The organism is Caulobacter sp. 602-1 (assembly GCF_003931565.1).
Taxonomy (GTDB): Bacteria; Pseudomonadota; Alphaproteobacteria; order Caulobacterales; family Caulobacteraceae; genus Caulobacter.
The window spans coordinates 226,882-283,000 of record NZ_RRYI01000005.1 but is presented as its reverse complement, the minus strand read 5'-3'; the positions used below and the strand labels follow the sequence as shown (position 1 = coordinate 283,000).

The 56,119-nt window shown below is 67.4% G+C and carries 56 protein-coding genes and 5 tRNA genes (2 of these 61 running past the window's edge); 13 read left to right on the top strand and 48 right to left on the bottom strand.

The features are described from left to right. From EIK80_RS16755 to EIK80_RS16700, 12 genes are all read right to left on the bottom strand, one after another. Positions 1-2,686, bottom strand: the 5' portion of a protein-coding gene (locus tag EIK80_RS16755) for an ATP-binding protein (RefSeq protein ID WP_125158146.1). It extends 647 nt beyond the left edge of the window; only the first 2,686 of its 3,333 coding nucleotides appear in the window; the start codon lies at positions 2,684-2,686; its stop codon lies off the left edge, out of view. Next, entirely contained in the window at positions 2,683-3,609 is a 927-nt protein-coding gene (locus tag EIK80_RS16750) for a DUF4007 family protein (protein ID WP_125158145.1), read from the bottom strand. Before EIK80_RS16750 ends, EIK80_RS16755 begins: the two co-directional genes overlap by 4 nt. Then, the gene (locus tag EIK80_RS16745) at positions 3,590-4,795 is read right to left on the bottom strand and encodes a cysteine desulfurase family protein (RefSeq protein WP_158624710.1); all 1,206 of its coding nucleotides are present in this window, start codon (positions 4,793-4,795) and stop codon (positions 3,590-3,592) included. Before EIK80_RS16745 ends, EIK80_RS16750 begins: the two co-directional genes overlap by 20 nt. 278 nt (positions 4,796-5,073) lie before the next feature. Next, positions 5,074-5,499, bottom strand: a complete 426-nt coding sequence (locus EIK80_RS16740; RefSeq protein ID WP_125158143.1) for a ribbon-helix-helix protein, CopG family — start codon at positions 5,497-5,499, stop codon at positions 5,074-5,076. Positions 5,500-5,509: 10 nt separating this feature from the next. Next, positions 5,510-7,462, bottom strand: a complete 1,953-nt coding sequence (locus tag EIK80_RS16735) for a conjugal transfer protein TraG (protein WP_125158142.1) — start codon at positions 7,460-7,462, stop codon at positions 5,510-5,512. A 16-nt stretch (positions 7,463-7,478) separates the two neighbouring features. Beyond that, positions 7,479-9,203 (bottom strand): DUF3363 domain-containing protein, encoded by a 1,725-nt coding sequence (locus tag EIK80_RS16730; protein WP_125158141.1) that lies wholly within the window; start codon positions 9,201-9,203, stop codon positions 7,479-7,481. A 234-nt stretch (positions 9,204-9,437) separates the two neighbouring features. Continuing rightward, the gene (locus EIK80_RS16725; protein ID WP_233586735.1) at positions 9,438-10,259 is read right to left on the bottom strand and encodes a lytic transglycosylase domain-containing protein; all 822 of its coding nucleotides are present in this window, start codon (positions 10,257-10,259) and stop codon (positions 9,438-9,440) included. Then, positions 10,256-10,738, bottom strand: coding sequence for a S26 family signal peptidase (locus tag EIK80_RS16720; RefSeq protein WP_233586733.1), 483 nt, complete (start codon positions 10,736-10,738; stop codon positions 10,256-10,258). The genes EIK80_RS16725 and EIK80_RS16720 overlap by 4 nt, the downstream gene beginning before the upstream one ends. A 32-nt stretch (positions 10,739-10,770) precedes the next feature. Then, positions 10,771-11,241 carry a DUF2840 domain-containing protein gene (locus tag EIK80_RS16715; RefSeq protein WP_125158139.1) on the bottom strand — a complete coding sequence of 157 codons (471 nt, stop codon included), beginning with the start codon at positions 11,239-11,241 and terminating at the stop codon, positions 10,771-10,773. Continuing rightward, entirely contained in the window at positions 11,238-11,525 is a 288-nt protein-coding gene (locus EIK80_RS16710; RefSeq protein WP_125158138.1) for a helix-turn-helix domain-containing protein, read from the bottom strand. The genes EIK80_RS16715 and EIK80_RS16710 overlap by 4 nt, the downstream gene beginning before the upstream one ends. Before the next feature lie 129 nt (positions 11,526-11,654). Continuing rightward, positions 11,655-12,419, bottom strand: coding sequence for a DUF2285 domain-containing protein (locus tag EIK80_RS26710; protein ID WP_255414597.1), 765 nt, complete (start codon positions 12,417-12,419; stop codon positions 11,655-11,657). Between the two features lie 179 nt (positions 12,420-12,598). Next, on the bottom strand, positions 12,599-12,937 hold the full coding sequence (locus EIK80_RS16700; RefSeq protein WP_125158137.1) for a helix-turn-helix domain-containing protein: 339 nt from the start codon (positions 12,935-12,937) through the stop codon (positions 12,599-12,601). Between the two features lie 154 nt (positions 12,938-13,091). Here EIK80_RS16700 and EIK80_RS16695 point away from each other — a divergent pair, with 154 nt between their 5' ends. From EIK80_RS16695 to EIK80_RS16680, 4 genes are all read left to right on the top strand, one after another. Beyond that, positions 13,092-13,598, top strand: a complete 507-nt coding sequence (locus EIK80_RS16695; RefSeq protein WP_158624709.1) for an RNA polymerase sigma factor — start codon at positions 13,092-13,094, stop codon at positions 13,596-13,598. Between the two features lie 14 nt (positions 13,599-13,612). After that, entirely contained in the window at positions 13,613-14,611 is a 999-nt protein-coding gene (locus EIK80_RS16690; protein ID WP_125158135.1) for a FecR family protein, read from the top strand. Positions 14,612-14,747: 136 nt separating this feature from the next. Further along, a complete protein-coding gene (locus tag EIK80_RS16685; RefSeq protein WP_233586720.1) occupies positions 14,748-17,792 on the top strand; it encodes a TonB-dependent receptor in 3,045 nt (1,014 codons plus the stop codon). 30 nt (positions 17,793-17,822) lie between these two features. Next, positions 17,823-20,246 (top strand): S9 family peptidase, encoded by a 2,424-nt coding sequence (locus EIK80_RS16680; RefSeq protein WP_125158134.1) that lies wholly within the window; start codon positions 17,823-17,825, stop codon positions 20,244-20,246. Here the strand turns inward: EIK80_RS16680 and EIK80_RS16675 are convergent. The 6 genes from EIK80_RS16675 to EIK80_RS16660 all read right to left on the bottom strand — a co-directional run bounded on the left by EIK80_RS16675 (position 20,243) and on the right by EIK80_RS16660 (position 24,733). After that, positions 20,243-21,070, bottom strand: a complete 828-nt coding sequence (locus EIK80_RS16675; protein WP_125158133.1) for a GIY-YIG nuclease family protein — start codon at positions 21,068-21,070, stop codon at positions 20,243-20,245. The genes EIK80_RS16680 and EIK80_RS16675 overlap by 4 nt on opposite strands. A 127-nt stretch (positions 21,071-21,197) precedes the next feature. Beyond that, positions 21,198-22,988 (bottom strand): asparagine synthase C-terminal domain-containing protein, encoded by a 1,791-nt coding sequence (locus tag EIK80_RS16670; RefSeq protein ID WP_125158132.1) that lies wholly within the window; start codon positions 22,986-22,988, stop codon positions 21,198-21,200. Beyond that, the gene (locus EIK80_RS16665) at positions 22,988-23,638 is read right to left on the bottom strand and encodes a lasso peptide biosynthesis B2 protein (RefSeq protein ID WP_125158131.1); all 651 of its coding nucleotides are present in this window, start codon (positions 23,636-23,638) and stop codon (positions 22,988-22,990) included. The genes EIK80_RS16670 and EIK80_RS16665 overlap by 1 nt, the downstream gene beginning before the upstream one ends. Positions 23,639-23,697: 59 nt before the next feature. Next, on the bottom strand, positions 23,698-23,823 hold the full coding sequence (locus tag EIK80_RS26910; protein WP_255414596.1) for a hypothetical protein: 126 nt from the start codon (positions 23,821-23,823) through the stop codon (positions 23,698-23,700). Positions 23,824-23,957: 134 nt separating this feature from the next. Next, on the bottom strand, positions 23,958-24,083 hold the full coding sequence (locus EIK80_RS26905; RefSeq protein ID WP_255414595.1) for a hypothetical protein: 126 nt from the start codon (positions 24,081-24,083) through the stop codon (positions 23,958-23,960). Between the two features lie 74 nt (positions 24,084-24,157). Continuing rightward, the gene (locus tag EIK80_RS16660; protein ID WP_233586718.1) at positions 24,158-24,733 is read right to left on the bottom strand and encodes a GntR family transcriptional regulator; all 576 of its coding nucleotides are present in this window, start codon (positions 24,731-24,733) and stop codon (positions 24,158-24,160) included. A gap of 320 nt (positions 24,734-25,053) precedes the next feature. Between EIK80_RS16660 and EIK80_RS16655 the strand changes: the two genes are divergently transcribed. Further along, on the top strand, positions 25,054-25,557 hold the full coding sequence (locus tag EIK80_RS16655; RefSeq protein ID WP_125158130.1) for a helix-turn-helix transcriptional regulator: 504 nt from the start codon (positions 25,054-25,056) through the stop codon (positions 25,555-25,557). On the opposite strand, the gene EIK80_RS16650 is transcribed toward EIK80_RS16655, so the two are convergent. After that, the gene (locus tag EIK80_RS16650; protein ID WP_125158129.1) at positions 25,554-25,892 is read right to left on the bottom strand and encodes a DUF736 domain-containing protein; all 339 of its coding nucleotides are present in this window, start codon (positions 25,890-25,892) and stop codon (positions 25,554-25,556) included. The genes EIK80_RS16655 and EIK80_RS16650 overlap by 4 nt on opposite strands. 355 nt (positions 25,893-26,247) lie before the next feature. Between EIK80_RS16650 and EIK80_RS16645 the strand changes: the two genes are divergently transcribed. Then, positions 26,248-26,604 (top strand): hypothetical protein, encoded by a 357-nt coding sequence (locus EIK80_RS16645; protein WP_125158128.1) that lies wholly within the window; start codon positions 26,248-26,250, stop codon positions 26,602-26,604. 7 nt (positions 26,605-26,611) lie between these two features. Here the strand turns inward: EIK80_RS16645 and EIK80_RS16640 are convergent, their stop codons facing one another. The 4 genes from EIK80_RS16640 to EIK80_RS16630 form a co-directional block, all read right to left on the bottom strand. Next, positions 26,612-27,307 carry a hypothetical protein gene (locus EIK80_RS16640; protein WP_125158127.1) on the bottom strand — a complete coding sequence of 232 codons (696 nt, stop codon included), beginning with the start codon at positions 27,305-27,307 and terminating at the stop codon, positions 26,612-26,614. 147 nt (positions 27,308-27,454) lie between these two features. Next, positions 27,455-27,787, bottom strand: a complete 333-nt coding sequence (locus tag EIK80_RS16635; RefSeq protein WP_125158126.1) for a DUF736 domain-containing protein — start codon at positions 27,785-27,787, stop codon at positions 27,455-27,457. Between the two features lie 219 nt (positions 27,788-28,006). Continuing rightward, positions 28,007-28,135 carry a hypothetical protein gene (locus tag EIK80_RS26900; RefSeq protein ID WP_255414594.1) on the bottom strand — a complete coding sequence of 43 codons (129 nt, stop codon included), beginning with the start codon at positions 28,133-28,135 and terminating at the stop codon, positions 28,007-28,009. Between the two features lie 352 nt (positions 28,136-28,487). Next, positions 28,488-30,563: a ParB/RepB/Spo0J family partition protein gene (locus tag EIK80_RS16630; protein WP_158624708.1), complete on the bottom strand. Its 2,076-nt coding sequence runs from the start codon at positions 30,561-30,563 to the stop codon at positions 28,488-28,490. Between the two features lie 784 nt (positions 30,564-31,347). Here EIK80_RS16630 and EIK80_RS16620 point away from each other — a divergent pair. Continuing rightward, entirely contained in the window at positions 31,348-33,015 is a 1,668-nt protein-coding gene (locus EIK80_RS16620) for a recombinase family protein (RefSeq protein WP_233586789.1), read from the top strand. Here EIK80_RS16620 and EIK80_RS16615 read toward each other — a convergent pair. The 13 genes from EIK80_RS16615 to EIK80_RS16555 form a co-directional block, all read right to left on the bottom strand. Further along, positions 32,974-33,050: transfer RNA gene (locus tag EIK80_RS16615), tRNA-Arg, on the bottom strand. The two genes, EIK80_RS16620 and EIK80_RS16615, sit on opposite strands and share 42 nt — an antisense overlap. A gap of 28 nt (positions 33,051-33,078) precedes the next feature. Beyond that, the gene (locus EIK80_RS16610) at positions 33,079-33,384 is read right to left on the bottom strand and encodes an ETC complex I subunit (RefSeq protein ID WP_125158123.1); all 306 of its coding nucleotides are present in this window, start codon (positions 33,382-33,384) and stop codon (positions 33,079-33,081) included. Positions 33,385-33,424: 40 nt separating this feature from the next. Further along, positions 33,425-33,501: transfer RNA gene (locus EIK80_RS16605), tRNA-Pro, on the bottom strand. A 65-nt stretch (positions 33,502-33,566) separates the two neighbouring features. Beyond that, positions 33,567-33,995 (bottom strand): DUF192 domain-containing protein, encoded by a 429-nt coding sequence (locus EIK80_RS16600; protein ID WP_370450237.1) that lies wholly within the window; start codon positions 33,993-33,995, stop codon positions 33,567-33,569. Between the two features lie 120 nt (positions 33,996-34,115). After that, positions 34,116-34,706: a stationary phase survival cold shock domain protein CspD gene (cspD, locus tag EIK80_RS16595; RefSeq protein ID WP_125158122.1), complete on the bottom strand. Its 591-nt coding sequence runs from the start codon at positions 34,704-34,706 to the stop codon at positions 34,116-34,118. 172 nt (positions 34,707-34,878) lie between these two features. Beyond that, positions 34,879-34,953: transfer RNA gene (locus EIK80_RS16590), tRNA-Glu, on the bottom strand. A 45-nt stretch (positions 34,954-34,998) separates the two neighbouring features. Then, a tRNA-Glu gene (locus EIK80_RS16585) sits at positions 34,999-35,073 on the bottom strand. A gap of 134 nt (positions 35,074-35,207) precedes the next feature. After that, a complete protein-coding gene (gene recJ, locus EIK80_RS16580; protein ID WP_125158277.1) occupies positions 35,208-37,037 on the bottom strand; it encodes a single-stranded-DNA-specific exonuclease RecJ in 1,830 nt (609 codons plus the stop codon). 67 nt (positions 37,038-37,104) lie between these two features. Beyond that, positions 37,105-38,082: a class 1 fructose-bisphosphatase gene (locus tag EIK80_RS16575; protein WP_125158121.1), complete on the bottom strand. Its 978-nt coding sequence runs from the start codon at positions 38,080-38,082 to the stop codon at positions 37,105-37,107. A gap of 62 nt (positions 38,083-38,144) precedes the next feature. Next, positions 38,145-39,098: a class II fructose-bisphosphatase gene (gene glpX, locus EIK80_RS16570; protein ID WP_125158120.1), complete on the bottom strand. Its 954-nt coding sequence runs from the start codon at positions 39,096-39,098 to the stop codon at positions 38,145-38,147. A gap of 76 nt (positions 39,099-39,174) precedes the next feature. Next, on the bottom strand, positions 39,175-40,464 hold the full coding sequence (locus EIK80_RS16565) for a homoserine dehydrogenase (protein WP_125158119.1): 1,290 nt from the start codon (positions 40,462-40,464) through the stop codon (positions 39,175-39,177). Between the two features lie 27 nt (positions 40,465-40,491). After that, entirely contained in the window at positions 40,492-41,712 is a 1,221-nt protein-coding gene (locus EIK80_RS16560) for an LL-diaminopimelate aminotransferase (protein ID WP_125158118.1), read from the bottom strand. Positions 41,713-41,821: 109 nt separating this feature from the next. Then, on the bottom strand, positions 41,822-42,262 hold the full coding sequence (locus EIK80_RS16555; RefSeq protein WP_125158117.1) for a hypothetical protein: 441 nt from the start codon (positions 42,260-42,262) through the stop codon (positions 41,822-41,824). Between the two features lie 327 nt (positions 42,263-42,589). Here EIK80_RS16555 and EIK80_RS16550 point away from each other — a divergent pair, with 327 nt between their 5' ends. Together EIK80_RS16550 and EIK80_RS16545 are read left to right on the top strand one after the other, a co-directional pair. Continuing rightward, positions 42,590-44,353, top strand: a complete 1,764-nt coding sequence (locus EIK80_RS16550) for a class I poly(R)-hydroxyalkanoic acid synthase (protein WP_125158276.1) — start codon at positions 42,590-42,592, stop codon at positions 44,351-44,353. Positions 44,354-44,454: 101 nt separating this feature from the next. After that, complete coding sequence (locus tag EIK80_RS16545) at positions 44,455-45,087, top strand: DUF1287 domain-containing protein (RefSeq protein ID WP_125158116.1); 633 nt, start codon at positions 44,455-44,457, stop codon at positions 45,085-45,087. 6 nt (positions 45,088-45,093) lie between these two features. Here the strand turns inward: EIK80_RS16545 and argC are convergent, their stop codons facing one another. From argC to EIK80_RS26425, 5 genes are all read right to left on the bottom strand, one after another. Continuing rightward, on the bottom strand, positions 45,094-46,047 hold the full coding sequence (argC, locus tag EIK80_RS16540) for an N-acetyl-gamma-glutamyl-phosphate reductase (protein ID WP_125158115.1): 954 nt from the start codon (positions 46,045-46,047) through the stop codon (positions 45,094-45,096). A gap of 111 nt (positions 46,048-46,158) precedes the next feature. Beyond that, the gene (gene rpsI / locus EIK80_RS16535) at positions 46,159-46,632 is read right to left on the bottom strand and encodes a 30S ribosomal protein S9 (protein ID WP_125158114.1); all 474 of its coding nucleotides are present in this window, start codon (positions 46,630-46,632) and stop codon (positions 46,159-46,161) included. A gap of 3 nt (positions 46,633-46,635) precedes the next feature. Beyond that, entirely contained in the window at positions 46,636-47,109 is a 474-nt protein-coding gene (gene rplM / locus EIK80_RS16530) for a 50S ribosomal protein L13 (RefSeq protein WP_125158113.1), read from the bottom strand. Positions 47,110-47,291: 182 nt separating this feature from the next. After that, entirely contained in the window at positions 47,292-48,836 is a 1,545-nt protein-coding gene (locus EIK80_RS16525; protein WP_199743513.1) for an alkaline phosphatase, read from the bottom strand. Between the two features lie 82 nt (positions 48,837-48,918). Beyond that, positions 48,919-49,950, bottom strand: a complete 1,032-nt coding sequence (locus tag EIK80_RS26425) for a COX15/CtaA family protein (protein ID WP_199743512.1) — start codon at positions 49,948-49,950, stop codon at positions 48,919-48,921. Positions 49,951-50,103: 153 nt separating this feature from the next. Between EIK80_RS26425 and EIK80_RS16515 the strand changes: the two genes are divergently transcribed. Together EIK80_RS16515 and EIK80_RS16510 are read left to right on the top strand one after the other, a co-directional pair. Then, a complete protein-coding gene (locus EIK80_RS16515; protein WP_125158111.1) occupies positions 50,104-50,355 on the top strand; it encodes a GlsB/YeaQ/YmgE family stress response membrane protein in 252 nt (83 codons plus the stop codon). An 8-nt stretch (positions 50,356-50,363) separates the two neighbouring features. After that, positions 50,364-50,603, top strand: coding sequence for a DUF2842 domain-containing protein (locus EIK80_RS16510; RefSeq protein ID WP_125158275.1), 240 nt, complete (start codon positions 50,364-50,366; stop codon positions 50,601-50,603). A gap of 99 nt (positions 50,604-50,702) precedes the next feature. Here the strand turns inward: EIK80_RS16510 and EIK80_RS16505 are convergent. From EIK80_RS16505 to EIK80_RS16475, 7 genes are all read right to left on the bottom strand, one after another. After that, a tRNA-Pro gene (locus tag EIK80_RS16505) sits at positions 50,703-50,779 on the bottom strand. Positions 50,780-50,841: 62 nt separating this feature from the next. Then, entirely contained in the window at positions 50,842-51,270 is a 429-nt protein-coding gene (locus tag EIK80_RS16500) for a MerR family transcriptional regulator (protein ID WP_125158110.1), read from the bottom strand. 12 nt (positions 51,271-51,282) lie between these two features. Beyond that, a complete protein-coding gene (locus EIK80_RS16495; protein ID WP_099578878.1) occupies positions 51,283-51,585 on the bottom strand; it encodes an integration host factor subunit alpha in 303 nt (100 codons plus the stop codon). Positions 51,586-51,784: 199 nt separating this feature from the next. Next, entirely contained in the window at positions 51,785-52,762 is a 978-nt protein-coding gene (locus tag EIK80_RS16490) for a beta-ketoacyl-ACP synthase III (protein WP_125158109.1), read from the bottom strand. Next, positions 52,759-53,823, bottom strand: coding sequence for a phosphate acyltransferase PlsX (gene plsX, locus EIK80_RS16485; RefSeq protein WP_125158108.1), 1,065 nt, complete (start codon positions 53,821-53,823; stop codon positions 52,759-52,761). Before plsX ends, EIK80_RS16490 begins: the two co-directional genes overlap by 4 nt. Positions 53,824-53,910: 87 nt before the next feature. Next, complete coding sequence (locus tag EIK80_RS16480; RefSeq protein WP_125158107.1) at positions 53,911-54,453, bottom strand: DUF177 domain-containing protein; 543 nt, start codon at positions 54,451-54,453, stop codon at positions 53,911-53,913. Further along, positions 54,438-54,968, bottom strand: coding sequence for a ubiquinol-cytochrome C chaperone family protein (locus EIK80_RS16475; protein ID WP_125158106.1), 531 nt, complete (start codon positions 54,966-54,968; stop codon positions 54,438-54,440). Before EIK80_RS16475 ends, EIK80_RS16480 begins: the two co-directional genes overlap by 16 nt. 120 nt (positions 54,969-55,088) lie before the next feature. On the opposite strand from EIK80_RS16475, the gene EIK80_RS16470 reads away from it, so the two are divergent. Together EIK80_RS16470 and EIK80_RS16465 are read left to right on the top strand one after the other, a co-directional pair. After that, entirely contained in the window at positions 55,089-55,571 is a 483-nt protein-coding gene (locus tag EIK80_RS16470) for an outer membrane protein assembly factor BamE (protein WP_125158105.1), read from the top strand. A 264-nt stretch (positions 55,572-55,835) separates the two neighbouring features. Then, positions 55,836-56,119, top strand: the 5' portion of a protein-coding gene (locus tag EIK80_RS16465) for a response regulator (RefSeq protein ID WP_199743510.1). 250 nt of this gene lie beyond the right edge of the window; only the first 284 of its 534 coding nucleotides appear in the window; it begins with the start codon at positions 55,836-55,838; its stop codon lies off the right edge, out of view.

The window sequence follows — 56,119 nt, the reverse complement described above, 5'->3', positions numbered from 1 at the left end:
CCTTGAGCACGATGTCGCGAACGCGACGCGCCACTAAGCTTAGCGATTGCGTGCGCTGAGCCCATGCAGGCAGCGACTTGAACCGCTGGAAGAGACGCGAGGCCACCGGCAGCGCTTCAGCCTCAAGCGCTTCTTCGTTGTTGCTCAACAGGTGCGCCAGCGCATTGATGAAGGCTGCATCGCGCCGCGACCTTTGGATGCGCTTAAATTCGATATGCCCAGGATCTTGCAGCAGACGGTCGACAAAGATCTCGTCGAGTTGCGGCTGAAAGACTCCCTCCACATAGACCGCCACCGACGCGCGATGCGCTAGCAAATAGGCTAGCGACAAGACCGGCATGACCCCGCGCTTCACCCCATAGGGCGGCTTAGCCCAAAGACGGAAAAGCTCATCGAGCCGAAGCGACTTGGCGCCGGCGGCAACGGCCCAAGTGGGCCGAAGGCTATCGCCAAGTTCGGTGTCTTCGGGGTCGCAGAACCGGAAAGCGCCCTCAGCGGTCTGGCGGTGCAGCCCAAAGGGCTTAAGGACCGTCAGATAGAGGCCGCGCTCGGCGGGGTATCCTTCCATGCCAAGATCGGCCTGGCCGCCATGGCTCACCATTGCGTAGGCCAGCGCGCGAAGGGCGGCCATGGCGCTCGTCGACGGGCGATCGCGGTAGAGCAGTTCGCTGTGCACGACGGGTGCCTGAGCAAAGGTCGCGCTGGCCACAAACGAGGCGATCGACGCCAGCGGACTGCCGTCCAAACCCTTCATCTTGGCGTCATTGCTAAACCAACTGGCCGCGCCAAAGGCGGACAGAAGCTCGCGACGCACGGCATCGGCGACCTGGCTGCGCCGAGCGGCAAGCTCGCGACGGGCGATCCGGTCGCCCTCCAATTGCGGATGAGCCGCCTCAAGCCGATCGATGGCGTAGAGGTCGGCGGCATGCTCGCGCAGCATGACCACGGACTTGGCGGCGCCGACCGCGGCGATGACGCCTTTGCGCTCAAGCGCTGCAGACAACGCCTTGGCTGCCTTGCCAGGATCCACGTCGAACGAGGTGCCGTCCGGCAGCAGCATCACTAAAAGTCCGGTGGCCTTACGCTTGCCGCGCGAGAGCCGATCGGCGCAGGTCTGGGCCCAGCCCTGCACGTCCCCCGACACATCTTCCCCCAGCTGCAGAACAACGTCGAAGGTCCGCAAAGCGCCGGTCTCAACGTAGTGTCGTTTGGCCGCTACCGAGCCGATTTGCAGCCTGGCGGGCAGATCAGCGAGCGCGACGGCGTCGAGGCGGTCACGATGGTTGGTGATGGCCTCATCAAGATCAAAGTCACTGCCCGCAAACAGCGCATAGCCGCCCAACCGCGGCTGGCGGATCAGCACAGCCCGCTCGACGAGCTCGGCGATAGCCGCCTCGGTGTCAGCCTCAGTGGCCGCCGGGGCGCAGAGGGAGAGGATGTCGTCGGCGACGGCTAGACCCGAGCCATTGCGGAAGAACTCGATTAACGCCGCCGATTTGGCGAGCTTGGCGTGAAGGGCGCCGCGCAGACCCGCCCTTTCGACCGCTTCCATAGCCAGTGAAAGGCGCGCGCCATCCGACCCCACCGCCAGAGCCGAGCCGAAATTGGCGACGAGGTAGTCCCAGAGTTGGTCAGGGCCAAACCAAGGGTCGACGTCGTCCAAATCGGTGGCCGCCAAGTGCGCCTGGAAGCCGTGAGGTTCCGCCGAGGACAGGAAGCCAAAAACGCTGCGCTCATTCTGAGCGAACCGTTGCCGCGACACTGGCCCTAGCAAGAGGCTCGTGACCGGATGCAGCGGCCATGCCTCCGTCAACACCTGCCCAAGCGTCTCGGCGTCGATAGCCTTGCGCTGAGCCACGGCATCGGCCGTCGCTTTAGCCAAGGTCGCGGCCCACTTAGGGCGCTTTGGTGACTTGATCGCCTGAGCGATTAGAGCCGCGACTTCGTCAGCCTGAGCGACGAACGGGATGTTGAGATAGCGGCCCTGGACCTTGGCCCACTCATCGCGCGCCGACTTGCCGAGCTTTCCGGCATACTGCTCGAACGATTGGTGCAAAAGACCGACCACCACGAGCCGGCCTTTGGAGCGCGAGGCCCGCTCAGCCAAGTCCTGCAGCAAATGAACATCGCCGCCTTCGGCGACCGAATACTCCAGGAACTTGCCAAGTTCGTCGATCAGCAAGAGCACGCCGTCACGCGACAGGGACTCGGCTTCAAGCTTGGCCAATAGATTCCGGTCATCGGCGCTAGCCTTTGCGACCTCGGCCTTGTTCCATCCAAAAGTTACCGCGCCGGCTTCGGCAATCTCCTGCCGCAGCTCCGCCCGCCGCCCGGTGAGCGCCAAGACCGCCCAGCCCTTCTCGCTTTCGGGGAAGGCTTGGGCGAATTGCTCGGTCAGCTCCGGGCCCGCCAGCTCCGCCGCTAGCGCGCGCTGCTCTTCGGCGCCCGCCACGAGATTGGCCACAAGGAGGGCGGCGCACGACTTGCCGCCGCCGTAAGGCCCCGTCCATGTAAAAGCCGCCTGCCCCGACTCCGTCAGGCCATCGGTCATGGTCTCGAGCGCGCGGCGCACGCTCGGCTGCATGACATAGCCCACCAGCGGCGGCGTGCCTTGCAGATCAGCGTCGATGCGGGCGGAGCGCGCAAAGCGGCGCTCTACACGGACTACATCCTGAAGCCGGGTCATGCCGCAGCCTTTCGCGAAACGTTGTAGGCCTGCTCCAGCAGACGGGCTTCATTCGGCGCGCGAACCCGCGCGACCTGGCGAAGACCGGCCGTGTCGCTCCAGATCAAGGCGCCGTCAGTGACCCGATCCATGCGCGTCAGACGCTCAAGGACGCTGTCCTCATCGAGTTTGAAGATCCGCCCGGGCGAGCCTGGCGCGTAGCTCGCCTGCTCCACCGAGATCGTCGGCGAATTCTGGTGCCAGCGACGCCAAAAGCGCCAAAGCGTCAGCGCAAAGACACCGTCGGTGAGATTGGGCTTAGGTCCGCGAACAAATTCAAATTGTCCGGCGAGACGGGATTCGCGGATCAGACCAAGCTCGGCGAGCAGCGGCTCGGCGGCGTCCTCGCCGCCATCGCCGCGCGCAGCATAGCTGCGTACAAAAACCTCCACGTCGCGCCGCAGCGTATCGGCCGAAATACGCAGACCGGGGCGATCACGCACCGACTCCATGACGCCCTGCACAACCATGTCGCGGTCGAAGGTCGCCTGGTTAAGGCCATTGAACGCGTAGAACCACGTAGTCGCTAGCTCGGGCTTGCCGGCGATAGCGGCATGAACCAACCATAGCGTCGAGGGCTCTTCCAGATAGGGATCAAAGCCCGTCTCCAGATCGAACACCCGTCGCGCCCAATCGGTCGGCGTCAGCATCCCATCTTCGTCACGCAAAACATCCGCTGCGAGCGCCCAATGGCGGATCGAGATCGCCATGTTCCGCCCTACGCCGAACCGAGCGATCGCTTCCTGTTCCTGAAATGTTCCCCTCGCCGCGGGCACCAAAGCACAAGCGTCATACGCCTTTCGAAGCCAAAGGATTCGAAGCGGAAACGTCTCGTGACCGGCAAACTGCAGACGGACGTCGGAATCAGTGAGTATGGACCTCATGAGCACATCCTACTGGATCGCTCACCCAGTGGCAACCGGAAACACCCATCACCGCAGTTGCAATCTCCCCCGCGGCAAAATGAATATCATCAAGCGTTGTGTAACGATCAATATAAACTCGAATAACCGACCGCGCCTGCCCATCAGACATACTCATAGCTTTAAGCACATGAGAAACCGTTATTTGCCCCGCCGAGCAGGCTGAGCCGGTCGATAGGCAGATCGTGCTGGCAAGCCTCCCAACAACCTCGTCCGCATCTACCGACGGAAATCGTAAACTGAGACTTCCCGGAAGCCGCGGGGCATCGATGGCGTTCTGATGCAGCCGCACCTGACGCGCCGCGAGTCCCGCCAGCAGCTCCGTCGCAAGAACTTGTTGCCGCTGGCTCACCTCAGCCATATCGCGAGTCGCCACCGCCGACGCCGCGCCAAAGCCAACGAGCAGCGGAGCAGGCAAGGTGCCCGGCCTCAACCCCCGCTCCTGCCCCCCGCCAAACACCAGCGGACGCGGCTTCAAGTCGGCAAGACCAGACACAAACAGCGCCCCGACACCCATGGGACCGTACAGCTTGTGCGCTGACAGGCTTGCATAGTCGAGATCAAGGGCGGCGACATCGACCGGAGACTTCCCGGCCAGCTGAGCAAGGTCGCTATGGATCATCGCGCCCTTGGCATGAACAAGACGGGCAGCCTGCGCCAGAGGCTGGATCGTACCCACCTCGTTATTGGCGCCCATGAGTGAGACAAGCAGCGTCCGCTCATCGACCAGGGCCTCAAGCGCCGCGAGATCAACAACGCCATCGGTCGTCACTGGCGCCAAGGCGACTTCAAAGCCTCGGTTAGCCAGCTCTTCAAGGGCGGCTAGAACGCTCTTGTGCTCAATCGCCGAGGCAATGACCTTGTTGCGGCCACTGCCTGACCGTCGCGCGGCTTCTGCGACACCCAAAATGGCCAGATTGTTGGCTTCCGTGGCGCCAGAGGTGAAAACGATCTCTTGCGGTTGCGCCCCGATGAGCCGCGCCACCTCTTCACGCGCAAGCTCTATTGCCGCAGCAACCGCCTGCCCTCGCGCGTGCGGCGACTGAGCATTTCCAGCCCGAGCGGTCCAATAAGGCGCCATTGCGTCGGCAGCCTCGTCGGCCAGTGGCGTTGTGGCGTGTCCATCAAGGTAGACAATGCGATTCACAGGCGACTCCGCTGCTACGTCCTTCAACCGTAACACATCCGTCCGCAAATCGGAACACAACGGGAACAAACCTGTTCGACTCCGATCGTGCCCTGATTCTCAATGCGCAGCTCTGCGTCACCTAGCCTAGGCCTAGGCCTTAACCGCAGCGCTGCACATATGCGGCCAGTCTCGCTGTCGCCAGAAGCGAGCGCAACGTCGCGGCACCCGCAGCGCCCACCTCCGCCCCGCCGGCAGTGAGTCCCCCTAAATTCCACGCGCGGTGCGCAGGCTTTGGCTCAAGCGCCACGCCATGCCCCACCTGTCGGCCGATCAGCCGCGACATGGTCCCTAAGAAGCTTTCCCTCGCTTAGTACTCGCCCCAAAGCCTCTGTGAAACGCCCGTAGCGCTCTCGGCCAATGTCTACTGAAGCCTGGTCGTCGTTGCCCGCGACTGACGGTGTGTTCCTCAGCCAGGTTCGGACGAACAGCGCGACCGCCTCGTTCGAGATCGTGACGTCACGCTCAAGCCGTTCCAGCTGCCGGCTCATTCGATCTAGGCGCCGCGTCATCGCCGCCTCAGTCGCCTCAGCTCCGTCGGGCGACAAGTAGCTGGCCAGCGCCGCCACCATGATCTCGGACTTCGATCGGCGCATCCGCCGCGCCGCCTCGTCCAATGCGCGGGCGACATCGCCCGGCAGGAACACCTTGGCCTGGACCTTCATGACGCGACCTTCACAGCGCGATACCGTCGTCAGGGTCGAGGACGGCCTGCCGGGCCACGGCCTTGAACCGGCGCTGGAGATCCGCGGCCTGTTGGGCGTCATCGCCCTCCCCGTCCAGCTCAAGATCCAATTCGGGTTCCGGCCGTTGTAAAGGCTCGCGGTCGACCCCTTCCAGCTCCGGCTCGATGCGATGCCCACCCTCATCAGCTGTCCCGGCCGAGGCTGGCCCGCCGCCATCAGCCGCGACGACCGAACTCCAGTCGTCCGGCGGTCCGGCCAGGCGCGTCGCGCTCGACGGCGGCGAGCCCACCCGAGCAGCAAGGCGCGGGTCGACATAGTACCGCACCTTCAGCGCACGGATCGGCGCGGCGCCCGAGATCTGGATCACCTCCTCGTCGGGCGGCAACTGCATGACCTCGCCCGGCGTCAGAAGCGGCCGGGCAGTCTCCTGGCGGCTGACCATCAGGTGGCCAAGCCAGGGCGATAACCGGTGCCCGGCGTAGTTCTTCATCGCTCTTAGCTCGGTGGCGGTCCCCAGGCTGTCGCTGATCCGGCGTGCAGTCCGCTCGTCGTTGGTCGAGAACGCGACGCGGACGTGGCAATTGTCGAGGATGGCGTTGTTGGCGCCGTAGGCGGCCTCGATCTGGTTCAAGCTCTGCACAATCAGGAAGGCCTTCATCCGGTAGCCGGCCATGAAGGCCAGCGCCTGCTCGAAGAACTCCAGCCGACCGAGCGCCCGGAACTCGTCCAGCATCCAGAGCAGGCGCCGGCGTCCCTGAGCAGCCTCCAGCCCCTCGGTGAGCCGCCGGCCGATCTGGTTGAGGATCAGCCGCATCAGCGGCTTGGTGCGGCTTATGTCGGACGGCGGCACCACCAGATAGAGACTGACAGGCCGGTTCGCGTCGACGAGATCGGCGATGCGCCAGTCGCAGCGGCGGGTGACCTGGGCGACCACCGGATCGCGGTAGAGCCCCAGGAAGCTCATCGCCGTGGACAGCACGCCTGACCGCTCGTTGTCGCTCTTGTTCAGCAGCTCGCGCGCGGCGCTGGCGACGACGGGGTGGACCCGGTCACCTAGGTGCCGCGTGCTCATCATGGCCCGTAGGGTCGCCTCGATCGTCCGCTGCGGATCGGCCAGGAAGTTGGCCACGCCGGCCAGGGTTTTGTCGGCTTCCGCGTAGAGTACGTGGAGGATCACGCCGACCAACAAGCTGTGGCTGGTCTTCTCCCAATGGTTTCGGCGCTCCAGGGCCCCTTCGGGGTCCACCAGGATATCGGCGATGTTCTGGACGTCGCGGACCTCGGTGTCGCCGCGCCGTACCTCCAGGAGCGGGTTGTAGGCGCAGCTCGTCGGATCCGTCGGATCGAACCGCAGGACATGGCCGATCCTGGCGCGGCAGGCCGCCGTCAGAGTCCAGTTCTCGCCCTTGATATCATGGACGACGACCGAGCCCGGCCAGGTCAGCAGGGTCGGCACGACCAGGCCCACGCCCTTGCCCGAGCGGGTCGGCGCAAAGCACAGCACATGCTCGGGCCCATCGTGGCGCAGGTAGTGGTCGGCGAACCGGCCGAGCATCACGCCCTGGTCGCTGAGCAGTCCGGCGGCGCGAATTTCGCCCAGTTCCGCCCAGCGGGCCGAGCCGTAGGTGGTCACCTTCTTGGCCTCGCGCGCGCGCCAGATCGACATGGCCATCGCCACGCCGACGGCGACCAGCGCGCCGGCTGCGGCGATGAACGCGCCGCGCACAAACACCGACGGCGCATAGGCGTCGTAGATGAACCACCAGACGAAGAAGGCCGGCGGCGGATAGATCGGCCAGTCGCCGAGCCTGAACCAGGGCGGGCCAAGCTTCGGCTGATACGCCAGTTGCCAGGCCGTCCACTGGGTCGCGCCCCACACGCCGGCCAGGGCCAGCAAGGCTACGACCAGGATCTGGCCCCACAGGATCTTTGTTCCGCTCATGGGAACGACATGCTCCTTAAAGCCCGATCCCCCGCTTGCGACCCAGCACCCAATCGACCCCGCCGCCTGGAGTAATGGTCCCCTTCACCTCCTGGCCCAGCCTGGCGTCGAGCGCCCGGGTCCAAGGCACGAGCTGAAAGCCCAAGCCATCGTCGATCATCGCGAACCGGCCCGACGCTAGATCCAAGCGGCGCGCATAGGCGCCGCGCACGGCGTCCCCCGTCTCGAGCTCCGTCCGGACCGCGCCGGTCTCGGCCCGCAGATTCCCGGCGATGCGGTCCAGCTCCCGCCGGCGCAGGGTCGCGACTAGGTCGCGGACCGGAAGAAGACGACCGCCCTGACGCTGGGCTAGGCCCTGCGTTTCGAGATAGGCGCGCCGCCGATCAACCGCGTCGCTCAGCTCGGCGCCGAAACCGGCCGGCGCCAACGGCTGGGGCGTGCGCGAGACCATCTGCCGATCCAGCCAGGTCGCGCCGTCGGCATTGATCTGAGCCTCGATCGTCAGGTCGGAGCGATGGACCAGCTCCAGCCGTGGCGGGCTGCTCTCGACGGTGCGCGTCCGGACCTCGACCAGGCCGCCGATCGGCGTGTCACCGGTCTGGGCCAGATCGCTGAACTTGAAGTGATGCAATCGTCCGTCGGCGCCGTCGACGACGACATAGGCCTGGCCGGCGAGTTCGTCATGCAGGCCGCGGTCCGCCAACCTGCCGAACACCGGCTCTCCAACCTGGTCGCCCTGGATGACGAGGGCGGCAGGATCTCGCCCTGGCGCCATGGCGGCGTGCAGCGTCTTGATGATGTCACCCCGCTCGGCCAGGCCTCGCAGCCGAGACTCGAGGTCTCTCGCCAGGCGCCAACGACCAGAACCGACCGCCTCGGCTAGGCTCAATCCCTCCAGAGCCTGGGCTCGCCCGACCAGACGGAGGTCCGCCGGTGTCCGCCCACGCGCGGCGGGACGCAGATCAACAACGCCTTCGCCAAGGTCGCTCTGCTCCCGCAGCCGCCGATCAAGGCTGGTCCAGCGCTGGGCGGACACCTCCTTGTCCAGGCTGGCGGCGATCTCGCGTTCGGATCGCGGCCCCAGTTCCAAAGAGACCAGATCCATGGCCCGCTGGCGCATGCCACGGCCGATGTAGTCGCCGCTGATGACGAGGTCGCGGCCGTCGTCGGCGACGCCGCGCACCAGGACATGGACGTGAGGATTGTCGGTGTTCCAGTGGTCGACGGCGACCCAGTCCAGACGCGTGTGCAGGTCGCGTTCGACCTGGGCCATCAGGTCCCGAGTCGTGGCCCGCAGGTCCTGGAGCTGCTGGGCGTCTTCCGGGGAGACGATGAAGCGGAAGTGATGGCGATCGTCCTCGCATCGTGCGGCGAAGGCTTGGTGGTCCGTCAAACCTTCGTGGTCGAACACCTCGCCCGGCCGGCCATCGCGGTTGACGCCCTCGCGCCGCAGATAGCGCAAGTGCTGGGATAGTGGCGCGGCGCGGAACCGAGCACCCTGATGCCGGATGATCCTGGACTTGATGACGACCTGACGAGACGCCACCCGGGACGGAGCCCGGCCGCCGCCGCGTCCGGGGCGCGGTCCCATTCGTCGCGGGCCAAGATCAAGCGCTCCGCCACCGGCCCGGCGCGCGGCCTTCATGACTTCGGACACGAAGCTGCGGCCCTTGCGGACGCCGCCGGCGCCGTCGTTGCCGATCCGGCCCAGGCGGGGCTCAAACCTGTCGTCAGAGGTCATGCTGGCCTCCGGCGACGAAGGTCCCGGTCAAGCGACTGAAAGGACGGCGGAATACGACCAGCACGGCCCGCGTCGAACCCGATGGTCCCGGAAATTTCGCAACACCATCAACACCCTGGAGCCAAAGGGTCCCGATGCTTTTATCTTGCCGTCGTCCCCGCCAACCTCTGACAGCCTCCTTCCCGCCGTTCGCGTACTCTTTCACGGGCTCGAGAAGGTGCAGTGGGGAGAAGGTCACGGCCGTCCTTCTCCACCTGACGACACGAAGATCGAACGCTCGCCCGCCTCGCCACCGCCACCTCCGACGAACACGGCCGACGCTCGCCAGTCGGCTCGCGCCATCGTCTCGACCGGAACCTGGGAAGATAATCGCTGGCGCACGGAGGCTACATAGGCCAGCGTTTCGCGCGGCAGAGACGCGGCGCCGTCGAGATGGCGCTTATATCGCCCGGGACCGGCGTTATAGGCGGCGAGATAGCCGGGCGAACCGAAGCGATCGTAGAGAGCCCGCAGGTACCCTGCGCCGGCCAAGACATTGTCCCGCATCTCGAACGGATCATCGCCCAGCCCTAACTCGGCGCGCATCTCGCTCCAGGTCGCGGGCATGAGCTGCATCAGCCCCATTGCCCCCTTAGGCGAAAGAGCGTCGGGCCGGCCGTCGCTTTCCGCCATGACCACTGCCCAGATCAGCTGGGTGGACAGGCCAAACCGGGCCGAGGCCTCGGCGATCGCTAGATCGATCTGCCGCTCGACCTGAGCGACTGGCGCGGCTTCGGCGTGCCGCGAAACCATCAGGTCCGCGCTCGCGGCCGCAATAATAAAGAGAAAGGCGGTCGCGCGCACGGCGCGCGGCTTTCCATGCCAAGTCCCGCCGTTGACGAGTTTGCGGCCGGGCTCGCCGACCTCAAGGGCGAGGCGCTGGACGCGCCGGCCTGTCGGCCGCCCTTGACCTCGGCTCCGCGCGTCCGCCGACGTGATCTTGTCCGGGACGAGGAAAGGTCCGGCAGATCGGCCATACAAGGAAAGGCGGTGAAGAAGGTGCAGACGTAGGGTCATCGCCCTGTCCTCCCGACCCAGAGCGGCGTCGCCCGGCCTATCACCGTCTTGCCGGCCAGCGGACCGAAGTAGCGGCCATCGAAGCTGCGCGGCGCGTCGGCGTTGAGCAGGAAGACCTCGCCCGGCCCCAGACGCTGGCAGCGCTCGAGGGGCTGAAGCGTCCTACCCCAGTGGTCACGGTTCCGCGCCATGGCGGCGGGACGACCGTCGATTGTGATACGCCCTCCCCGGCCACAGACGGTCTGGCCGTCGCCGGCTGCCAGGCGCTTGAGCAGCGGCACGTTGCCGGGAAGATAGCCGCGCCGGGCCATCCAGGTCGCCAGAGCTGGTGGCGGCTGTACGACAACCCAATCGCCAATCTTAGGCGGCCGTTCGTCTACTAGATAAAAGCCTATGGGGGCGCTGGCCGTGGCGTTGAACAGCAGGCGCGGCGCGGGCTTCAGCAACGGCGGAGCCGCCAGCAGCACGCAGCTAGCCATCACAGCGCCAATGACCGGCGCGCGGCCGGCGCTCACAGCCCCATTCCCTGGCGCAACCGCCATGCCCGGTGACGCATCCGATTGTATGTCCGGGGCGCGAGACCGACCAAGATCCGGCTGTGGACATGACGCCAATGGTCCGGCGCGGCGTCCTCCGGCCGCACGCCGGTCAGCTCGACCGTATCGATCGCGGCGAGTACGGCCTGCACCTTGGGCCAGCCGGCGATGTCCAGAAGCAACTCCGCGCCCGGTGCAACCAGGGGCACGGTGGTGAAGGCCGCGCGCGGGCCGACGGCGCGCATGATCGTGATCCTGGACTCCACGGTGCCGTAGTCGCCGCTGCGCCAGCGAACGAAGGCGAACACCGCGCCCGGCGCGAAGCCGACGATGCGACGACGGCGGTCGATCAGCCGCTCACCGGACAAGCGACCAAATCGGATCCACCGCTCGATCTGCCCCTCCAGCCACAGCAGTTCGACCTGCGTATCGTCCGGGCCAATCATCGGCCGCCGTCCGACTTGGCGTAGGCCGGCGAGATGGCGGCGTGCCGCTTGGCCGGCCGCACCTCGTCGGCGGTGATCTCGCTGGTCGAGGTGCGCGCGCCCCGCGCCGTCCAGGCCTCAAGATCAACGAGGGTGTAGATCACCCGCCCACCGATCTTGCGATAGGTCGGCCCTGTCCCGTAGGTCCGGTGCTTCTCCAGGGTGCGCGTCGAGAGGCTCAAAAAGCGCGCGGCTTCGGGCGTGGTCAGATGCCGGGGCGGCATGACCGATGTCGGCTGAGACATGGGTGGGTTCCGGGTGCTGCCGGCGCGGCCTGGCGTGGCCCCGTCGTGACCCGGTCACCTTGGCGAACCAGCGGCGGCTCCAGGGATGGCGAAGACCGGGGGTGCCGCTTTCGCCACCCCGAGGGCCCGCTAGAGGCCCAGCCGGAGAAGCTTGAGATAGCCGCCGCGCATGAGGCCCTTGCCGGTCCGCACCAGGCGGATGGTCACGTCCCTGACCGAGGCGGTGCGCCAGTCCTCCCGCTCGAGCGCCTCGGCGCCGAAGATCGTCCGGGCGATGTCGCGATAGCTGTCCTCGCGCAGCGCCCCATCGAGCGCCACCAGGCTGCGGGCCAGGCGCGTGCGCTGGGCGGACGTCAGACGCGAACGCGGCTGCCCACGCCCCGTCGCCATGCGCTGCAAGGCCTCGACGGCGCGCACCCGCAGGCCAAAGTCCTGGTCGAAGCTCAGCACGACCAGCACGGGCCCGTCGGGCCGCGCCTCACCCCGGAGCAGCAGTTGAAGGCCGGCCGCCAGCCGCAGGTGCAGCCCGTCTTCGTCCCGTCGCGGACGCCCCGGAACCTGCGGCGCCCGCGCCGGACGCCCCTGCCCTGCCGCGTCAGCGATCATCCGAATGACGAGGCCCGGCGCGACATCCTCCCGCCAGAAGACCTCCGCCCGCGCGGCCGGCAGCGCCGGATCGACTGGAAATCGCAGACCCCAGCGGTCGCTCAGGCGGGCCTCCCCTGCCCCATCCGGTGTCCCACCGCGCGCGAACTCGGCGCGATAATCGGGATTTCGGCGCAAGAATTCCCAGGCGAAGCCGGGTACCGTAAGCCGGCAGAGCGACGGCCAGCCGCCATCGCCCCCGCCGCCCGGCGGCCCATCCGGTCCCGATCGGGCAAGCGGCGCGGCCATGCGGCCATGGCGCCAGAAGCCTTCCACCAACTCATAGCTGAGCCGTGGAAATCAACCCTGCTGCGCCAGGTAGCGGCGCCGTTCGTCATCTTACGGATAATCTTCTGCCGATCTTTCGCCGATCGACCGTGCGTTTCAGCCCAAAAGCCCGCGCGCTCCTGCGTAGCTCTACGTCAGCCTCAAGCTTTCCGGCTAAGCGCCAAGGTGAGCAACTTGTCCGCCCATTCGATGTCTTCGTCGCTCAAACCTGCGAGTCGATCGAGGACACGTGGCAACGGATCACTCCTACGAGCTTTTGCTGCGAACTCGCCAGATCCGAAGAAGTCACGAGCATCGACTTCGAGCACTTTGGCGAAGCTTTCGAGCGTATCGAAGCTCGGCGCTGCCTGACCCCGCTCGATCCGTCCGATCGTCTCCAGCGCTTTGCCGACGCGATCAGCAAGTTCGGCCTGAGTGAGACCGGCGCGCTCGCGATGATGGCGAACCATCGCTCCTACCTGCCGGCGCAACGTCGACATCGACCTGCTCACTCCAAACTTCGGGAGCAGGGAATGTCCGGCAGCGCCACAGCCGACCTAAGGACACAGAAATGCACATTTACATGAAATATGACTTTTAATGTCACATATTCCATAGGATTCTGTGGGGCAATCCTAGGTTGGGATCCTTACCGTGGACGGTTCTGCCCCGCCCGCCGCGTCCTCGGCGGACATCACCGCATCGCTCGACTCGCTGTTCCGGCGCTACGATCGCTGGCTGCGCGGCGCCCTCCGCCGGCGCTATGGCCGCGAATTGGCGGACGAGGTCGCACAGGAAACATACCTGCGCGCCGCGCCCTACGATGTCGCCGGCGAAGTGCGTCACCCCAAGGCTTTCCTGATGCGGATCGCCGACAACCTGGCGCGAGACCGGCTGCGTCGCCAGCGCCTGGAGACCGCGGTGAACGGCGATCCCGCCGCCGTGCCATCCGAACCGCTGGCCCCGTCGCAGGACCAGATGGTCACCCTCAAGCAGATCGTGCTGGCCCTACCGCCAGAGTTGCGCGATGTTTTCCTCCTGAACCATATCCAGGGTCTGACCTATCAGGAGATCGCGACGTTGCGGAATATCCCCGTAACGACCGTCCACCACCGGATGCGCAGGGCCCTGGCGCTCACTGCATCGGCAATGCGCGGCTAAGGCGGAAGCTCGTCATGCTCGAAGATCGACAAGGAGCGCGGGTCGAGCGCGAGGCGGCTGACTGGTTTTCGCGCCTCAGCCAAACCCGCGTCGAGAACGAGGACCTGACCGCCTTTGCCGAGTGGCGTCGCGATCCGCTGAATCTCGCCGCCTACAATCGGATCGAGGACATCAGCCGCGCCGTGCGCGGCCTGGTGGATGACCCCGAAATCATGGCGGCGACGCGCGAAGCGCGCGCCCGCCCGCCTGAGCGGCGCGACAGATGGGCCTTTCCGCGGCTCAAGCCGAGGGCGTGGGGTCCCGTGCTCGGTCTGGCCGGCGTCGTCGCCGCGTCGTTCATTGGATGGCTGGCCCTCACCGCCCCCACCTATTCCACGGGCGTGGGCGAGCAGCTGAACGCGCGGCTCGACGACGGCTCGCGGGTGCGGCTCAACACCGACACCCGGCTGCGGGTGCGCTTCACGGGCGACGTGCGCCGCGTCGAACTCCTGCGCGGCCAGGCCTTCTTCGAGGTGGCCCATGACACCCGGCGTCCGTTCATCGTCGCGGCCGGCGCCACCCAGGTCCGCGCCGTCGGCACAAAGTTCGACGTGCGCCGCGACCCCGGCGACGTGCGCGTCACGCTGGCCGAAGGCAAGGTGGCCGTCCATGACGGCTCCGCCGGCGGCAAGGACTGGATGCTCGCCCCCGGTCAGTCGCTCGACCTCGGCGCGCGCGCCAAATTGACCCGCCCCACCGCCGTGGACGTGCCGGCGACCACCGCCTGGACGACGGGCTATGTGGCGTTCCAGGACGTATCGCTGGCCGACGCCGTGACCGAGATCAATCGCTACACGCGCCAGAAGATCATCCTGGGCGCCGGGGTTCCCGCGGACCGCCGGGTCAGCGGCGTCTTCCCCACCGGCGATACCGGGGACTTCGTCGCCGCCGTCACCAAGCTCTATGGCCTGAAGGCCAGTCCACGATTGGGTGGCGGCCTCGAGCTCAGCACCGCCCGCGGGCCCGCCGCCTGACGTCATAAATTTTTCACAGGGTCACTACCAAGGGATGCCATCCCCCGCGTCTCACCCCCATAGCCACGACGGTTCCAGCCCTTCCTTCGAAGCGCCCGTCGTCGCAGGGGGAAACGTCATGAGGCGAGCAGGAAACTTGTTCAGGGGATCGTCGATCTTCGCCTTGATGGGTGCGGCCGTGCTGTCGGCCGCGCCGATGACCGCGGCCCGGGCGGCGGAGCCGCCGGTGCGCGTGACCGTCCAGGCCGGAGCCCTGGACCGCTCGCTGATGAGCCTGGCGACGCAGACCAAGGTTCGCATCCTGTTCGAGAACGCGCTGGTGGCGGGCAAAACCGCGCCGCCGGTGCAGGGCGTCTACACCGCGCGCCAGGCGCTGGAGCAGATGCTGACTGGCAGCGGCATCGAGATCGTCGAGGCCAAGCCCGGCGTGCTGATCCTGCGCCCGAGGCGCGTGCCGATTTCGACCGCCCCGCTGGCGCGGGCCGTTAGCGAAGGCGTCCCCGCCGCCGACGTCAGCCAGGCTCCGTCGCCCGCGCCCGCGGCGCCCCCCGCCGAGGAGCCCTACACCGTGGCGGAGATCGTGGTCGGGTCGCACATTCGCGGCGTCAAGGACACCGCCTCGCCCGTCGTGGTCCTGGGGCGCGACGACATCGACCGCGCCGGGTACGCCAGCGTGGCCGAAGCCCTGGCGGCGCTGCCCCAGGCGTTCGGCGGCGTCGCCAGCGAGGACTCGGCCCAAACCGGCGGCGACGTCAACGGCACCAACCTAACGCGCGGCACGGGCGTCAACCTGCGCGGTCTCGGCGCCAACGCCACCCTCGTGCTGGTCGACGGCCGGCGCATGGCCGGCTCAGGCTTCAACGGCGATTTCGCCGACCTGTCGTCGATCCCGATGGTGGCCACCGCGCGGGTCGAAGTTCTGCTGGACGGCGCCTCGGCGCTCTATGGATCGGACGCGGTCGGCGGGGTCGTCAATGTCAGGCTGCGGACCGACCTGGACGGCGCTGAGACCCGCATGCTGGCCGGCCGGGCGACCCAGGGCGGCTATCATCAATACCAGTTCGGCCAGGCGATCGGCCGCACCTGGGCGCAGGGCCACGCCCTGCTGGCCTATGAGTATGCCGGACACGACGCGCTGGCCGGCCTCGATCGCGCCTATACCGGCAACGCCGACCTGCGCGCCTGGGGCGGAACGGACCGCCGCCGAACGACCTACAGCCAGCCGGGCAACATCCTTCGCCCCAACGCCCAGGGCACGCTCGTGCCCACCTATGCGATCCCCGCCGGCCAGAACGGCGTCGGCCTGCGCCCCTCCGACTTCATCGCGGGCACGGTCAATCGCGAAAACCAGCGCGCCGCCTACTGGGTGCTGCCCAGCCAGGCCCGCCATAGCCTTGTGGCAAGTCTCGCGCAGGACATCGGCCAGCGCGCCACCCTGTCGGCGGACGCGCGCTTCAGCCGCCGTGACTTCACCGCGCGCGGCTCGGCCCCGACCGCCAACATCGTCGTCAACGCCAACAATCCGTTCTTCGTCTCGCCGACCGGCGCGGCCTCGGAGCGGATCGCCTACTCGTTCCTGAACGAACTGGGCGGCGGCGTGGTCAAGGGACGGTCGGAAAGCCTCGCCGCGAGCCTCGGAGCCGAAATCAAGCTGCCAGGCGGCTGGGTGGCCAATGCCTACGGCGCCTACGGCCAGGAGCTGGGCGAGAGCACGTCCAGCCGGATCCTCAACACGACCTTCCTTAGCGAGGCGACGGGGCAGAGCGCCGACAGTCCGCTCACCACCTTCAGCGCGCCCCGTGACGGCTATCTCAATCCCTTCATCGGCCACGGCTCCAACCCCAGGGGCATCCTGGACTTCATCAGCGCCGGCCACGATCGCAACAAGACGCGAAGCGAGACCCGCTCGGCAAACCTGGCCATGGACGGGCCGCTGTTCAGCCTACCCGGCGGCGCCCTGAGGCTGGCCTTGGGCGGCCAGATCCGGCGAGAGGCCCTGCGCACCGGCGGCGACACCTTCACTTCGGGCTACGCGCCAGTCGCACGGACCACCCGCGCCACCCACCGCCAGGTCGCCAGCGCCTATGCCGAACTGAATGCTCCGCTCTTTGGACCCGATAACGCCCGTCCGGGCCTTCGGCGTCTGGAACTGTCCCTCGCGGGCCGGGTCGAGCACTATGACGATGTCGGCTCGACCGCCGATCCGAAGGTCGGCGTGATCTGGCAGCCCGCCCAGGACCTGACGGTGAAGGCGAGCTATGGAACCTCGTTCCGGGCGCCCGCCCTGCCCGAACTCAACGATCCCTACGTCATCACCCCGATCCTGCTGCCGGTGAACGGCGGGCAACTGCCCTCGCTTGTCTTCCAGGGCGGCAACAACAGCCTGAAGCCGGAGACGGCCACCTCGTGGACGACCGGCCTGGAGCTGCGTCCCTCGCGCGCGCCCGGCCTGCGGCTGAGCGCCACGCTCTACCAGACCCGGTTTGAAAACCGTATCGCCCGCCCTGTGCTCGACAATATCGCCGTCGCGCTCAGCTCTCCCGAGCTGGTCTCTTTCCGCACCCTGGTCAATCCCGCCAGCAACGCGGCCGACCGCGCCGCCGTCCTGGCCTTGGTCAACGATCCCCACGCCCTTGGGACCGGCGCCTTTGGCGTCGACACCTACGGGGCGATCATCGAAGCGCGCAACGTCAACACCGGCAGCCTGCTGGTCCGGGGCCTTGACCTTTCGGGCAGCTACGACACCTCGATCGCCGGAGATCCCGTGGTCTTCAACGGGGCCTTGTCATGGCTGATGCGCTACCGGCGCGCGGTGACGCCGACCGCGACGGCCACCGAGCTGAGCGGACGCGCCGGCTACCCCGCCGACCTGCGGGCCCGCGTCTCGGCGACCTGGACCCACGGCGCGACCTCGACGACCGTGGGCGTCAATCACGTGGGTGACAGCGCCGACGAGATCGGGCGCCGGATCAAGCCCTGGACGACAATGGACCTGCAGGTACGGTTGCGGCCCACCCTGCCCGGCTTCGCCTGGCGCGGCCTGTTGCTGGCCCTCAACGTCCAGAACCTGTTCGACGCCGATCCGCCCTTCTACGACTCCCCGCTGGCGATCGCCTACGACCCCGCCAACGCCGACCCGATCGGCCGACAGATTTCGATCCAGCTGATCAAGGCCTGGTAGGCCCCACCCCCGCCTTTTCAGGAGACTGGCATGAAACCCCTCTTCGGGGTGGCGGCCGCCTGCGCGCTTTTCGGCGCGCAGGTTCGGGCCGAGCCCTTCACCGTGGACCACCTGCTGCGCCAAGAGCAGCTTGGAGCCATCAGCGTCGATCCGAGCCAAAGATGGCTGGTGGTGCAGACCCAGGCACGATGGGACAGCGCGCCGCTCTACGATCTCGACGACGGCATCCGGCTGGCGCTTGGGCGGGTGCAGGTCTTCGACCTCGCCAGAAACGGCGCGGCAAGACCCCTCCCCCTGGCCGAACCGGGTGTCGGCTACACCGCCGGCCCCCTCTCGCCTTCCGGCCGCCACCTGGCGGTCTTGCGCCTGGTCGGTCACGCCTGGGAGCTGGGCGTGGCCGACCTCGAGACCGGCCAGGTGTTCTGGCTGGACCTGTCGCCGCAACATGCGGTCTGGGGACGGACCCTCGCCTGGCGGAACGACGACCAGCTGGTGGTGGCGACGCGCAATCCTGCCGCGCCGGACGCGCGCCTGGGTCTCGGCTGGCTCGCTCAGGAACGGTTGCCCCGCCAGTGGGCCGCCGCCGCGCGCGGCGAGGCGGCGATGACGGTCATGGGCAGTGGTCGCTACCGCGACCTGCGCCCCAAGGCGCCGCCCGGCGAGCTTGTCATGGTCGACCTGGCCCGCAGCCAACGCCGCGTCCTGGCCATCGGCGATGTCGTCGATCTTGAGATCGCCCCCCACGGTGACCAAGTCGCGGCGATCATGGAGGGCGAAGACCTCCAGCCTATCGACGACACGCCGGCCACCAGCGGCACGGTCGGCCGTCGCCGCCGACTGTTGCTCACCGACTTGGCGTCGGGCGAGACCTGGGAGCCCTGCCCGTCATGCGATGTGCTGTCGCGCTTGCTGAGCTGGTCGGATCGCGGCGACGGGCTCCTGGTCTACGCCCGCACCGACGCTGGTCCGTGGCGCGACGGCGGGTTCTGGCGGGTCCCGACGCGGGGCGTCGCGGCGCGCCTGGACCTGCAAGGTTTCCGCCCGGTCCTGGAGAAAGCGGCCGACAACGCCGACCTGCCGCGGGCGGTGTGGCTCGACGGCGCGCCGGTCGTGCTGACTGACGGCCCGGGAGGGCGCGCATGGCGACGGATCACCCCGACCGGCGCTCACACGCTCGTCGCCGGCCTCGCCGAGCCGGGCCGGATCGCAGCTGCCGATCCCAAGGTCCTCCTGCTGGCCAGCGCCAGCGCGGTCTGGCGCGTTACCGCGAAGGGAGCGCGGCGCCTGTCTTCTCCCGCCGCCGATCTTACAACGACGGCCGCGCCGCCACCCGGAGAGCGCTTCGGCTACGCGCCGCCGCCTCTGGCGGGCGTGGCGACGGTGACGGCCAAAGGCGCCGAATGGGTCGTGACGGACATCGCGGGCGGTCGCCATGCCAACCTCGCCGCCGGGGAGACCTTGGCGGCGACGGCGCCCAGCCGGAACCTCGACGTCTTCGTCAGGCGTGATCCCCATGGGGTCCAGACGGTGTCGCTCGTTCCGTTCAAGGGGCCGGCGAGGGTCCTGGCCACGATCAACAGCCATCTGGCCGGGGTCGATTTCGTCACGCCGACACCGGTCCGCCACAAGGGCGTCGATGGCGAGCCGCTGACCAGCTGGCTCTTCCTGCCAAACGGCGCCCGGCCGGGCCGCGAGCCCCCCCTCGTGATCATACCCTATCCCGGCGATGTCATGTCCTCGCCACCGGCCAGCCAGCTCCCGCCGGCCTCCCGACTGCTAACCAACGCCCAGGTGCTGGTCGCGCGTGGCTATGCGGTGCTGATCCCCAGCCTGCCCTATCGCAAGGATCGCGAGCCCATGGAGGGCCTGGCCGACCAGATGCTCGTCGCCGTGGATGCGGCGGCGACCCAGCGGCCGGTCGATCCAGCGCGTCTGGCCGTCTGGGGACATAGCTACGGCGGGTATGCCGCTCTCGCGGCCGCGAGCCAAACCTCGCGCTTCAAGGCGGTGATCGCCGGCGCGGCGACAACCAACCTGATCAGCGCCTACGGCCGGCTCGGCCCCATGGCCAACGCCGTTCCAGAGGTCGGCAACTGGACCGTGGCTTCGGCGGGCTGGCTGGAAACCGGCCAGGCGCGGATGAACCTTCCGCCCTGGCGGGATCCCGCGCGGTATGTCCGCAATAGCCCCGTGTTGTTCGCCGACAAGATCACAGCGTCCGTGCTGATGTTCTACGGCGACGCCGACAAGGACATCTCCCAGTCGCAGAGCATGTTCGCCGCGCTCTATCGCCAGACCAAGAACGCCATACTGGTGACCTACCGCGGCGAAGGCCACGTGGTGCTCGGTCCCGGGAATGTTCGGGATCAGTATCGACGTCTGTTCGACTTCCTGCGGGAAACGATAGGACCAGGCCTGGAACACGGCGACAGAGGTCCGGGCGCGGGAAGCTAGGCCAGAAGACGGTCGAGATCGCCAACGGGTACGATCGCGAACTCACCGCTAATCCAGCGGCCGGAGGCAGCCAGCCGTTCCAGGAGCTTGCCTTCGGCGCTGTAGGCCTCGCCAGCGCTCCCAAAGGTCCTGAAGGTTCGCAGCCGCCAGCTAGCGGCGGCGCCTCGCGGAAAGCCCACGTTCAATTCGCGCTGGCGTCGTTGCGGATCCCGAGAAATGCCCACCTTCACGATGGAGCGACTTGTCGCCGCCGGGCTGTAGTGAGGAAACAGAGCGTCGACAGCTCCCTCCAGCGCCATCAGATAGAGGTCGCAGGCGCCTTCCGTCGTGAGCATTTGCCGCAGACCGAAGCTTGGAGGCGGGCCGTGGCGGAACGTGGTCGCCTGCGGGGCCGTGCGGATCACCCGTCGACTGTCGGTCGCAATCAATACCGGCTGCGCCGCCTCATCGAAGCGCCACAGCACTTCGACGGGCTCTCCTCCCCATGCGCCGTCAGGGATGCCCACGCCGGCATAGATGAAAGGCCCGCGGTCCTTGGCCCGCCAGAAAACATGCGTCGTCACCGCCTCGGCCAGCATCGCGCTGATAAGTGGCTGATCCATCGTGGAGCCGGTTTTTCCAAACCAGTCGAGCGCGTCGTCAATCCAGCGGTTCGGATAGTCGTGACCGGTTCGGCCCGCGATGCCGACATTGCAGAAGACAAAGACCTCCTCGCCGACCCGAGCATAGCCGGTGGCCCAATCCCCACCTGCCATTGGCGGCAAACCCAAAGCCGCGCGAACTTGGTCGCGCGTATAAAGTTCGCCAATGTCGAAATGCGTCACCGCTCGGCTCTTGCCCCGAAGACTTTTCCCCACCTTGTTCCTAGCTCTCGGCTAACCGACCAAAGAAGGTGTTCGGAGGATAAGGGCAGCTTCGGCCCTGGGTCCATCCTTCGCCTAGCGACGAAGTTCAGCCGCCCGTCGGCTGAAGGCCCGCGTGGGACGTTGTCTCGGCCTTGCCGATCCGTTCGCGCCAGTTCCGTGCCCAGGCCTCCAGGGCCAGGACGATGAAGATGTCCCCGGTGTGGTCGAACCAGATCAGGCTGTCGCGATCAAGCGCCGCGTCCAGGGCGGCCAGGTCCAGGAGGCCGGCCTTGGCCAATTCGCCCTCCAGCAGATACGGGCGAAGGAAGTCCAGGCTGGCGGCCAGGCTGCGCGCGAAGAATACCGAGACATTGCCCTTGCCCTGGCGATGCAGCACCGCCTGCGGCAAGCGGTCGGCGAAGGCCTGGCGCGCGAAGGGTCGGTCGGCCGGACCCAGCGCCAGTCGCGGCGCGGCGATCGACAGGCAGGTCTCGACGACGGGTTGGCTCAGCAACGGATCGAAGACGTCGCCCCGCCGATGGCGCAGGCTCTCCCGAAAGGCGCTCAGGTTGTTGACGATCGCGCGCAGCTGAAGGCGTTTTGCTGGACCGACGCCGCGCAGGTCCGCGAGCCAGGGATGGACGATGTCCGCGGCGGGCGCGTCCTGCGCCAGGAAGACAAACCGCTCCGCGCCCCCTGGTAGGCTCCGGCCGCCGCGCGACGCCTCGGCCAGCAACGACCAGACCGTCCGCCCGGTCCGCTGGGCCAGGCGCGCCAGGGCCGCTCGCCGGCCGCCCGCAAGGCCGCCGCCGCGGACGAGATCGACGACCAGCTCGACGGCGGCCATCTGGTAGAAGACCGCATCGCCGCCCCGACCCGTGAACATGCAATCGGTGCCGTCCTGGTCGAGGCGCCGCGCTAGGTCGGCGTCATGGTCCGGATCGCCGGCCATGTAGGTTGGCCGGGGCCCCGCCGACGATCGCGCCAGCTTCTCGGCGTCGAGGGCGACCAGCCCGCGGGACACGGTGGTCAGCGGCAGGCCGGCCTGTTCCGCGACGGCCTCGGCGAATGGACGTTCGTCGCCTTCGACCTGCGGCCAGAAGTGATGAACGGTCTGGCTCACCGTGGCCCCGCACCGCTTGAGGGCGGCCGTCACGATCGCCGAGTCGATCCCGCCCGAAATCTCGCAGAGCACGCCCTGGCGCCCGCGGGCCAGGTTGGCGACGACACCATCGACCACCCTGGCCAGATCGGCCGGAGGCAGACGTCGGTCGTCCCGCTCGACCCAGGACAGCGGGCTCCAGGCGCGCCAGGTCGCCCCGTCGCTGAAGGCGAGCACGCCCGGATCGTAGCTGCGGACGCCGACCAGCGGGACGAGGTGACTGGCCAGCGCCTTGCGTCTCAGGATCGCACCCAGCTTGGGCCAGTCGATCGCCAGACCCGCCGGCCAAAGGGCGCTGTCGTCCGGCAGCCGCGAGGCCACGAAACGCAGACCGTCCCGCGTCCAGCCGATCGCCTCGCTGACGCCCATCGGATCGCGCAGCACCGCGCACGGCCCTTCGCCCCGGGTCAGCAGGGCCACGTAGCGTCCCCAGGCCCTGGTCGTCAGGCGCTGGGCGGTGTCGTATCGATCGCCCCCGGCGAGCCCATACATTTCAAAGGGCCGGGCATAGCCTTCCCGCGCGGCCGCCGCATCATGCAGGTCGCCGATGACAATGCCGCTGTCGCCCGGCAGAAGCTGGACGACGGGCGGGCGCGTGGTTTCGACCAGGACGACGAGGTCCCGCCGGCGCGCCGCCTGGCGCCAAAGCCCCGTCGCGCAGAGGCGATCGATCAGGGCTTCGAGCGTCTGGCGATGTTCGTCCGCCATGATTTCGACCGCGAGATAGTCGCGCATCAGACCACCATGATCGGCCTGAAGGTGCGAACCCGCTCGAGGGTGTCATCCAGGATGATGTCCCCGGCCTGCAGCCAGCAGTGGGCCTCGAACGGCCAGGTCCTCACGCCAAACACCCACGCCGCATCGTGACCGGCGGCGCGCAGGTGGCTCAGGAGCTGATAGCTGCGCATCAGGCAGACGCCGCCATGAGGCAGCCATGGCGCCAGGCGCCGAAAGGCCGCGGCCTCATCCAGCAAGGCCTGCGTCGGTGGGCGGATCTTGGCCTTGACCGATCTCCGCCCCGCCTCCGTCACCAGCGTCAACAGGTCCATGCGCTTGACGGCGTTCGCCGCGTCGCGATTGGCGGCCAGAGCGCGAAGGCCCTCTTTCACCGTCAGCGTCCGCGATCCACGCGCCAGGTCCAGAGCGCGGGCCGGATCGGGCAGGTCCGGGTCGTCTTCGCTGAGGCGCTCTTCCGAAAGAAGCCCCGCGGCGGTCAGTTGCTCGGCAACCAGCCGATCAGGTACGAGCGCCGAGCGTCCGGCCTGCAGTCGCACCATGTCGGCGCCGTCGACGAGACAGAAGTAGGCGTCCGCCGCCACGTCGAGAAAGACAAGATCGTCTTCGACTTTCGCTGCATGGACGTCGCGCGCCAGAAAGAGCGGCACCTGAAACCCTCCCGAAGGGCAAGGCCGGCGGCGGCCAGCGCCGCCGCCGGCTCCCCAGTTCAGCCGCCGATCTTGTAGCGGTCGGTCGGGTCGGCCGATTCCAGGTTGACGCCCTGGTCGGAGCCTTGGGTCAGGCGCTTGGCCGACCCGAAGCGGATCAGCTTGATCGACGTAATGCGGGTCATGACGATCTCCTTGTCGCTTGAAGCCGCTGGTTGCGGCCCAACTAGGAGGCGATCCCCCGCTCGTATATTCAAACCTATATTCGCGGCATCCGATGATGGCCGGCGGCGGCCCTGGGCGCCGGCCATCCAGGCCCTCAGCCGTGGAACATCCACCGATCGGTGGGATCGGCCGACTCCAGGCTGACGCCTTGATCGGAACCCCGGGTCAGACGCTTGGCCGAGCCGAGATGGATGAGTTTGATTTGGCGATCGCGGGTCATGAAGACCTCCCTGGCAAGAGCGCCGCAGGAGCGCGGCCCGTCGAGCAGGCGGCGGCCTTCGCCTATATTCAAATCTATATTCGCCGCTCGCCAAGAAGGCCCAGGGAAGCGGCCAGGATGGGCCCGCTGGCCGCGACGCGGCGCGCGTAGAACCGCCTGACGAGACTCGCCCGCAGCCTCGGCGGATCAAGCGCCGCCATCGCCAGCCGCGCCCGCTCGGCCTCCACGCCGGCCAGCACATGCTCTTCGCCAGAGGCGAACGGAGCCAGCTGGGCGCGGACCCGTCGCAAGGCTTCGACCAGAGCCTGGTCGCCAATGTGCGTACCCGTGAGCTGCTGACCGGTGGATGCCATCTCGCCGAAAGGCCAGCCGCTCGCCGGATGCGCAAGCGTGAGCACCCGCGCAAGAGAGTAGAGGCCAGACAGGCTCGCCGGGTCGTGGACGACGCCCGCATAGCCGGCGGCGGTGCGGACGATCAGCCCCTCGCCCGCCAGACGTGCCAAGGCTTCGCGCACTGGCGTGGGGCTGACCCCAAGTTCGGCCGCCAGGCCGTTGATGGGCAGGGCCGCGCCTTGCAGGGGACCGGCCTGCGCCAACCGCGCCCGCAAAGCCGCCATCGTCCGGTCGAAGGGATCACGGTCTCGGCCCACTGGCGGCTCCTGGAGGAAGCCGGAGTTTTCGCCAGGGCGAACCGCGACGTCGAGCCAGAACCCGGACGGTCGCCGTCGCGCGTGGACGAATCGCAGCCAGACCTAGCGGCGCGCGGCGTTTTAGGGGATCGCCCACGATCTGCCGCGTAAGTGCTGCGCGATCTCCGCCACTCCAACCGCAGCGACGGCCGTCCGGTGGCGGATCAATGCGCAACAACTTCTCGCGTGTAACAACGGAATTTCGCAACCACGCCGGTTGCTCGACGAGGCGAAGTGAAATCTGCTACGCCATCTAGAGTTGTTTCAGTGCGGAGCGTTGCATGCTTGGCTCGCCCTCGACGCCACTCGCGCGCCAGGCCCGGCTGCTTTCCCAGATCCTCAGGATGCTTCGCAAGGAGCGAAGGATGACGGCGGCGGAAGTCGCCGCCGGCATGGGCATCGCAGTGCGAACCTATCAGGATTTCGAAGCGGGCAAGGGCGACCTCGATCTCAACAAGATCCTGCTTTTCGCGACCGCAACAGCCACCGATGCGGTGTCGATCATCCTGGCGTTGCTCTTCCGCGATCCGGACCTGGCCCGTCAATCGATGGACAACAAGTTGCCCACGACATTCTGGATCTCGTTCAGGGAGTTCCGCGACGACGTCGGCGAGCAGCTCAACGTCGTGCCGCCCGCCCTGCTCCTGGAAGGGTTTCGGCGCGTCTACGAGGAGATCAAGCTCTACCTGCGCAAGCGGGCGGACAGCGCCGAAGACTGGCTTGAACGGGCGATCGCCGAGGCCTATCGACCGCCCGGGGACGACAAGACCGACCCGGAGACCTAGCCTGGCCCGGCGGGCGGGGCGGCCGACTGGACCGGAGGCTCGGACTTGCGCATCCAGGTCAGCGGCAGGACGCCGTCCTCGGCTGCCATGAGCCTGGCGCTGATCGGCTCGGGCCAGCTCGGATCATCGAGCTTGAGATTGAGCAGCGCTCCGGAGGTGTCGGTAACTCGCCAGGCCGCGCCACACTCGTTGTCGCCCATTAGCGCAACGTAGTCCGGCGCCTTGTTGGAGAATTTCTCGCTCGGCGTCAGGCGCAGGTCGGCATCGAGGGTCAGGGAGGTCAGGCGTCCGACGAAGCCGTCGCCGTCGCGCCGGAAGTGTCCGATGGTGTTCATGGAAGACTCGCGCCGCCCACCAGGGTGAGGCCCATCAGCGACGGCCCAGGAACCGGTGGGGGGGATAACCGGCATCGTCCTGGGCCGCCGCCGCCGATCAGCTCGGGGGAGACGAGCGATCGGTCTGCGCGGGTGCGATAAGGACGCCTGGCGGGCGGGTGGAAGCGTCCTCGCGGATCCCGCCAAACCCTTGTCTCGCATGGCCTTATTGCTCTCAATCCCTCGAACGCCCGGGTCGTTGAGAGACAGGCTCTGGCGTGGAATCGGCGGGGCCGGCAAGGCTGCCTGATGCGAGAACCGACTCCACAGGGGACAAATGTTCTGCTTATGTTCTCGCGCGACGACGGAGGCCGACATGCGGGACGACAGCATCATCATCGACGGCGTGGCCTTCATGAGCCTTTACCACCACGACGGCCGCTTCGTGCGCGGTGATGGCCTGTTCGCCTTCGCCCGCCGTGACCCCGACGGCGGCCGCACCATTCTTCATTTCGAGCTCGCCCGTGACATCCACCGTGTGGCGCGGGCCGATCATCCGCGCTGGGCCTATGCTGTCAGCGCCGGCATGAACGAACTGCTGGTCCACCTCGCCGGATCGCAGCAGCGCCCGGGTGAGACTGTCTCCGATGCGGCTACCTGCCCCATCCGATGGGCGCTGCATCCGGCCGAGATCGATTCCGAAATCGCTCCGCCTGATAGCAAAAGCGCCTAAGTCGAAATCAAGTCAGTCGCTGATACAACCACCAAGCTTGTAAGCGCCAAGCCGTCGCAACGGGGATGAACATCGGCAAGCGAGTTTGTTGACCTTCCGTCCAACGTGTTGCGTCGCGAGCGTGACGCCAAACCCAGGCCTGCCCACAACGTTTCTCGAACTCCACCTGGTCCAGACCGCCTCCGTGCACACCGAGCACTTCAACCGCAAGCTGGGTCGCGTGCGCGGCCATTTCGATCGGCGTGGCCAGATAGTTCATGTAGTCCTGATATGTGTTGGACCGCAGCGCTTCCTGAGACGCCTTGTCGGCGGCCGTGATTTTGTCGATCCAGGCCTGGCCGCCTTGGACCGCCTGACGAACATGGGCGGCCTCGTGTGCAAGCACTGGCCGCACGGCAAACCGAAACGCGGCCAAATCCTCAGCGAGGAATTCGGTGCTTTGCCCGACAGCCGGGAAGGGCTTCAATTCTATGCTGGGCTTGCCTGCAACGGGAAACTTCGTCGCCGCGCGCACGTCACGCGGCCTCATGGTCTGTTCTGCACCGCCAGCGACGAGTTGTGCATCAAGGATTCTCACCGGCTTCGCGGGAAGTGGCGGATCCCCAGCCGCCAGTTGCTCGACCATGAGATCCACCGCGAAGTCGATCTCTTCGAGGTCGGCCAGGTCAAGCCAAAGGTCGGCGGGAATTACGGGAGCAGTCATGGGCAACCTCTACAGGCGCTGGCGTACAGCGGGAAGACCGTTGTCTGTCGCCGCTGGCTTATGACCAATTCGTTCAACGGCTAAGCTGCCAGTCCTAAATTTGATAAGCTGAGGCGCCCGCCGCATCGCGGCGGGCGCTCCTTGCCGTCAGGCCTCCTCGTCGTCGGGTTGGCCCGCCTTGGTCGGACGGCTCCAGACCAGGTCGAAGCCCTCCTCGGCCGCGTGCAGCCGGGCGAACACCGGCGCCGGGAAGCTCGGGTCATCGAGCTTGACCGACAGGTATTCATTGCCCTCGCGCGACTTGCGCTTCCAGGCCGCGCCGAGCTCGACATTGCCGGCGGCGATGCGGAAAGCCGGCTGCTTCTTGGCGTCGTCGCACTCGACCGCGCGAAGGCGAACGTTCTTGATCGAGAGCTTGAGCGAGCGGATGGCGCCGACATAGCCGTCCGGGGTGGCGGTGAAGTGACCGATGGTGGACATCTGAAAAGCTCCTGCTGGTCTGCCTGGCCGCGCCGATCGCGGCCTCGATGGCGATCCACGGGACCGGGGCGATCGGCCCGACGCGCAGGACGCGGCACGCGGCCCCGCAGCAGCGCGAAGGACCGCCGCCGGCGGCTGTCTTGCCTCGCGAGGAATGGGCGAAGGCCCAGGGGAAGACAGTCGATGGCCAGGTTGCGGGACGGGCCCGCCTCGGTCGGATCAAAGCCGGAAGAGGACGCAGGTCGGGTCGGCCAGGCCGGCCAGTCGGAGCTCGAAGCCCTCCATCGTCGGCCCCTTCACCCCGTCCTTGGGCGGCGTCGGCGCCATCGGCCCGCTCAAGCTCTTCATCGAGACCCGCCCCGCGCTGTCGCCCGCGACGACAGCAAGAAGCAGCCGGCCTTCCGCATCAGCGCTGGCACGGTCGAGTTTGGTGCGGCCTGGACGCGCAAGCCGCGCATGAGCGATGCCTACCTGCTGCTCTTGCGCGCGGCCCAGCCCCTGCTCACGATGTGCGCCAGCCACACGCGCCGAGGTCGCTCGTCCTGATCTGGAGCCCCCCACGCCCGGCCAGACCGGCAACGAGGAGGCCTGACGTCAAGGAGCGCCCGTCGCTATGCGGCGGGCGCCCCCATCTTGCTTCTCTTCTGGCCGTCGCAGCGCCCGCCAGACCGGGACGGCGCACGCCGCCCCGGCCCCTCACCTATTCGGCGGCGACCAGTTCCCGAACCTCTTCCAAGGCGTCCGGCTCTGCCTGCTTCGGGTCAGTCGGCGCTTGAGCTTCGCCCAGAGCCTCGCCGGGGCCATCCGGCTCCACCCTCGACGTCCGCAGGAGCTTGGGCAGCCAGCGGGCGGCGACCAATTGCGGTTCGGCGGCGGCGATCAGGGCGTCCTTCTTCTCGCCCCGCAGACGCTCGGCCGCCTCGGGCGAAACCGCCTCGCGCACCGCCGCCAGGGTGTGGGCCTTGGTGACACGGGCCAGGTAGTGGTCGGCGGTGGGCGACCACCAGTCGGCCATGTCCAGGTCCAGCGCCGCCGCCAGCTGGTCGGCGTGCGCCCAGGCGCCCGGACGACGCTCGTAGCCGTGCAAGGCGTTGACGCTCAGGCCCACGCAGTGGGCCAGCAGGCTCATGCGGCTGTCTAGGTCCAGGCCGACGACGAAGGCCCAGATGTCGGCGGCGTCGGTCGGCACATGGGCGGCCCAGGCGGCGTGACGCTCGGCCACGGCCAGCGCCGCCGACGAGCCGTCGATGCCGTCCGCCTCGCCCGACAGGCTGTAGGACGTCAGCCGGATGTCCAGGCAGGTCGGCATGGCCCCGTACTGGACGAAGGCGCGCAGGACGAGTGCGTGGGTCAGGGCGACCAGAGCCAGGTCCGGGCTCCGGGCCAGGGTCTCGCGCATGGCCATGGTGCGATGGGCGGTGAGATCGGCGACCAGCCGGGCGGCGAGCGGCGCGGTCGCGTCGCCCTCGGGTTCGTCGGGCTCGGCGTGGTCCTCCGCCCCCGCCGCCTCGTCCTCGTCCCAGGGCGGCGCGCCGTCCTCGCCGTCGCCCGCATCCTCGCCCTCGCCCGCCTCTTCCTCGGGCGCGGGCGGCGGCGGGACGTCCTCGGCGCGGACCAGACCGCGCTCGATCCGCACCGCGCCATCGTGACCCAGGATGATCATCGCCCCGGCATAGGCCACCTCGGCCGGATCGAAGGCGACGTCGGGCGATGCGGCCAGCGCGTCCTCGATGCCGGACAACCGGGCATCGATCTCGGCGGGCAGGTCCTCGACCGCGCCCCATTCCTCGGACAGGGCGGCATACTCGTCGCGCAGGGCGTCGAGCCGGGCCTGTTCGGCGTCCTCGCGCACGACCTGACGCGGATAGACGCGCGACAGGCCGTGACCGTGCGGATAGTCGAGATAGGCCGCCGTCCACCGCCAGCCCTCGGTCTCTCGCACCTCGGTGGCCAGGGCCGACAGCTTCTCGGCGACCAACCGGTCCAGCAGCGGCACGTCCTCGACATAGCCGCCATCGTCTTCGCTGAAGAGGTCGCGGAGGATCGTGCCGCCCGCATCGAGATAGGCCGGCAGGCCCACGAAGGTCACGCGGCGGTCACCGACCAGGGCCGTGGTCTCGGTCATGGCCCGGCGGATGGCATAGGGCTGGCGATTGGTCAGGGTCTCGAAAACCTGGCGCTGGCGGGCGTGATCCTCGCTGATCGCGAAGGCCTGGAGCTGGTCCAGGGTCAGGCCGCCCTGACGGTAGACGTCCAGCAGGTCGGAGGCGACGGCGCCCAGGCGCAGCCGCTGGCGGACGACGGCGGCGGTGACGCCGAACCGGGCGCCGATTTCCTCAGCGCCCAGACCGCGCCGCTCGGCCTGATCCCGGAACGCCTCGAACTCGTCCGCTGGATGCAAGGCGCTGCGAGAGACGTTCTCGTCCAGGGAGATTTCCTGAGGGTCGTTGACCGTGTCGACCAGGCACCGCACGGGCGTCGTCTTGCTGATCACCTTGCGCTTGGCCAGCAAACGAAGTGCCAGCCGCCGCCCCTCCCCGGCGGTGACAAGGCCATAGCCGGTCGCCGTGCCGTCGGCGCGAAGCTCCGGCTCGACGACCAGCGGCGAAATCAGGCCCTTGGCCTGGATGCTGGCCGCCCGCGCCTCGATCTCGGCCTCGGAGTGGCCGACCTTTCGCACGTTGCGTGGCGACTTCTTGAGCTTGTTGAGCGGATAGACGCGCTCCTCGCCATATTGGACACCAGCGGGCGAAACAGCTTGGCTCTGAGTGTTCATGTCTGCCTCCTGAGGGCATGGGGGGTTCAGGCGCAAAAGGCGCGCCTGAACCCCGACGCCCGTCGGCGAGACCGGGGGTGCAAGCGGAGCGGCCGGCTTCGCGGGGACCCGGCTGCAGGGCGTTCCACCCCGACCACCATCGCCTTCGCGACCGCGACCGAAGCTGGGCGGAAGCCGGTCCGAAGCGCGCCGGGGGCGGAGCCCCAAGCACGCGGCCGTCAGGCCGCCATCAAGGATGAAGCCTGCACAGGAGCCCGCGCACCGCGCGTGGCGGGAGGCGGCGTCGAGCGGACGGCGGCGCCCCAAAGGCGCCCGCCAGGCGTCGCGCCCGAGGGAGCGGCGAAAGCCGCGGGACCGAGCGTGACCGCCGACCGCTCTCGAAACCCGGTGAAGCCGAGCGCGGAAGCGTTCGGCGGGAACCATCGCCACATCGCTTCGAACCAACGGCTTCCGCTGTTGGCGCGCCCGCCACGAACCTGCCTTTGCCGTCGCCAGCTCGACGCTCCTTGGACGTGGCTTGCGCTCGAGACCTCAGTCCGGACGATAGCCCATGCCCCATCGCCGCGCCTCTCAGCACCCCGTCCCAAACTTCTTCGACTACCTCGAAGAAAAATCGTCGCCGCGACTACCAACACCCCAGTCGCCATCCGTCCCATTCACGGTGACCGATGACTGGCCGGCGTTCGTACCCATTAGCGAACGCGAGATCGCCGTCCTTGAAGCTCACCTGGCCCAAGTGCTGGACGAGCTCCTTGGGTCACTACCGTGACCGAGGAGATCCATCGTGGCCCGACAATCCAAATCGCCCCTCCTGCCGACCCGCGCCGCTCTTTATCTTCGCGTTTCCACCGGACGCCAGGCCGAGAACGACCTTTCCATTCCCGATCAGCGACGCCAGCTTGAGGCCTACTGCGAAGCCAAGGGCTGGACCGTCGCCGCGGAATTCGTCGAGCCTGGCGCCAGCGCCACCGATGACCGCCGCCCTGCCTTCCAGGCGATGATCGAGGCGGGCACGGTCAAGCCGCCCGCCTTCGACGTGGTGCTCGTCCACTCGTTCTCACGGTTCTTCCGCGACCAGTTCCTGTTCGAGTTCTACGCCCGCCAGCTGGCCAGGGCCGGCGTCCGCGTCGTGTCGATCACCCAGGAGCTGGGTGACGATCCGATGGGGATCATGATGCGCCAGATCATGGCGCTGTTCGACGAGTACCAGTCGCGCGAGAACGCCAAGCACACCTTGCGCGCCATGAAGGAAAACGCCCGGCAAGGGTTCTGGAACGGGGCCCGGCCGCCGCTCGGCTACCGCGTCGTCGTCGCCGAGCAGCGCGGCGCAAAAGCCAAGAAGAAGCTGGAGGTCGACCCGCTTCAGTCGGAGACGATCCGGCGGATCTTCCGCCTCGCCATTCACGGCGAAGGCGCCTCGGGCCCCATGGGCGTCAAGGCGATCGTCGTGCACCTGAACGACCAGGGCGTGCGCACGCGCGACGGCGGCCGTTTCGGGGTTTCGGCGATCCACGCGATCCTGACCTGCACGACCTATATCGGCGAGCATCGCTTCAATCGCCGGGTCGCGGCGACCGGCGAATACAAGGACGAGGACGAGCACGTCGTTTGCGAGGTCCCGCCCATCGTCAGCCAGGCCGAGTTCCAGGCCGTGCAGGACGCGCTTTACAAGCGCAATCCCAAGAGGATGGCCCCGAGGTTCGTCAAGAGTCCAATCCTGCTCGGCGGCATCTGCTTCTGCGGCCTGTGCGGCGGCGCCATGACCCTGCGGACCGGCAAGAACGGGAAATACCGCTACTATACCTGCTCGACGAAGAACCGCACTGGCGAGGCCGGTTGCAAGGGGATCACCGTCCCCATGGACCGGGTCGACAACGCGGTCGCCCACCACCTGGAGACCCGCCTGCTCGATCCCTCACGCCTGGCGGGCCTGATGGAGAACATCATCGATCGACGCGCCCAATGGGCGGAACAGCGCCAGCAGCATATTGGCGAGCTGCGTCGTCGCGCCTCCGAGGCGGCCGCCAAGCTGAACCGCCTCTACGGCATGGTCGAAGACGGCCTGGTCGACTCGCGCGACCCGTCCCTGAAAGATCGGATCCGGGCCTTGGTGGACTTGCGCGACACGGCCGAGGCGGAAGCCGAGCGTGCCGCGGCGGCGGCCGAAAAGCTCGGCTCGGTGATCAATCCAGAAATTCTGGTCCGTTTCGCCGCCGCCACCCGCGAGATGCTGCGTAATGACGATGGAACCCTGCGACGGGACCTTCTTCGCGCGGTGGCCCAGAGGGTCGAAATCACCTCGACAACCAGCGCCACCGTGATGGGTTCGAAGATCGACTTGCTACGAACACTGGCGTCGAACGGCGGCGTGGAGTCGGCGGCTCTGGACGTTCGTAGTTTGGTACCGGGTTGGCGCGCCCTGCTGGATTCGAACCAGCGACCGCTCGCTTAGAAGGCGAGTGCTCTATCCAGCTGAGCTAAGGGCGCGCGCTGGCCGGCCGGATCCGCGGCGGCGCTAGTGGGTCCAGGGCTGCTTGCGGTTGGCGGCGAAGTTGTCGGCATAGGCCTTGATGATCCGCTTGGGGGTCTTCGGTTCGAAGAGCTGGAAGGCGATCTCGTGGCGCTGGGCGTAGGCCACCGCCTCGTCACGCGTCTCGAAGGTCAGGCGGATCTGGCCGTTCATGTCGCTGGACGTGGTCCAGCCCATCAGCGGGTCGGGCTTGCGGGCCGAGGCCGGCTCGAACTCCAGCACCCAGTCCTTGGTCTTGGCCTTGCCGGACTGCATGGCGTTCTTGGCGGGGCGATAGATGCGGGCCAGCATGGACCTCTCCCAGAGTACCTTACCGAGAATACCTTGCCGATGGTCGGAGCGGCAGGATTTGAACCTGCGACATCCTGGTCCCAAACCAGGCGCGCTACCAGACTGCGCTACGCTCCGAAACATCGGCAGGCGGGTGCTCTACAGGGGTTCGAAGCGCGGATCAACGATCCGGACGCCGCAATTCACCCCTTCGGGAAGATTCGATGCAGAACGCGGTCGCCGGGCAGGATGCCCAGCTGCGCCGCGCGGCCGCCCGCCAGCTCCAGAACGCCCAGAACCAGGCCGCCCGAGGCGAGCGGCGTCTCGTCGTGCGGTCGGGCGTTGCGGGCGATCGACAGGATCCTGCCGTTCGGCGCGATGTAGATAATGTCGAGCGGAATCAGGGTGTTCTTCATCCAATAGGCCACGCGCTGGGGCTTGGCGTAGGTGAAGAGCATCCCGTGGTCGGGCGCCAGGCTCTTGCGGAACATCAGCCCCCGCTCCTGCTGGGCGCGGGTGGCGGCGATCTCGACCTGGAAGCGTTGGCGACCGCGCAGGGTGACGATTTCCACCGTCTCCAGCTTACTCCCAGGCGCGGCCCAAGCGTTGGCGCCCGCGCTGACACCCAGCATCAGCCCGGCGAGCAGCGCCCGCCTTCCGATCATCCGTTCCGCCACGCATCACCTCGGGAAAAGCCAATCTCGGTCGAGACTAGCCTTCCCCCCAAGATGGCGAAAGCGAGGCCGCTAAAGTCAGGCGTCGCCGGCGGTGATTTCCGCGACCACCAAGCCCTTGGGGCCCCGCGCGAACCGCACCAGGACATCGTCGCCCGGCTGCAGATCCTCAAGCCCGCCCCGCCGGAGCGTCTCGATATGCACGAAAATGTCCCCAGGTTCGGCGTCGCGGATCACGAAGCCGTAGCCCTTGGTGCGGTTGAACCACTTGACCTTGGCGTGCTCGGCCGGCCCTTCGGGTTCCAGGGCGTGGCGCCCATGGCCTTCCCGCAGGGGATCGCGACGCGTCGGCCCGTCGGCGAAGGTCCGCCGCTGCCGCTCGATCGGCGCCGCGGCGTTACTTTCGTCGAGATTGACGACCTCGCTGACCTGCCAGCCCTTGGGCCTTCGCACCACGTCGCACACGATCACCGCCCCCTCCATGGCGGTTTCGCGCCCGCAGTTGCGCAGCGACGTCACATGCAGAAGCACGTCCTTAAGCCCGGTCTGGCCCGGATCATCCGGTACGATGAACCCGTAACCCTTGCCGGCGTCGAACCACTTCACCTTCCCGCTGATGCGCACGAACTCTTCGTGCGCCGCAGCGTCCTCAAAATCGAAACCAGACATCCCACCCCTCTGGCTCGCCCAATCAGCCCATCGGAGCGAGCACTACGAGAACAGTGTTCTCGCGTGAGGAGAGCCGTCAATGACGAAATCACGTCAAAAGGGCGCACAAAGGCGTTCCGCGACATTTCGTCGCAGAAACAACACAGAAACAATTCTGAAATACAGCCGAAAGTGGCAGTCCCTAGGGGAGTCGAACCCCTCTCTCCAGATTGAAAATCTGGCGTCCTAACCGATAGACGAAGGGACCACATCGCCGCCGAAGCGGAACATAGCCGATATATAGCCTCGCGGGTGGCAGTCCCTAGGGGAGTCGAACCCCTCTCTCCAGATTGAAAATCTGGCGTCCTAACCGATAGACGAAGGGACCACGGCCCCGCGAGGAAGCGGGTGTATAGCCGCGACCTTGGGGGCGCGCAAGCCGCCGAAAGTCATTTTTTCGGTCCGACTTTCAGTCCGTCCACGCCGTCGAGCCAAACACAGTTTCGCTCGACCTCCCGCAGCCTAGAGCGCGTACCGCGCTCTGGGATCGTGGGCGTCCTCGATCTCCAGCTGGACGCCGTTTCGGCCCATATAATCGTCCGGTTTCAGCTTGCCGACGACGTCCAGCGCGCCGCCGCCCGCCAACAGACGCTGGCCCAGCGGCGTCTCGGCGCTGCGCCAGCTGATGGCCTTGATACGGTCGCCGGTCGGTCCGACGAGGTCCATGCGCACGTGCCCTCCCTTGAGGGCCGAGACCCGGTCGGGCCGCACCTGAGTCAGGGCGAACATCGGCTCGGGATTGCCGGGCCCGAACGGCGCCAGGCGCTGGAAGTCGTCGAGCAGCGCCCGATTCGCCGCGCGCGGTTGAACCAAGGCGTCGATCTCGACCGATTCGACGCCCACGGCCTCCATCTCGCCAGCCAGGTGTTCCTCCAGGAAGGCGCGGAACTCGGGGATCATCTCGGGACGAATCGACAGGCCGGCGGCCATGGCGTGGCCGCCGCCGGCCATCAGCAGCCCCGCCTCGAAGGCGGCCTGAATGGCCCGGCCCAGATTGACGCCGGGCTGCGAACGGCCCGAGCCCTTGCCGACATTGGCGGCGCGGTCGACGCCGATCACCACCACCGGCTTGCGATAACGCTCGCGCAGGCGGCCCGCGACGATGCCGATGACGCCCGGATGCCAGTCCTCGCCGGCCACCACGATGACGGGCGCATCGGTGTTGAAGTTACCGCGCTCCAGCATGGCGGCGGCCTCCTCGACCACGGCGGCCTCGACGGCCTTGCGCTCGGTGTTGAGCCCGTCCAGCTCCTCGGCCAGAGCGGCGGCCTCCAGAGGATCGTCGGTCGACAGCAACATGGCGCCGAGGTCCGATCGCCCGATACGGCCGCCGGCGTTGATACGAGGCCCCAGGATGAATCCGGCGTGGAACACGGACGGCTTGCCCGAGCCCTTTCCGACCTCGAACAAGGCCTTCAGTCCGGGATTGGCCCATGCCCCCATGGTCCGCAGGCCCAGCGCCGTCAGGGCGCGGTTGAAGCCGACCAGCTGGGTGACATCGCAGACCTCGCCCAGAGCGACGAGATCCAACCACTGACGCAGGTCCGGCTGCGGACGATCGTCGGTGAACAGGCCGCGCTTGCGGGCCTCGCGATTCAGGGCGGCCAGCAGGACGAAGGTGACCCCGGCGGCGGCCAAGACCCCCTGCCCGCTCTGGCACCCGGGACGGTTGGGGTTGACCACCGCGGCGGCGGCCGGCGGATCTTCGCGCATCAGATGGTGGTCGATGACCACGACCTCCAGGCCAATTTCGGCGGCGCTGGCGATGGCGTCATAGGCGGCCGCGCCGCAGTCCAGGGTCACGACCAGCTCGGCTCCGCCGTCGCGAATCGTCTTGAACGCCGCCGGGCTGGGGCCATAACCCTCGGTCAGGCGGTCGGGAATGTAGATGGGCAGTTCGACGCCCATGTAGCGGAACCAACGGACGAGCTGGGCGGCGCTGGTGGCCCCGTCGACATCGTAGTCGGCGAAGACCATGGTCGGCCGGCCTCGCTCCAGGGCGTCGATCAGGATCTCGGCGGCCCGGTCCATGTCGGTGAAGCTGGACGGATCCGGGAACAGCGCCTTCAGGGTCGGGCGTAGATAGTGCTCGGCCTGCTCCAGTGAGACGCCACGCGAGACCAGGGCGCGGGCCAGGGGCTCGCTCAGGCCATGACGCTGCTGGATGTCGCGCACGACGGCCATGTCGGCCGGTCTTTCGCGCCACGCGCGGCCGCTGAGCGAGCGTTCGACGCCCAGAAAGGCGCCAGGCGAGGCGCTGGCGGAAATATCGGTGACACCATCGGCGGGCATCGCTGGAGAATAGCTGGTCACGCGGATTCGGACCATGCGGCGCGGCGACGACAGTCCCGGACGTGGGTCAGCCCGCTTGCATCTCGCGGCGCACCGCCTCGACCTCGTTGGCCGAACCCAGCACCACCGGCACGCGCTGGTGCAGCTTGGTCGGCTGGATGTCGAGGATGTCGGCCAGGCCCTCGGTCGACTTGCCGCCCGCCCGCTCGATCAGCAGGCTCATCGGGTTGGCCTCGTACATCAGGCGAAGCTTGCCCGGCTTGGCCGGTTCGCGAGCGTCCCACGGGTACATGAAGATGCCGCCGCGCATCAGGATGCGGTGGACGTCTGCGACCATCGAGGCCACCCAGCGCATGTTGAAGTTCTTGCCCCGGGGACCATCCTTGCCCGCCAGGCAGCCGTCGATATAGCGGCGCACCGGCGGCGCCCAGTGGCGCTGGTTGGACATGTTGATCGCGAACTCGGCCGTATCGGCCTTGATCGCCAGACTCGGATGGGTCAGCAGCCACTGACCGTCGGCGCTGAGCGTGAAGCCGTCGACACCGCCCGACAAGGTCAGGACCAGCATGGTCTGCGGACCGTAGACGGCATAGCCGGCGGCGACCTGCCCGCGACCGGCCTGCAGGAAATCGGCCTCGGTCGGCGCATGGCCGGCTGGCGCGGGCAGCACCGAGAAGATCGTCCCGACCGAGACGTTGACGTCGATATTGCTGGAGCCGTCCAGCGGGTCGAAGGTCACCAGATAGCCGCCGACACGGCCGGTCGGCTCGACCTCTTCCAGCTCTTCCGAGGCCAGGCCCGCGACGGCGGCGCAGCCCTTCAGGGCGTCGCTGAGCATGTCGTTGGTGATGACGTCGAGCTTCTTCTGCTCCTCGTCCTGGACGTTGGTGCTGCCGGCCGCGCCCAGGCTGCCCGACAGCGCGCCGCTGGCGACCACGCGGCTGATCCGCGCGCACGTGGCGGCGATCGTCTGGACGACGTCCTTGAGGGCGGCGTCGGCCGGCTCGGCCGCGAGCCGGGCGGCCAGGTCGACGAAGGCGGTCATCTCGTATCCTCGAAACCGAAAGCAGAAAGGCCGCCCTACAAGACGGCCATGACAGAAAGGTCTCAGACCTTCCGCTTCATGCGGACCTCGCGGACGGTGCCCGTCGCGGAGTTCATCACCAGGGTGTGGGTATGGACGCAGCCGTCGCGGAAGACGACGCCATCCAGCAGCCCGCCACGCGTCACGCCGGTTGCGGCGAAGATCGCCTCGTCCCGGACGATCTCGTGCAGGTCGTACTTCTTGTCGAGATCGGTCACGCCCCACCGAGCGGCGCGGGCGCGCTCGTCGGCGTTGCGGAACAGCAGACGGCCCTGGAACTGCCCGCCGACGCACTTCAGCGCCGCGCAGGCCAGGACGCCTTCCGGCGCGCCGCCCGAGCCCAGATAGAGGTCGATGCCGGTCGAAGGATCGGTGGTGTTGATCACCCCGGCCACGTCGCCGTCAGTGATCAGATGGATGCGGGCGCCGGCCGCGCGGACCTTGGCGATGATGTCGGCGTGACGCGGACGATCCAGGACGCAGACGGTGATCTCGGTCTCCGCCACGCCCTTGGCGTCGGCGATCGCCTTGATGTTCTCGGCCGGCGAGCGGTCCAGGTCGATCACCCCGGCGGGCAGCCCCGGACCGCAGGCGATCTTGTCCATATAGGTGTCGGGCGCGTTCAGAAGCGTGCCCTTGGGCGCCCAGGCCATCACCGTCAGAGCGTTGGGTTGGGCCTTGGCGGCCAGGGTCGTGCCTTCCAACGGATCCAGGGCGATGTCGATCTTGGGGCCCTTACCCGTGCCGACCTTCTCGCCGATGTACAGCATCGGCGCCTCGTCACGCTCGCCTTCGCCGATGACGATCTCGCCATCGATATCCAGCGTGTTCAAGGCGTTGCGCATCGCGTCGACGGCGGCCTGGTCGGCGGCCATCTCGTCGCCACGACCCAGCATCGTCCACGAGGCGATGGCGGCGGCTTCGGTTACGCGAACGGCGTCCAGGACCAGCGAGCGGTCCAGGGTGTTCGAACTCATCCGTCTCTCCCAACCGCCCCGGATAGAGGTGGCCTTGTTCCCAATGTCGCCTTCGACGCCGAGTTTTCTCGGTCGTTTAGATGCGCGCGACGCGCAAAAGGCGGGGACGCTCTAGCACGGTCTGCAATTTTTCGATGCGGCTAATCGCATCCAGAAGGTTCGATTCCGGCGTCGCATGGGTAACGAGCACGATCGGCACGCCGCCCGCTCCTTCGACGGGCTTTTGCAGGAAACTATCGATCGAAACACCGCATTCGGCCAGGGTTTCGGAGATGGCGGCGATCACGCCGGGCTGATCCTTGGCCATGATCCGCAGATACGCCTTGCCCACCGCGCGGGCCGGATCGATGGCGATGAACGGGGCCAGAGCGCCGGCCGGCGCCTGGAACACAGGGCGGACGGCCCTGGTCATCACGTCGGCGATGTCGGCGGCCACGGCGGCCGCGGTCGGGCCCGCGCCCGCGCCCGGCCCCTGGATGAAGATCCGGCCGATGCGCTTGCCTTCGATGAACAGCGCGTTGAGCGCGCCGCCCGCCTGGGCCAGCGGATGATACAGCGGGGTCAGCGACGGATGCACCTTCACGGCCACGCCGTCGTCGGTCTTGGCGGCGCTGGCGACCAGCTTGATGCGATAGCCCAGATCCTTGGCCAGCTTGATGTCGAGCAGCTCGACATCGCTGATGCCCTCGATCTCGGCGGCCTCGAAGTTCGGGGCGCAGCCGAAGGCCAGGGCGGCCAGGATGCTGATCTTGTGGCCGGCGTCGAAGCCGCCGACGTCCGTGGTCGGATCGGCCTCGGCATAGCCCAGGCCTTGGGCTTCGCGCAGCACGTCGGCGAACGAGCGGCCGGTCTTCTCCATCTCGGTCAGGATGAAGTTGCAGGTGCCGTTGAGGATGCCCGCGACCGAGACGACGTCGTCACCGACCATGGCCTCGCGCAGCATCTTCACCGCCGGGGTGCCGCCCATGACGGCCGCCTCGAACAGCAGCGGCACGCCTTGGGCCTCGGCCAGGGCGGCCAGTTCGGCGCCGTGCACGGCGATCAGGGCCTTGTTGGCCGTGACCACGGGCTTGCCGGCCTTCAGCGCGGTCTCGACCGCGGCCTTGGCCGGGCCGTCGCTGCCGCCGATCAGCTCGACGAAGAGATCCACGTCCGGCGAGGCGGCCAAGGCCACTGGATCGTCGAACCAGGCCAGGGTCGAGATATCGACCGGACGCGCGCGGGTCTTGTTGCGGGCCGAAACGGCGGTGACCACCGCCCGATCGCCGGCCGGCGCGAAATCCGGGCGCTCGGCCAGGAACTGCAGAAGTCCGCCGCCGACGGTGCCAAGGCCCGCGACGCCGACGCGCCAGGTCTTCTTCGTCATCTTCGAATCCTCGGGATCGGACGGCTCTTAGGCCTGTTCCATCTTGTTGTGGGCCTTGGCCAGGATGGAGTCGGCGTTGGCGATGAATTTCTTCACGTTGCGCGCGGCCTGACGGATGCGGTGCTCGTTCTCGACCAGGCCGATCCGCACATAACCCTCGCCGTACTCGCCAAAGCCGATGCCGGGGGCGACGGCGACGCCGGCCTCCTCGATCAGCAGGCGCGAGAAGAGCATGGAGCCGGCCTCGCGATAGGCCTCGGGGATCTTGGCCCAGGCGAACATCGAAGCCGGCGGGTTGGGGATGTCCCAGCCGGCGCCCTTCATCGACTTGATCAAGGTGTCGCGACGGCTCTTGTAGATGCCGCGGATCTCATCGACGCAATCCTGGGGCCCGTTGAGCGCCGTGGCCGCGGCCACCTGCACCGGGGTATAGGCGCCATAGTCCAGGTACGACTTCACGCGGGCCAGGGCCGCGCAGATGCGAGCGTTGCCGACCACCATGCCCACGCGCCAGCCGGCCATGGCGTAGGTCTTCGACAGCGAGTTGACCTCGACCGCGATGTCCTTGGCCCCATCCACCTGCAGGATCGACGGGGGCGGATTGTTCTCGAAATAGATCTCGCCATAGGCCACGTCGCTGATCACCAGCAGGTCGTGCTTCTTGGCCAGCGCCACGGCGTCCTTGTAGAAATCCAGATCCACCCATTGGGCGGTCGGGTTCGACGGATAGGACAGGATCAGCACGCTGGGCGGCGGCACGGAGTGCTTCACCGCGCGGCTGATGTTGGAGAGGTACTCCTCCGGCGACAGGGCCGGCACATGGCGGATGATGCCGCCGGCCATGATGAAGCCGAAGGCGTGGATCGGATAGGCCGGGTTCGGACAGATGATCACGTCGCCGGGACCGGTCAGGGCCTGGGCCAGGTTGGCGAAGCCCTCCTTGGACCCGAGCGTGGCGATCACCTCGGTGTCGGGGTTCAGCTTCACGCCGAAGCGGCGGCCGTAATAGTTGGCCATAGCCTTGCGAAGGCCGGGGATGCCCTTGGACGCGGAATAGCGCCCCGCCTTGGGGTCGCGCGCCGTCTCGATCAGCTTGTCGACGATGTGCTGGGGCGTGGGCATGTCAGGATTGCCCATGCCGAAGTCGATGATGTCGGTCCCCTCGGCGCGGAGGCGCGCCTTGATCTTGTTGACCTCTTCGAAGACGTAAGGCGGCAGGCGGCGGATACGGTGAAAATCGGTGCTCATGGGGGCTCTATGCGCCGCGTCGGCGCTCTGGGAGCGAAAAGTCGGGCATGGATAGACCCCGAGCGGGGCCACGCCAAGCCAGTTCAAGGGAGATTATGCCTCCGTCGGCCTATTTGGGCTGGGACGGAGGCGCGCTAGCTCGGCCGCGTGCGTCACGGGCGAAGGCTTCGGTGGCGGCGCGGTCGGCGTCGGTCGGCGCCTCGAAGGCGGGCGGCTTGGCGTCACGACGGGCCTTGGCCGCGTAGATCTCGCTGTCCTTGAGTTCCCAGGTGCTGGGCGCGGTGGCCGCCGTCAGGGCGTCGCCGGCGCGTTGCTGCTGCACCACGGCCGCGCGCACCTGGTCGGCGGTCGGCACGTCCGTGGGGATCGCCGGGATGTCCGAGAACTTGCGGCGCTCGCCCTTGGCCTTGGCCGCGGCGGTGGCGCGGGCGGCGATCGGCGAGCTGGGATCGACCTTGGCGGTCGAGAACGGCGTCGCGCACGCGGCCACGCCGGCCGTCAGGCCGACGATCAGAGCGACACGTACGATTTTGCGGGTTTCGCCGTTCATTGGTTCTGGTCTTATGCGATGATCGCGGCGAGCGAAAGGCGTTCGGCGCCGCTTTTCGCGAACAAGACAATAGCACGCGGAGGAAACCTCATGGCCACGGCGAAGGCGGCTCCCAAGGCCCGGAAGAAAGCTTCCCCCAAGGACGAGATCGCCCCCCCCAAGGCCAAGGCCGCGCCGAAGACAAGCAAGGCCAAGTCCAGGCCAGCGGCTCCCGAGGCGCCGCCCAAGGCCGAATCGGCTGGCAAGACTTCGGAGGGCTTCCAGGGCGGCCAGGCTCCCCCACCCTTCCCGCCGTTCGAAAAGGTGCTCTCCGCCGACCAGCTGAAGATGGTCGAGACCCTGTCGGCCAATCTGGCCCGCGCCGCCGTCACCGCCCAGGGCGCGATCGCCGAAGCCGCGCTGCGCCAAGCCGACCGCCCCGCCGCCCTCACCCCCGACCCGTTTCATGTCGCGCCCGCCCTGAACGAGGTGATGACCCGCCTGGCCGCCCAGCCCGACCGGCTGATGCGGGCCCAGGCCGACCTCTTCAGCCAGTACATGGATCTCTGGCAGTCGACGGCCCGCCGCGCCGCCGGCGAGGCGGTCGCGCCCGTTGTCGCCCCCGCCGCCGGCGACAAGCGCTTCAACGACCCGGACTGGGCGTCCAACCCGATGTTCGACCTGATGAAGCAGTCCTACCTGCTGTCGTCGAACTGGCTGAACGGCCTGATCGCCGAGGTCGAGGGCGTCGATCCCGCCACCAAGCGCCGCGTCGAGTTCTTCACCAAGATGCTGACCGACGCCTTCTCGCCGTCGAACTTCCTGATCTCCAATCCCGCAGCCCTGCGCGAGGTGGTGCAAACCCAGGGCCAAAGTCTGGTGCGCGGCATGGAGAACTTCGCCGCCGATCTGGAGCGCGGCGGCGGCCAGCTGGCGATCAGCCAGACGGATCTGGCCAAGTTCAAGGTCGGCCAGAACGTCGCCACGGCGCCCGGCAAGGTCGTCTACCAGAACGACATCCTGCAACTGCTGCAGTTCGATCCGACCACCGAAACGGTCTGCGAGATCCCGCTGCTGATCTTCCCGCCGTGGATCAACAAGTTCTACATCATGGACCTGCGGCCCGAGAACTCGATGATCCGCTGGCTGACCGGCCAGGGCTTCACGGTGTTCGTCGCCTCGTGGGTCAATCCGGACCAGAAGCTCGCGGCCAAGACCTTCGAGGACTACATGCTCGAAGGCATCTACGACGCCACTCAGCAGGTCATGACCCAGTGCGGCGTCGATCGGGTCAACACGGTCGGCTACTGCATCGGCGGCACCCTGCTGTCGGTCGCCCTGGCCCACATGGCCGCGCGGGGCGACAAGCGGATCAATTCGGCCACCTTCTTCGCCGCCCAGCAGGACTTCGCCGAAGCCGGCGACCTTCTGCTGTTCACCAACGAAGAGTGGCTGCAGTCGATCGAGCAGCAGATGGACCAGGCCGGCGGCTTCCTGCCCAGCCAGTCGATGGCCGACACGTTCAACGCCCTGCGCGGCAACGACCTGATCTGGTCGTTCTTCGTCAGCAACTACCTGATGGGCAAGGAGCCGCGCCCCTTCGACCTTCTGTTCTGGAACGCCGACCAGACGCGGATGCCCAAGGCGCTGCACCTGTTCTATCTGCGCAACTTCTACAAGGACAACGCCCTGACGACCGGCAAGCTGTCGCTGGGCGGCGAACGCCTGGACCTGTCGAAGGTGAAGATCCCCATCTACGTCCAGTCGTCCAAGGACGACCACATCGCGCCCTATCGCAGCGTCTATCGTGGAGCCAAGGCGTTCGGCGGGCCCGTGACCTTCACCATGGCGGGGTCGGGCCATATCGCGGGCGTGATCAACCATCCGGACGCCAAGAAATACCAGCACTGGACCAACGAGAGCCTGCCCGGCGACGTCAACGCCTGGATCGCCGGCGCCCAGGAGCATCCGGGCTCCTGGTGGCCGCACTGGGCGGCTTGGCTTAAGGCGCGCTCGGGCGATCAGGTCCCGGCTCGTGACCCGACCAAGGGCCCTCTGAAGGCGCTGGAGAATGCGCCGGGCTCCTTCGTCCTGGTCCGGTCGGATGACTAAGGGCGCGCGCCACCGGTGAGCCGTGTTTTGACCGAGGACTGAGGCGCCCAAGACCCACGTTCGCCCAAATGCCGCCGCGATCCTGGCCAAGCTTCCTCGCCATGCTCACGCTGGATCGCCGCACCGTTCTGGGAATGGCCGTCGTCGCGCCCTTCGCGGCGGCGAGCCAGGTCAGTCACGCGCTGATTCCCGACGCCGGCCGCAAGCTGGCCGCGGCGGCCCGCCAGCAGGTCGGGGTCACGGTCGACTACGACCCCAGCTACCGCAATATCGGCTATCCGAACGGCGACGTGCTGCGCACCAGCGGCGTCTGCTCCGACGTCTTGGTCCGCGCCGCCCGCGACGCCTGGGACATCGATCTGCAGAAGCAGGTGCACGAGGACATGCTGAAGGCCTTCTCGGCCTATCCGTCGCGCCGCGAATGGGGCCTGACCAAGCCGGACGCCAATATCGACCACCGGCGGGTGCTGAACCTGGAGACCTTCCTGACGCGGCGGGGCGCCAGCCTGCCCCTGCCCGCGCGGCGCCCCTTCGGCGGCGATGGGTTCGAGTCACCGCTGCCCGGCGACGTCCTGACCTGGCGGCTGGCTGGCGGGCGCCCGCACCTCGGCGTCGTGGTCGACGGCCCGCAGCATGTCCGCGTAACGCACAATATCGGCGAGGGCGTCCGCGAGGAGCCGCTCTGGATGTTCAAGCTGCACAAGCCCGCCGGGCACTATCGCTGGCGGGTGTGACGCCGATCAGAGACCGGCGTCTTCCTTGAGGCCTAGCGCGATGTTCATGTTCTGAACGGCCGCGCCCGAAGCGCCCTTGCCCAGATTGTCCAGCAACGCCACCAGACGCGCCTGACCGCTGCTGTCGGAGCCGAACACGAACAGCTTCAGGCGATTGGTGCCGTTCAGGCCTTCTGGATCCAGGGTCGTCAGGCTCTTGGCTTCCTCAAGCGAGGCGACCTCGACGAATTTCTCACCCTTGTAGTGCTTGTGAAGGGCGGCGTGGATATCGCCCAGCGACGGCGCGCCATTCAGGGTCGAGAAGTGCAGCGGCATCTCGACGATCATGCCCTGCAGATAGCGCCCCACGGCCGGCATGAAGATCGGCCGGCTCAGCAGGCCGCCGTGCATCTGCATTTCAGGCACGTGCTTGTGGGCCATCGACAGGCCGTAGATCCGGTAAGGGACCTTGGTGAAATTGGCGGCGCTCTCGTCCTCGAACTCGGCGATCATCGCCTTGCCGCCGCCGCTGTAGCCCGAAACGGCGTTGTACGAGACCGGTAGTTCCGGCGGCAGGACGCCGGCGCTGACCAGCGGCCGCGTCAGGGCGATGGCGCCGGTCGGATAGCAGCCCGGGTTGGAGATGCGCTTGGACTTGGCGATCTTGCCGCGCTGCTCCTTGTCGAGCTCGGGGAAGCCGTAGGCCCAGCCCTCGGCGGTGCGATAGGCGGTGGAGGCGTCGATGATCACCGTGTTCGGATTGGTGACCAGCGCCACGGCCTCCTTGGCCGCGTCGTCGGGCAGGCACAGGATCACGGCGTCGGCGCCGTTCAGCATCTCGGCGCGGGCGTCGGCGTCCTTGCGCTTGTCGGGATCGATCGAAACCAGCTGCAGGTCGGTGCGGCCGATCAGGCGCTCGCGGATCTGCAGGCCGGTGGTGCCGGCTTCGCCATCGATGAAGACCTTGGGGGCGCTGGTCATGCGGACTCCGATCCTGGCTCGAGCCAGAGAAGCAGAAAACAGAGACAGAAATGAAAAGGGGCGCTTCGGCCTGACCGAAGCGCCCCTTCCCGTAAGACGTAATCGTCGCGATTAGCGCTTCGAGAACTGGAAGCTGCGGCGGGCCTTGGCCTTGCCGTACTTCTTACGCTCGACGACGCGGCTGTCGCGGGTCAGGAAGCCGTGCGGCTTCAGGACCGGGCGCAGGCCGGGCTCGTAGTAGGTCAGGGCCTTGGACAGGCCGTGACGGATGGCGCCGGCTTGACCCGACAGACCCGAGCCTTCGACGGTCACGATGACGTCGAATTGACCCAGACGGTCGGTCACTTCCAGCGGCTGGGCGATCATCATGCGCAGCACCGGACGGGCGAAGTAGACTTCCTGGTCACGACCGTTGATCGTGATCGAACCCTTGCCCGGCTTGATCCAGACGCGAGCGATCGCGTTCTTGCGCTTGCCGGTCGCGTACGAGCGGCCTTGGGCGTCGATCTTCGGTTCGGCCGGAGCGGCAGCTTCCGGGTTGCTGGACAGGCTGGCCAGCGCTTCAAAGCCTTGTGCGTCGGTCATGGCTTAGAGGCTCCGGGTGTTCTTGGCGTTGCGGGCCGCGAAGTCGATGACTTCGGGGCTTTGCGCTTGGTGCGGGTGCTCGCCGTTGTTGTAGATGAGCAGGTGCGTCAGCTGCTTGCGAGCCAGCGGGCTCTCCTTCGGCAGCATGCGCTCGACGGCCTTCTCCAGGACGCGTTCCGGGAACTTGCCGCCCAGCACCTTGCGCGGGGTGGTTTCCTTGACGCCGCCCGGGTGACCGGTGTGGCGATAGTAGACCTTGTCGTCCAGCTTCTTGCCGGTGAACTTCACCTTGTCGGCGTTGATGACGACGACGAAATCGCCGCAATCGACGTGCGGGGTGTAGTCAGGACGGTGCTTGCCGCGAAGACGCATGGCGATGAACGTCGCCAGACGGCCGACAACGGCGTCCTGGGCGTCGACCACGATCCACTTCTTCTCGACCTCGGCCGGCTTCAACGAAGCCGTGATCTTTTGCATGGGATTGATCCGTAATTTCTAGGCGTCCGACCCCGAGAAATCCGGTTTCGTCCGTGTGAGGCGCGGCATGTACGGGAGGGTTCGCACGCTGTCAACAATGCGGAAGCAAGAAAGTACACAAACCCTTATTTTACAAAGGTTTGCGCGATGCGGTATCCAGATACCGCATCGCGCAATCTCCCCTAGCCGCGCTTGAACCACGATTTCTTGGTCTTGGGCGCCTCGGCCGACGGGGCGGCGGCGGGCGCGGTCGCCGGGGCGTCGAAGCCGAAGGCGTGGCGCATGACCTGGAAGATGTAGCTCTCTTCGACCACGCCGCGCAGCAGGAAGGCCTGCGGGCCGTCGGCGAACACCCCCACGTCCTCGCCGGCGTGGGCGGCGCTGCCCAGGTTCACCGTGGCTTGCTGGTGATAGTCGACGTCGTCCAGGTCTTCCTTGGCCGGGTCGTTGCGCGTGTCGTTCCCCGTCGGGCCGCCAGGGCCGGTGGCGAACATCAGGGTCGTATAGGCCTTGCCGTCGCCGGCGATGGCGGGATCGCCCTCATTGCCGGCCATGCCCAGGATCGGCGAATTGCGGGCGGCGTAGCCCGAGATCACTAGGCCGTGGCTGTGGTCGGCGGTGACGACGACCAGGGTGTCCTTGAGGTCGACCTTGGCCAGCACCGCAGCGATCGCCTTGGAGAATTCGACCGTCTCGCTGAGCGTGCGCTTGGCGTTGCCCAGGTGGCTGCCCATGTCGATCTTGCCGCCTTCGACCAGCAGGAAGTAGCCGTTCGGGTTCTTGGACAGCACGTCGACGGCGGAGGTCGCCATCTCGGCCAGGGTGGGGACGCCCTGCCCCAGCACCGCGCGCTCCACCTCGTACGGCAGGTGCTCGGGCGCGAAGAGGCCCAGCACGTGCCTGGTGTCGGCCGGAATGGCCTTCAACTGGTCGACGCTGGTCACGTAGGACGAGCCCGGACCTTCCGCCTTCAGCCACTCGGCCGTCAGGTCCCGGCCGTCGGCGCGCTTGCCGTCCTTGTCGTCGGGGAGGAAGCGCGAGCGGCCACCGCCCATGACGACGTCCAGCCGCAGGTTGTCGGGCGCTTCGATCAGCTGGCGGGCGATGTCCTTGCAGCCGGCCTGCAGGGCCTCGACCGGCATGTCGCCGTCGCCTTCCCAGTCGCGATAGGCGGTGTGGGCGTAGGCGCCGGCCGGGGTGGCGTGGGTGACGCGGGTGGTGGTGACGACGCCGGCGGCCTTGCCGCGCGCCTTGGCCAGCTCGGCCAGGGTGTCGACGCCATTGCCCTTCTCGGTCTCGCACTTCTCGCCAATCGCCGCGCCGGTCAGGCCGATGATCTTGTTGCGGGTCTTCACGCCGGTCATGATCGCGGTGATACCGGCGGCGCTGTCGGTGACCTGGGTGTCATGGCTGTAGGTCTTGGAGAGCGCCGAATAGGACAGCTTCTCGAAGGCCAGCGAATTGGACTCGCCATCGACGCCCTTCAGCTGGCCGTCATAGATGCGGCCGGCCGTGACCGTCGAAATGCCCATGCCGTCGCCCAGAAACAGGATGACGTTCTTGGCCTTGCCCGTGTTCGGGACCACGGCGATCTGCCTGGCCAGGGCGGCTTCGCCGGCCTTGTAATAGGCGTCCGCGGCGCTGACGGCGGCGTTCGGCGTTTGGGCGAACGCTAGAGCGGGAAAGGCGACGGACGCGACCAGCGCGAGAACAAGGGGGCGGATCAAGGCCAAGCTCCATGAGGAATCGGCCCGATTTGCGCCCTGCGTGTGACAGTTGTTGCGGGACTTTGTTTCAGTCCCTCAAAATTCAGGGCCTGCGCACCCGCCACGCGAAAACGGTCGCCGTCGCCAGCAGCACGGCCGCGCCCGCCTGGTGCAGCACGCCCAAAGCGATCGGCACGCTGGCCATCAGCGTCCAGATCCCCAGTCCCGCCTGCAAGGTGACGACGATCGCCACGGCCACGGCCGCGGCCTTGCTGCCCGGCGCCAGCGGACGATCCCGCTGCGCCAGGAAGGCGATCGCCAGGCCGGCCGCGAACAGGGCGTAGGCCGTCAGCCGGTGGTGCAGTTGTACGGCGCCCTGGCTGTGCGCCAGCGTGCCCCACAGACCCTTGCCCAGATATTCGGCGGGGAAAAAGCCGCCGTTCATCAGCGGCCAGTCGTTATAGACGAGGCCCGCGTCGTTGCCGGCGACCAGCGCGCCCAGCAGACTCTGGAAAAACACCGCGCCCAGGAAGGCCAGCGCCCAGCCGCGCCAGGCGGAGCGCTCCTCGACGCGCGGCGAGCCATTCCAGGCGTCGAGCGCGGTCCAGATCAAGACGACGAACAGGGCCAGCGCCAGGCCCAGGTGGGTCATCAGCCGCTCGGGCGCGACCGAGACGCGCTCGGAGAGGCCGCTCGACACCATCCACCAGCCCACCACACCTTGCAGGCCGCCCAACCCCAGCATGACGGCGCAGCGCCAGATCAGGCGGCGCGGGATGTCGCGGCGGATCAGGAAGACGGCGAACGGGATGGCGAAGGCCACGCCCACGGTCCGCCCCAGCAGCCGGTGCGCCCACTCCCACCAGAAGATGCCCTTGTAACCCTCCAGGGTCATGTCCGGGTTCACGAGCTGGAACTGGGGGATCTTCTTGTAGAGCTCGAAGCTCTCGCGCCAGGCCTGCTCGGACAGGGGCGGCAGCGCGCCCATGATCGGCTTCCACTGGGTGATCGAAAGACCCGAGTCGGTCAGGCGGGTCGCGCCGCCCACGACGACCATGGCGAACACCATGGCGGCGACGATGAAGAGCCAGATCGCGACGGGGCGCGAACGGTCGGAACGCAGGAAGGACGTCATGGGGCCTGAAAAGCGTCACTACTGGGCCGAAATGCGGCGAGACCTCCCTACGCCCGACGCTTGCCCGCATCAATGTTTCTGTGGCTCGGCATGACGGCGCCGCGGGTTCGTGCGAGAAACGGGCGTCTTGGGCGAGGCGGGACGGAGAAAACAATGAGCGGCATGGGCGTATTCGCGGCGGCGGTGATCGGCATCCTGGCCGGCTGGATCGCCGACATCGTGCTGGGTCGCCACCACTCGCTGTTCATCAAGCTCTTGATCGGCGTGATCGGCTCGTTCATCGGAGCCTTCATCGCCTCGCGCATCGATCTGCACCTGGCCGGCTTCGTCGGCGAACTGATCGTCTCCAGCGTGGGCGCGATCCTGTTCCTGGCCGTGCTCGGCCTTTTCCGGAGAACCGCGTGAGCGCTCCCATGAAGCCGGCCCGCCAGATACCCGCGAGACTGCGCAAGCTGATCGGCGCGTTCGCCGTGATGGCTGTCCTGTTCGCCTGGATCTGGGCCTTCACCAGCCTCTACGACCACCTGCCGCAGAACCGCTTCGTGCACCTGGTCTATTTCGTGGTCCTGGGCATGGGCTGGGTGCTGCCGGTGGTCCCGCTGATCTCTTGGATGGGCAAGGCCGACAAGCCGCTCGACGTCGGCCAAAGATAATCGCGGCCAGCGCTGCCCCCGAAATGAAAAAGGCCGCCCCGAAGGGCGGCCTTTCGTCTTCCGCCCCATTCCCGAAGGAAAAGGGTTTCCCGAAGGAAATGGTCGGAGCGACAGGATTTGAACCTGCGACCCCTTGACCCCCAGTCAAGTGCGCTACCAGGCTGCGCCACGCTCCGACGGAAGAGGCGCTCTTATAGGCGCCGCTCCCCCATTGGGCAACAGCGATTTCGGACGAAAATCAGGCTCGGGTTAGAAGTCCGTCTAGCCGCGATTTGATGGCGGTCAGATCGTCCAGCGCGAAGGCCAGGCGATCGCGCGCGCCGCTGTCCAGGCGCTTGGCGGGCGTCTCGGGCGCGGCGTAGTCGAAATCAGGATCAAGGCTGGCCGAACCATTCGAGCCGATGCCTGCGGCGATCACCTGGGCCAGACCCTGATCGCGATGCAGCTTCTGCACGCCCTTGATGGTGAGACCTTCGCTGTGCAGCAAGGTGCGGACGCCGTTCAGCACGGCCACGTCCTGCGGGCGATAGAAGCGCCGCCCGCCAGCCCGTTTCATCGGGCGGATGAAGGAGAACTTGGTCTCCCAGAAGCGCAGCACGTGCTGCGGCACGCCCAGCTCGTCGGCGGCCTCTGAAATCGTGCGGAAGGCGTTCGGCCCCTTCGCCACCGCATTGATTCCCTAGTCGCCCAAGGCGCGATCGATTCGCGCCTTCATGACCTGGGAGGCGCGGAAGCCGATCACCCGACGGGGTTCGATCTCGGCCGGCTCGCCGGTCTTGGGATTGCGCCCCATGCGGGCGCGCTTGGCGCGGACCTGGAAAACGCCGAAACCGGAAAGTTTGACCGTCTCGCCCTCTTCGAGCGCCTCGGCCACCAGATCCAGGGTCCGCTCGACCAGACCGGCGCAGTCCTGACGGGTCAATCCGACCTCTTCGTGGACCGCCTCGCATAGGTCGGCCCGGGTCAAAGTAGCGCCCTTCATGCAACCCCCTTCACGCGTATCTTGGCGGTCAGACAGACCACCGCCGATGGAGCACTCGCGGCGAACCTGGGTATGCCGCGACCGCCCTCAACGGACCGCGCCCAAATTCACCGATGACCTCATGCCGCGATTACCGCATGAAGTCAAAGGCTCAACGTCAGGAGTTCATGCCCGACGGGAAGATCGCGCAAGCTGCGCTTTAAAGGCGCAGAACGCAGGCTCCCCAGGTCAGGCCGCCCCCCATGGCTTCCAGCAGCAGCAGGTCGCCCTTCTTGATTCGGCCATCCTTCACGCCGTGCGCGAGGGCCAGCGGGATCGAGGCGGCCGAGGTGTTGGCGTGGGTCGCGACCGTCGAGATCACCTTTTCCTCGTCGATGCCGCAACGGTGGGCGACGCCGGCGAGGATGCGCTGGTTGGCCTGGTGCGGGATGAACCAGTCGACGTCCGCCACCGCGACGCCGGCATTGGCGGCGGCCGCGTGGATGGCCTCGGAGATGTTGACCACGGCGTGCTTGAAGACCTGGTTGCCCAGCATCCGCAGCTTGCCGACCGTGCCGGTCGTCGAGACGCCGCCGTCGACATAGAGCAGGTCCTGCTTGGTCCCGTCGGCGCGCAGGGCGAAGCCCAGCAGGCCTTGGTCGCCGGTGGTCCCCTCGCCTTCCTTCGGCTCGAGGACGACCGCGCCGGCGCCGTCGCCGAACAGCACGCAGGTGCCGCGATCGCTCCAGTCCATCAGGCGGGTCATGGTCTCGGCGCCGATCACCAGGGCGCACTTGGCGTGGCCGCGCGCGACGAAGCCGTCGGCGACGCTCAGGGCGTAGACGAAGCCCGAGCAGACGGCCTGGACGTCGAAGGCGATGCCGACCGGCGCGCCCAGCTTGCGCTGGACGATGGTGGCGACAGCGGGAAACGTCAGGTCGGCCGTGGTCGTGGCCACGATGATCAGGTCGACGTCGGCCGCGGACTTGCCGGCGGCCGCCAGGGCCTCCTTGGCGGCCTCGACGGCCAGGTCCGAGACCGGTTGGTCGTCGGCGGCCTGATGTCGCTGGCGGATGCCGGTGCGCTCGATAATCCAGGCGTCGCTGGTGTCGACGAACTTGGCCAGGTCGTCATTGGTCACGACCTTCGGCGGCAGATACGCGCCGACGCCAGTTACTGCACTGCGAGTTACGCTCACTCGGCCGCTCCCTGCCCCTGCTCCGGGGCTTCGCTCTTGGCCGCCACGGCGGTCAGACGCTTCAGATTTCTGTCGATCTCGGCGCGGAAGTCGCTGCGCGCGAGGTTGGTGGCGACCCGCAGGGCCGAGGCGAAGCCGTTGGCGTCCGCGCCGCCGTGGCTCTTGACCACGATGCCGTTCAAGCCCAGCAGCGGGCCGCCGTTGACCCGCCCCGGATCGAGGCGCGCGCGCATCTTCTTCAGCGCGCCCGAGGCGATCAGGGCGCCCAGCATGGCCATCGGACCCGAAGTCAGGGTCGTCTTGATCTCGTTCGAGAAGAACCGCGCCAGGCCTTCCGCCGTCTTCAGGGCGACATTGCCGGTGAAGCCGTCCGTGACGACCACATCCACGGTGCCGTAGGCGATGTCGGTGCCCTCGACGAAGCCATGATAGTCGAAATCAAGCTTGGCCTCGCGCAGGATGGCGTGCGCTTCGCGCACCTCCTCGTGGCCCTTCTGATCCTCGGAGCCGACGTTGAGCAGACCCACGGTCGGGCGCTTGGAGCCGTGCACGGCGTGGTGGAAGGCCGCGCCCATGATGGCGAACTCGACCAGCTGGGCCGCGTCGCTCTCGACATTGGCGCCCACGTCCAGCACCGCGGTGACGCCCTTCAAGGTCGGCCAGTTGGCGACGATGGCCGGGCGTTCCAGATCCGCGCCCATGCGCAGGATCAGCTTGGAGATGGCCATCAGGGCGCCGGTGTTGCCGGCCGAGACGCAGGCCTGGGCCTCGTTCTCGCGCAGAGACTCGATGGTGTTCCACATCGACGAGCCCTTGCCCCGGCGCATGGCCTGGGCGGGCTTTTCGTCCATGCCGATGGCCTTGTCGGTGTGGCGCACCTCGCTCACGCTTCTGGCGGCGGGGTGCTTGGCCAGCTCGGCCTCGATCTTCGCGCCGTCGCCATGCAGCAGGAACCGCACCCCCGGCAGCGCCTGAGCCGCCTGAGCGACGCCGGGCACGACGATGGAGGGGCCGTGGTCGCCGCCCATGGCGTCAACCGAGATGACTACGGATTGGGACACGTGGCGCTGTGAGCTCCGAGAGGCGTCTCGCCGGGCGGCGGACGATACATCCGCGTGAATATCACGCAAGCGGGCGAGTCGAGGGGTTTAGCCCTGATCATCCGTCGATTTGAGACCCTTGAGCGCCGCGAACGGGGAAAGTTCGACCGGCTCGGGCGGCTGGACGAACACCGCGCCCGGCTTGCGGGGGAACGGATCCAGCTCCAGGGCCAGGTGCTCGATCACGTAACCCGAGACGTCGATCTTCTCGCCGTCCAGCACATCCGGCGGATCGTCGGCGTCTGGATCCAGGCCCAGGTCGCCGCTGTCCTCGTCCTGAGGCGCGTTCTTGCTGTTGGCCGGCAGCACCCGCAGATCGAAGCGCGCATCGATCGGCGTTTCGAAATCGTCGGCCGTCGCGCTGCAGGTCTGGACCACGCGCGCGCGCAAGACGCCCGAGATCTCGGCCCCGTCCAGCCACGAGGTCAGGAACACCTCGGCGCTCAGGTCTTCCAGGCTGACCAGGCCCAGTTGCTTGGCGATCGCCTTGCGCTGGTCGGCCGAGGGTTCCAGCCGCAGCTTGACGGCGCCACGGTCGACCTGGGCCAACGGAATTTCACACGGCCAGGGCGCGGTCACGGGTTCGGCCACGTCACGTCTCCTTGCAGCAAGCTTTCCAGCGGCTGTTCCGCCAGGGCTTCGCGCGTCTTGATCACATAGGCGGCCAAGGCCGCGATGTCGCCCTCGCCGCGCTCCTCGAACGCGGTGCGGGCCAGGAAGCCGGTCATGCCCGCGAGATCCGGCAGGGTGGCGACGGCTTCGTCATAGGCCTTCAGCCGGCCGTAGAAGGCGCCCGCCAGCTTCTTCATCTTCTTGCCGACCGCCGTGTCCGACACGCCAATCTCGCGGAAGGCGTCGTCCAGCCCCTTCACATACGAGTCGAACACCGCCTGCGAGGTCTCGGCCGCGGCGTCGCCCTGCCCCTTCAGTCGCTCGATCAGAAAGATCACGTGCAGGCTGAAGAGTTCGAAGCGGCCCTCCATCGAGTCGCGGACGCCGAAGTCACGATAAAAGGTCGCGGACCGCGCCTGAGCCACTGCGCCAGCATAGAGCTTGGCTCCCGCCGCCTTGGCGGGCCTGGGCTTGAGCCACCTGTCCAGAAACATGAAACGCCTCGATTTCGCCGCGACATCCCGCTAGACGCGGGGTCCGCTTTCACGCGGGCATTGAACTAAGCTCCCGCGGGCGATAGGTCAAAGTCTGCATTTTTCCGGTTCGGAGCCTTGATGTCTCGCCCCGCCGTTTTCGCCGCCGTCGTTCTGGGCCTGGCGATCGCCACGTCCGCCTGTACGCCGCTGACCAGCTACTCCGGCTTTCAGGCCATCGAGGCCAAGCCCGCCGACATGAAGGTCGGCGAGGACAGCAAGTCGACCCTGATGGAAAAGCTGGGTTCGCCGTCGGCGGTTTCGACCTTCGACAACAACACCTGGTACTACATCTCGCAGACGACCGACCGCGTGGCCTTCTACATGCCGCGCGTGATCAAGCGCGACGTCGTGGCCATCAAGTTCAACCCGGCCGACGAGAAGGTCGCCTCGGTGAACACCTACACGCTGAAGGACGGCAAGGTCATCGCCTACAACGGCCGTGAGACCCCGACCCGCGGCCGCGAGATGACCATCCTCGAACAGCTGCTTGGCAACGTCGGTCGCGGCGGCATGCTCCCGCAGGACGACGAGGCGCCGGGCCAGCGTCCGGGCGGTCGATAGACCAAGTCGACAACTCGACAGATCAGAAAAGCCGTCCGCTGCAAGGTGGGCGGCTTTTTTCGTGCGCCGGTTACATCTCCGCGCGCACCACTGTCAGCGAGACGAGTAAATCCAGGCCATTTACTGTGAATTCGATATTCACCGTCTTAATTCAGCCGAACACCCACCTCCTAAACACTTCATAAACCCAAAACGGGTCACGATCGACTCAAGCCGCTCAAGTTGTGGCGCGAACGAATTCACGGCGGCGGTGGGAGACGCACTGTGGAGGGCATGGACCTTCGTGACGTATCGGTGCTTCTGGTCGACGACAACGCGAACATGCGCAAGCTCGTGGGCGAAATGCTCAAGGCCGCGGGCGTTCGCAGGATCCGCGAGGCCAGCGACGGCCTCGACGCGCTCAAGATCTTTCAGACCCAGGAAATCGACATCGTCTTCACCGACCTGATAATGCATCCGGTCGACGGCCTGGCCTTCATCCGCTGGATCCGCACCTCGAGCGCCAGCCCCAATCCGTACGTGCCGATCATCATGATGACCGGCCACGC

Coding starts and splice junctions, on each gene's coding strand:
- EIK80_RS16470 (WP_125158105.1), top strand. CDS start 55,089: ATGTCTCGCCCCGCCGTTTTCGCCGCCGTCGTTCTGGGCCTGGCGATC.
- EIK80_RS16710 (WP_125158138.1), bottom strand. CDS start 11,525: ATGTCTCAGCCGACATCGGTCATGCCGCCCCGGCATCTGACCACGCCC.
- EIK80_RS16645 (WP_125158128.1), top strand. CDS start 26,248: ATGCGGGACGACAGCATCATCATCGACGGCGTGGCCTTCATGAGCCTT.
- EIK80_RS26905 (WP_255414595.1), bottom strand. CDS start 24,083: ATGACCCGCGATCGCCAAATCAAACTCATCCATCTCGGCTCGGCCAAG.
- EIK80_RS16555 (WP_125158117.1), bottom strand. CDS start 42,262: ATGAACGGCGAAACCCGCAAAATCGTACGTGTCGCTCTGATCGTCGGC.
- rpsI (WP_125158114.1), bottom strand. CDS start 46,632: ATGACCGACGCACAAGGCTTTGAAGCGCTGGCCAGCCTGTCCAGCAAC.
- EIK80_RS16655 (WP_125158130.1), top strand. CDS start 25,054: ATGCTTGGCTCGCCCTCGACGCCACTCGCGCGCCAGGCCCGGCTGCTT.
- EIK80_RS16495 (WP_099578878.1), bottom strand. CDS start 51,585: ATGAAGGGCGCTACTTTGACCCGGGCCGACCTATGCGAGGCGGTCCAC.
- EIK80_RS16545 (WP_125158116.1), top strand. CDS start 44,455: ATGCTCACGCTGGATCGCCGCACCGTTCTGGGAATGGCCGTCGTCGCG.
- EIK80_RS26425 (WP_199743512.1), bottom strand. CDS start 49,950: ATGACGTCCTTCCTGCGTTCCGACCGTTCGCGCCCCGTCGCGATCTGG.
- argC (WP_125158115.1), bottom strand. CDS start 46,047: ATGACCAGCGCCCCCAAGGTCTTCATCGATGGCGAAGCCGGCACCACC.
- recJ (WP_125158277.1), bottom strand. CDS start 37,037: ATGCCCGCCGATGGTGTCACCGATATTTCCGCCAGCGCCTCGCCTGGC.
- EIK80_RS16575 (WP_125158121.1), bottom strand. CDS start 38,082: ATGACCGCCTTCGTCGACCTGGCCGCCCGGCTCGCGGCCGAGCCGGCC.
- EIK80_RS16560 (WP_125158118.1), bottom strand. CDS start 41,712: ATGAGCACCGATTTTCACCGTATCCGCCGCCTGCCGCCTTACGTCTTC.
- EIK80_RS26910 (WP_255414596.1), bottom strand. CDS start 23,823: ATGACCCGCATTACGTCGATCAAGCTGATCCGCTTCGGGTCGGCCAAG.
- EIK80_RS16735 (WP_125158142.1), bottom strand. CDS start 7,462: ATGAGCGGAACAAAGATCCTGTGGGGCCAGATCCTGGTCGTAGCCTTG.
- EIK80_RS16730 (WP_125158141.1), bottom strand. CDS start 9,203: ATGACCTCTGACGACAGGTTTGAGCCCCGCCTGGGCCGGATCGGCAAC.
- EIK80_RS16600 (WP_370450237.1), bottom strand. CDS start 33,995: ATGCTGGGTGTCAGCGCGGGCGCCAACGCTTGGGCCGCGCCTGGGAGT.
- EIK80_RS26710 (WP_255414597.1), bottom strand. CDS start 12,419: ATGGCCGCGCCGCTTGCCCGATCGGGACCGGATGGGCCGCCGGGCGGC.
- EIK80_RS16550 (WP_125158276.1), top strand. CDS start 42,590: ATGGTCGAGACCCTGTCGGCCAATCTGGCCCGCGCCGCCGTCACCGCC.
- EIK80_RS16565 (WP_125158119.1), bottom strand. CDS start 40,464: ATGACGAAGAAGACCTGGCGCGTCGGCGTCGCGGGCCTTGGCACCGTC.
- EIK80_RS16680 (WP_125158134.1), top strand. CDS start 17,823: ATGAAACCCCTCTTCGGGGTGGCGGCCGCCTGCGCGCTTTTCGGCGCG.
- EIK80_RS16650 (WP_125158129.1), bottom strand. CDS start 25,892: ATGAACACCATCGGACACTTCCGGCGCGACGGCGACGGCTTCGTCGGA.
- EIK80_RS16720 (WP_233586733.1), bottom strand. CDS start 10,738: ATGGCTAGCTGCGTGCTGCTGGCGGCTCCGCCGTTGCTGAAGCCCGCG.
- EIK80_RS16750 (WP_125158145.1), bottom strand. CDS start 3,609: ATGAGGTCCATACTCACTGATTCCGACGTCCGTCTGCAGTTTGCCGGT.
- EIK80_RS16510 (WP_125158275.1), top strand. CDS start 50,364: ATGAAGCCGGCCCGCCAGATACCCGCGAGACTGCGCAAGCTGATCGGC.
- EIK80_RS16635 (WP_125158126.1), bottom strand. CDS start 27,787: ATGTCCACCATCGGTCACTTCACCGCCACCCCGGACGGCTATGTCGGC.
- EIK80_RS16610 (WP_125158123.1), bottom strand. CDS start 33,384: ATGCTGGCCCGCATCTATCGCCCCGCCAAGAACGCCATGCAGTCCGGC.
- cspD (WP_125158122.1), bottom strand. CDS start 34,706: ATGTCTGGTTTCGATTTTGAGGACGCTGCGGCGCACGAAGAGTTCGTG.
- EIK80_RS16740 (WP_125158143.1), bottom strand. CDS start 5,499: ATGAAGGTCCAGGCCAAGGTGTTCCTGCCGGGCGATGTCGCCCGCGCA.
- EIK80_RS16475 (WP_125158106.1), bottom strand. CDS start 54,968: ATGTTTCTGGACAGGTGGCTCAAGCCCAGGCCCGCCAAGGCGGCGGGA.
- EIK80_RS16515 (WP_125158111.1), top strand. CDS start 50,104: ATGAGCGGCATGGGCGTATTCGCGGCGGCGGTGATCGGCATCCTGGCC.
- EIK80_RS26900 (WP_255414594.1), bottom strand. CDS start 28,135: ATGAAGAGCTTGAGCGGGCCGATGGCGCCGACGCCGCCCAAGGACGGG.
- glpX (WP_125158120.1), bottom strand. CDS start 39,098: ATGAGTTCGAACACCCTGGACCGCTCGCTGGTCCTGGACGCCGTTCGC.
- EIK80_RS16670 (WP_125158132.1), bottom strand. CDS start 22,988: ATGCGCGACTATCTCGCGGTCGAAATCATGGCGGACGAACATCGCCAG.
- EIK80_RS16630 (WP_158624708.1), bottom strand. CDS start 30,563: ATGAACACTCAGAGCCAAGCTGTTTCGCCCGCTGGTGTCCAATATGGC.
- rplM (WP_125158113.1), bottom strand. CDS start 47,109: ATGCAAAAGATCACGGCTTCGTTGAAGCCGGCCGAGGTCGAGAAGAAG.
- EIK80_RS16715 (WP_125158139.1), bottom strand. CDS start 11,241: ATGATTGGCCCGGACGATACGCAGGTCGAACTGCTGTGGCTGGAGGGG.
- EIK80_RS16690 (WP_125158135.1), top strand. CDS start 13,613: ATGCTCGAAGATCGACAAGGAGCGCGGGTCGAGCGCGAGGCGGCTGAC.
- EIK80_RS16700 (WP_125158137.1), bottom strand. CDS start 12,937: ATGTCGACGTTGCGCCGGCAGGTAGGAGCGATGGTTCGCCATCATCGC.
- EIK80_RS16725 (WP_233586735.1), bottom strand. CDS start 10,259: ATGACCCTACGTCTGCACCTTCTTCACCGCCTTTCCTTGTATGGCCGA.
- EIK80_RS16640 (WP_125158127.1), bottom strand. CDS start 27,307: ATGACTGCTCCCGTAATTCCCGCCGACCTTTGGCTTGACCTGGCCGAC.